The 57,671-nt window shown below is 46.4% G+C and carries 49 protein-coding genes and 2 pseudogenes (1 of these 51 running past the window's edge); 22 read left to right on the top strand and 29 right to left on the bottom strand.

What is annotated here, in order from left to right; genetic code table 11:
* The 3 genes in view from FW767_RS01590 to hpt are tightly spaced (at most 57 nt apart) and all read right to left on the bottom strand, a layout consistent with a single transcriptional unit that may run on beyond the window.
* Window positions 1-272, bottom strand: the start of a protein-coding gene (locus FW767_RS01590) for a hypothetical protein (RefSeq protein WP_147438670.1). It extends 307 nt beyond the left edge of the window; the window shows 272 of its 579 coding nt (coding positions 1-272); it begins with the start codon at window positions 270-272; its stop codon lies off the left edge, out of view.
* 5 nt (window positions 273-277) lie between these two features.
* Window positions 278-859 carry an adenylate kinase gene (locus FW767_RS01585; protein WP_121697833.1) on the bottom strand — a complete coding sequence of 194 codons (582 nt, stop codon included), beginning with the start codon at window positions 857-859 and terminating at the stop codon, window positions 278-280.
* 57 nt (window positions 860-916) lie between these two features.
* Window positions 917-1,456 (bottom strand): hypoxanthine phosphoribosyltransferase, encoded by a 540-nt coding sequence (gene hpt, locus FW767_RS01580; protein ID WP_121697832.1) that lies wholly within the window; start codon window positions 1,454-1,456, stop codon window positions 917-919.
* A 103-nt stretch (window positions 1,457-1,559) separates the two neighbouring features.
* Between hpt and FW767_RS01575 the strand changes: the two genes are divergently transcribed.
* From FW767_RS01575 to lpdA, 8 genes are all read left to right on the top strand, one after another.
* Window positions 1,560-3,071, top strand: coding sequence for an NAD(P)H-hydrate dehydratase (locus FW767_RS01575; protein ID WP_147438669.1), 1,512 nt, complete (start codon window positions 1,560-1,562; stop codon window positions 3,069-3,071).
* 15 nt (window positions 3,072-3,086) lie between these two features.
* Complete coding sequence (locus FW767_RS01570; RefSeq protein WP_121697830.1) at window positions 3,087-4,172, top strand: DUF4831 family protein; 1,086 nt, start codon at window positions 3,087-3,089, stop codon at window positions 4,170-4,172.
* Window positions 4,173-4,468: 296 nt separating this feature from the next.
* On the top strand, window positions 4,469-5,437 hold the full coding sequence (locus FW767_RS01565; RefSeq protein WP_121697829.1) for a lipoate--protein ligase: 969 nt from the start codon (window positions 4,469-4,471) through the stop codon (window positions 5,435-5,437).
* Between the two features lie 7 nt (window positions 5,438-5,444).
* Window positions 5,445-6,542 (top strand): glycine cleavage system aminomethyltransferase GcvT, encoded by a 1,098-nt coding sequence (gene gcvT, locus FW767_RS01560; protein WP_121697828.1) that lies wholly within the window; start codon window positions 5,445-5,447, stop codon window positions 6,540-6,542.
* Window positions 6,543-6,561: 19 nt separating this feature from the next.
* On the top strand, window positions 6,562-6,927 hold the full coding sequence (gcvH, locus tag FW767_RS01555; protein ID WP_121697827.1) for a glycine cleavage system protein GcvH: 366 nt from the start codon (window positions 6,562-6,564) through the stop codon (window positions 6,925-6,927).
* A gap of 24 nt (window positions 6,928-6,951) precedes the next feature.
* Window positions 6,952-8,289, top strand: coding sequence for an aminomethyl-transferring glycine dehydrogenase subunit GcvPA (gcvPA, locus tag FW767_RS01550; protein ID WP_150980272.1), 1,338 nt, complete (start codon window positions 6,952-6,954; stop codon window positions 8,287-8,289).
* Between the two features lie 12 nt (window positions 8,290-8,301).
* Window positions 8,302-9,777 (top strand): aminomethyl-transferring glycine dehydrogenase subunit GcvPB, encoded by a 1,476-nt coding sequence (gene gcvPB, locus FW767_RS01545; RefSeq protein ID WP_121697825.1) that lies wholly within the window; start codon window positions 8,302-8,304, stop codon window positions 9,775-9,777.
* A complete protein-coding gene (gene lpdA, locus FW767_RS01540) occupies window positions 9,759-11,075 on the top strand; it encodes a dihydrolipoyl dehydrogenase (RefSeq protein WP_121697824.1) in 1,317 nt (438 codons plus the stop codon). The genes gcvPB and lpdA overlap by 19 nt, the downstream gene beginning before the upstream one ends.
* A 17-nt stretch (window positions 11,076-11,092) precedes the next feature.
* Here the strand turns inward: lpdA and cysK are convergent, their stop codons facing one another.
* A complete protein-coding gene (gene cysK, locus FW767_RS01535) occupies window positions 11,093-12,040 on the bottom strand; it encodes a cysteine synthase A (RefSeq protein ID WP_121697823.1) in 948 nt (315 codons plus the stop codon).
* Window positions 12,041-12,081: 41 nt separating this feature from the next.
* Complete coding sequence (locus FW767_RS01530; RefSeq protein ID WP_121697822.1) at window positions 12,082-12,927, bottom strand: hypothetical protein; 846 nt, start codon at window positions 12,925-12,927, stop codon at window positions 12,082-12,084.
* 300 nt (window positions 12,928-13,227) lie between these two features.
* Here FW767_RS01530 and FW767_RS01525 point away from each other — a divergent pair, with 300 nt between their 5' ends.
* From FW767_RS01525 to FW767_RS01495, 7 genes are all read left to right on the top strand, one after another.
* Entirely contained in the window at window positions 13,228-14,451 is a 1,224-nt protein-coding gene (locus tag FW767_RS01525) for a site-specific integrase (RefSeq protein WP_121697821.1), read from the top strand.
* Window positions 14,452-14,455: 4 nt separating this feature from the next.
* Window positions 14,456-14,839 carry a hypothetical protein gene (locus FW767_RS01520; protein ID WP_121697820.1) on the top strand — a complete coding sequence of 128 codons (384 nt, stop codon included), beginning with the start codon at window positions 14,456-14,458 and terminating at the stop codon, window positions 14,837-14,839.
* A 275-nt stretch (window positions 14,840-15,114) separates the two neighbouring features.
* A complete protein-coding gene (locus FW767_RS01515; protein WP_121697819.1) occupies window positions 15,115-16,356 on the top strand; it encodes a primase-helicase family protein in 1,242 nt (413 codons plus the stop codon).
* Window positions 16,357-16,613: 257 nt separating this feature from the next.
* Complete coding sequence (locus FW767_RS01510) at window positions 16,614-17,579, top strand: toprim domain-containing protein (RefSeq protein ID WP_150980269.1); 966 nt, start codon at window positions 16,614-16,616, stop codon at window positions 17,577-17,579.
* Between the two features lie 210 nt (window positions 17,580-17,789).
* Window positions 17,790-19,094: a MobV family relaxase gene (mobV, locus tag FW767_RS01505; protein ID WP_121697817.1), complete on the top strand. Its 1,305-nt coding sequence runs from the start codon at window positions 17,790-17,792 to the stop codon at window positions 19,092-19,094.
* A gap of 99 nt (window positions 19,095-19,193) precedes the next feature.
* Entirely contained in the window at window positions 19,194-20,399 is a 1,206-nt protein-coding gene (locus FW767_RS01500) for a S1C family serine protease (RefSeq protein WP_052486530.1), read from the top strand.
* Between the two features lie 60 nt (window positions 20,400-20,459).
* On the top strand, window positions 20,460-20,987 hold the full coding sequence (locus FW767_RS01495; protein WP_121697816.1) for a hypothetical protein: 528 nt from the start codon (window positions 20,460-20,462) through the stop codon (window positions 20,985-20,987).
* 214 nt (window positions 20,988-21,201) lie between these two features.
* Here FW767_RS01495 and FW767_RS01490 read toward each other — a convergent pair whose 3' ends face one another.
* Both FW767_RS01490 and mnmD read right to left on the bottom strand, forming a co-directional pair.
* Window positions 21,202-21,897, bottom strand: coding sequence for a hypothetical protein (locus FW767_RS01490; protein WP_121697815.1), 696 nt, complete (start codon window positions 21,895-21,897; stop codon window positions 21,202-21,204).
* Window positions 21,894-22,550 (bottom strand): tRNA (5-methylaminomethyl-2-thiouridine)(34)-methyltransferase MnmD, encoded by a 657-nt coding sequence (mnmD, locus tag FW767_RS01485; protein ID WP_121697814.1) that lies wholly within the window; start codon window positions 22,548-22,550, stop codon window positions 21,894-21,896. The genes FW767_RS01490 and mnmD overlap by 4 nt, the downstream gene beginning before the upstream one ends.
* A gap of 81 nt (window positions 22,551-22,631) precedes the next feature.
* On the opposite strand from mnmD, the gene FW767_RS01480 reads away from it, so the two are divergent.
* Entirely contained in the window at window positions 22,632-22,832 is a 201-nt protein-coding gene (locus tag FW767_RS01480; RefSeq protein WP_147438668.1) for a hypothetical protein, read from the top strand.
* Here FW767_RS01480 and meaB read toward each other — a convergent pair.
* From meaB to FW767_RS01400, 16 genes are all read right to left on the bottom strand, one after another.
* Window positions 22,829-23,926, bottom strand: a complete 1,098-nt coding sequence (gene meaB / locus FW767_RS01475) for a methylmalonyl Co-A mutase-associated GTPase MeaB (protein ID WP_121697812.1) — start codon at window positions 23,924-23,926, stop codon at window positions 22,829-22,831. The two genes, FW767_RS01480 and meaB, sit on opposite strands and share 4 nt — an antisense overlap.
* 20 nt (window positions 23,927-23,946) lie before the next feature.
* Entirely contained in the window at window positions 23,947-25,029 is a 1,083-nt protein-coding gene (locus tag FW767_RS01470) for a DUF1573 domain-containing protein (protein WP_121697811.1), read from the bottom strand.
* 11 nt (window positions 25,030-25,040) lie between these two features.
* Complete coding sequence (locus FW767_RS01465) at window positions 25,041-25,421, bottom strand: DUF1573 domain-containing protein (RefSeq protein ID WP_121697810.1); 381 nt, start codon at window positions 25,419-25,421, stop codon at window positions 25,041-25,043.
* An 89-nt stretch (window positions 25,422-25,510) separates the two neighbouring features.
* Window positions 25,511-26,287, bottom strand: a complete 777-nt coding sequence (locus tag FW767_RS01460; protein WP_121697809.1) for a TIGR02757 family protein — start codon at window positions 26,285-26,287, stop codon at window positions 25,511-25,513.
* A gap of 12 nt (window positions 26,288-26,299) precedes the next feature.
* Window positions 26,300-27,478 (bottom strand): mechanosensitive ion channel family protein, encoded by a 1,179-nt coding sequence (locus tag FW767_RS01455; RefSeq protein WP_121697808.1) that lies wholly within the window; start codon window positions 27,476-27,478, stop codon window positions 26,300-26,302.
* A 77-nt stretch (window positions 27,479-27,555) separates the two neighbouring features.
* A complete protein-coding gene (locus tag FW767_RS01450) occupies window positions 27,556-28,278 on the bottom strand; it encodes a YebC/PmpR family DNA-binding transcriptional regulator (protein ID WP_121697807.1) in 723 nt (240 codons plus the stop codon).
* A 33-nt stretch (window positions 28,279-28,311) separates the two neighbouring features.
* Window positions 28,312-30,774, bottom strand: a complete 2,463-nt coding sequence (gene pheT, locus FW767_RS01445; RefSeq protein WP_121697806.1) for a phenylalanine--tRNA ligase subunit beta — start codon at window positions 30,772-30,774, stop codon at window positions 28,312-28,314.
* 237 nt (window positions 30,775-31,011) lie between these two features.
* Window positions 31,012-33,819: a TonB-dependent receptor gene (locus FW767_RS01440; RefSeq protein ID WP_121697805.1), complete on the bottom strand. Its 2,808-nt coding sequence runs from the start codon at window positions 33,817-33,819 to the stop codon at window positions 31,012-31,014.
* Between the two features lie 408 nt (window positions 33,820-34,227).
* Complete coding sequence (locus tag FW767_RS01435; RefSeq protein WP_121697803.1) at window positions 34,228-34,704, bottom strand: cytidine deaminase; 477 nt, start codon at window positions 34,702-34,704, stop codon at window positions 34,228-34,230.
* A 91-nt stretch (window positions 34,705-34,795) separates the two neighbouring features.
* On the bottom strand, window positions 34,796-35,785 hold the full coding sequence (locus FW767_RS01430) for a beta-ketoacyl-ACP synthase III (protein WP_369862995.1): 990 nt from the start codon (window positions 35,783-35,785) through the stop codon (window positions 34,796-34,798).
* 99 nt (window positions 35,786-35,884) lie between these two features.
* Window positions 35,885-36,070 (bottom strand): 50S ribosomal protein L32, encoded by a 186-nt coding sequence (rpmF, locus tag FW767_RS01425; protein ID WP_121697802.1) that lies wholly within the window; start codon window positions 36,068-36,070, stop codon window positions 35,885-35,887.
* 20 nt (window positions 36,071-36,090) lie between these two features.
* Window positions 36,091-36,684 (bottom strand): YceD family protein, encoded by a 594-nt coding sequence (locus tag FW767_RS01420; protein ID WP_205523768.1) that lies wholly within the window; start codon window positions 36,682-36,684, stop codon window positions 36,091-36,093.
* A 101-nt stretch (window positions 36,685-36,785) separates the two neighbouring features.
* Window positions 36,786-37,847 (bottom strand): 3-dehydroquinate synthase, encoded by a 1,062-nt coding sequence (aroB, locus tag FW767_RS01415; protein ID WP_121697800.1) that lies wholly within the window; start codon window positions 37,845-37,847, stop codon window positions 36,786-36,788.
* An 11-nt stretch (window positions 37,848-37,858) separates the two neighbouring features.
* Entirely contained in the window at window positions 37,859-38,602 is a 744-nt protein-coding gene (locus FW767_RS01410) for an HAD family hydrolase (RefSeq protein WP_121697799.1), read from the bottom strand.
* On the bottom strand, window positions 38,595-41,984 hold the full coding sequence (locus FW767_RS01405; protein ID WP_148464524.1) for an AsmA family protein: 3,390 nt from the start codon (window positions 41,982-41,984) through the stop codon (window positions 38,595-38,597). The genes FW767_RS01410 and FW767_RS01405 overlap by 8 nt, the downstream gene beginning before the upstream one ends.
* Window positions 41,981-42,715, bottom strand: a complete 735-nt coding sequence (locus FW767_RS01400; RefSeq protein WP_121697797.1) for a DUF5715 family protein — start codon at window positions 42,713-42,715, stop codon at window positions 41,981-41,983. The genes FW767_RS01405 and FW767_RS01400 overlap by 4 nt, the downstream gene beginning before the upstream one ends.
* Window positions 42,716-43,153: 438 nt before the next feature.
* On the opposite strand from FW767_RS01400, the pseudogene FW767_RS01395 reads away from it, so the two are divergent.
* The 5 genes and pseudogenes from FW767_RS01395 to FW767_RS01375 form a co-directional block, all read left to right on the top strand.
* Window positions 43,154-43,813 (top strand): annotated as a pseudogene (locus tag FW767_RS01395) (succinate dehydrogenase cytochrome b subunit); the annotation flags it as partial.
* Between the two features lie 371 nt (window positions 43,814-44,184).
* A complete protein-coding gene (locus FW767_RS01390; RefSeq protein ID WP_121697928.1) occupies window positions 44,185-46,164 on the top strand; it encodes a fumarate reductase/succinate dehydrogenase flavoprotein subunit in 1,980 nt (659 codons plus the stop codon).
* 29 nt (window positions 46,165-46,193) lie between these two features.
* Window positions 46,194-46,943 (top strand): succinate dehydrogenase/fumarate reductase iron-sulfur subunit, encoded by a 750-nt coding sequence (locus tag FW767_RS01385; RefSeq protein ID WP_121697795.1) that lies wholly within the window; start codon window positions 46,194-46,196, stop codon window positions 46,941-46,943.
* Window positions 46,944-47,102: 159 nt separating this feature from the next.
* A complete protein-coding gene (locus FW767_RS01380; RefSeq protein ID WP_121697794.1) occupies window positions 47,103-48,053 on the top strand; it encodes a YitT family protein in 951 nt (316 codons plus the stop codon).
* A gap of 253 nt (window positions 48,054-48,306) precedes the next feature.
* Window positions 48,307-50,934, top strand: a complete 2,628-nt coding sequence (locus FW767_RS01375) for a valine--tRNA ligase (protein WP_148464646.1) — start codon at window positions 48,307-48,309, stop codon at window positions 50,932-50,934.
* A gap of 136 nt (window positions 50,935-51,070) precedes the next feature.
* On the opposite strand, the gene FW767_RS01370 is transcribed toward FW767_RS01375, so the two are convergent.
* The 6 genes and pseudogenes from FW767_RS01370 to FW767_RS01345 form a co-directional block, all read right to left on the bottom strand.
* A complete protein-coding gene (locus tag FW767_RS01370) occupies window positions 51,071-51,976 on the bottom strand; it encodes a phospholipase A (RefSeq protein WP_235897952.1) in 906 nt (301 codons plus the stop codon).
* 145 nt (window positions 51,977-52,121) lie between these two features.
* Window positions 52,122-52,349 (bottom strand): winged helix-turn-helix domain-containing protein, encoded by a 228-nt coding sequence (locus tag FW767_RS01365; RefSeq protein ID WP_121697792.1) that lies wholly within the window; start codon window positions 52,347-52,349, stop codon window positions 52,122-52,124.
* A gap of 4 nt (window positions 52,350-52,353) precedes the next feature.
* Complete coding sequence (locus tag FW767_RS01360) at window positions 52,354-53,538, bottom strand: ABC transporter permease (protein WP_121697791.1); 1,185 nt, start codon at window positions 53,536-53,538, stop codon at window positions 52,354-52,356.
* A gap of 7 nt (window positions 53,539-53,545) precedes the next feature.
* Window positions 53,546-54,727 (bottom strand): ABC transporter permease, encoded by a 1,182-nt coding sequence (locus FW767_RS01355; protein ID WP_121697790.1) that lies wholly within the window; start codon window positions 54,725-54,727, stop codon window positions 53,546-53,548.
* 4 nt (window positions 54,728-54,731) lie between these two features.
* Window positions 54,732-55,715 (bottom strand): HlyD family secretion protein, encoded by a 984-nt coding sequence (locus FW767_RS01350; protein WP_121697789.1) that lies wholly within the window; start codon window positions 55,713-55,715, stop codon window positions 54,732-54,734.
* A gap of 10 nt (window positions 55,716-55,725) precedes the next feature.
* Window positions 55,726-57,108 (bottom strand): annotated as a pseudogene (locus tag FW767_RS01345) (TolC family protein).
* Window positions 57,109-57,270: 162 nt separating this feature from the next.
* On the opposite strand from FW767_RS01345, the gene FW767_RS13095 reads away from it, so the two are divergent.
* On the top strand, window positions 57,271-57,546 hold the full coding sequence (locus FW767_RS13095) for a hypothetical protein (protein ID WP_121697788.1): 276 nt from the start codon (window positions 57,271-57,273) through the stop codon (window positions 57,544-57,546).
* The last annotated feature ends 125 nt before the right edge of the window (window positions 57,547-57,671 follow it).

Below are 57,671 nucleotides of genomic sequence, written 5' to 3'. Positions count from 1 at the left end.
GACGGGTCGACCGTACTTTTGGATGTGTAGGCAAGTGCAGTCATACACGCGGAGTAGGCGTCATGAAAACGCTGTGAGGCTGTCATAACGGTAGCGTAGGCGCATGTGGCTGCTATCAGTTCGCATGCCGTTTCGTCGTCGGGTGTAAGGCGCCATTGACGGAAAGTATCGCCAAGTATCTCCTCGATAAGCATTGAAGCCTCGACCTTATCGCCTTTTTGAAGCGATGAATAGACCGAGGCTATGTTATTGTTGAATGTGTCGGCGCGCATGGGCATCAATCTTTGTCGGCTCTTTCAAGCGACTGTTTGATTGTGGTAAAAATGTCGTCGATACTTCCGCTGCCGTGGATAGAATGATACTTGCCTTCGGAGAGATAATAGTCGCGCAGGGGCGATGTCTGGTCATGATACACTTTTAACCGTTGGTTTATGGTCTCAAGATTGTCGTCGCTACGCCCTGACTGGCGACCACGTTTAAGCAGGCGGTCTACAAGTTCATTATCGTCTACCTCCAGTCCTACTACCGCGTGAACCTTAGAGTTACGCTCCTCAAGCATCTTTTTCAGGGCCTTTGCCTGAGGAATTGTGCGTGGAAATCCATCGAATATCACTCCTTTGGTCGTCTCCTGATTGCTGTCGAGAACATTGGCGAGTATATCCACCATGAGGTCATCGGGAATGAGTTGTCCCTGTGAAATGAATGAGTCGGCGATCTTGCCGAGTTCCGTGCCGCGTGCTATGTGGTCGCGCAGAACTTCTCCCGTTGATATGTGAAAAAGTCCGTATTCATCAATGAGCTTCTCGCTCTGAGTACCTTTGCCACTTCCCGGGGCACCGAAAATCACAATGTTGAACATGTCACTGAAAAATTGAATAGATATCGTAAAAATTTATGATTGGGGCTGGAGGTGAAATCACTTCTCCTCCAACACGTATATATCACGCAGATTGCGGGCCAGCCCGTCAAGATCCAGTCCGAAGCCTATAATAAATTTTGACGGAATGGAGAACCCTGTGTAATCGGGCTTTACATCATGAAGCAGTGACTCTGGCTTGAATAGTAATGACGCCACCTTGACCGATGCCGTTCCCTTGGCTTTAAGGTCTTCGACAAGTTTCTTGATTGTGGTGCCGGTATCGACAATATCTTCAATTACTATCACATCACGTCCCTCGAGATTCTCGGTAAGCCCCATGACCTCCTTTACTTTGCCGGTTGTTGAGGTGCCTTCGTAGCTTTTGAGCCTGATGAACGATATTTCGGCATCTATGCCAACTGACCGGAATAAATCGGCGGCAAAAGGAAATGCTCCCGTGAGCACACATAGAAAAAGAGGGCGTAGTCCTGAATAGTCATTGGTTATTTGCGCGGCAATTTCGGTTATGCGTCCTTGTATGGTTGATTCCTTAATATAGGGCACAAAAGTCATGCCGTTGTAAGTCACTTTATCCATTCCGTTTTTTTGTTTGCGCAAATTTACTGAAAATATTCTTTACCGCGCCATAATATTTTGTAAATTTGCGGAAGACATTTACAAGATACAGCTTTCGTGCACGATGAAAATATTTACAAACGATCAGATAAGGTCGATCGAAAAATATACGATTGAAAACGAGGGTGTGACCTCCGATGAGCTCATCGAACGTGCGGCTGCCGCCATAACGTGCGAGATTATGTCGCGGTGGAGGCAGAGCAAAAATGTATGGGTTATCGCCGGTCAGGGCAACAATGGCGCCGACGCTCTTGCCGTGGCGCGTATGCTGCTGGAGCAAGGCTATAACGTGCAGGTATTGTTGTTCAATGTCTTCGGGCGTCTGAGCGAAGGGTGCATCCATAGTCGTAAACGGTTGCTTGATTTGGGAGATGTAAATTTTACTGAAGTGACCGGAGACTTCAATCCGCCGTTTATATCGCCTGACGCACTTGTCATTGACGGCTTGTTTGGCTCTGGATTGCGAGAGCCTCTTACAGGTGGTTTCAGATCTTTTGTCGACTATATAAACGAGTCCAAGGCCACGATTGTGTCTATTGACGTGCCTTCGGGCCTTATGGCTGAATGGAATGAAGACACTTTGCGCCGCAACGTCATTCATGCTCATCTTACTCTTGCTATTCAATTTCCTCGCGTGGCCTTTTTTATTGCCGACAATGCCGAGTTTTTAGGAGAGTGGAAAGTCCTTGACATAGAACTAAGCCAGCAGGAAACCCGCAATACGCAGTCGAGGTTCTTCCTTCTTGAGAAGAACGACGCCAAACGTGTGCTTCGCCATCGCAGCCGCTTTTCGTCCAAGGCCGACTATGGCTCGGCTATGATTGTGGCCGGCAGTTACGGTATGCTTGGTGCCGCTCAGATGTGTGCCCGCGGAGCTTTGCGGTCCGGTGTAGGAAAACTTACGTTGCACATTCCGCGTTGCGGTTTTACTGTAATGCAGTCAGAAGTTCCCGAAGCCATGGTACAGGTCGATCGTAATGACGGCGGCATAACGGAGATAAATCTGCGGCACAAATATGATGCAGTGGCTTTGGGGCCGGGCATGGGCACACATGACCTTACGGTAAGGGCTGTGGAGACATTTGTCAACCATGCAGAGAAGCCTTTGCTTCTTGATGCTGACGCACTCAACTGCATAGCCGAACGCCCGACTATCCTCAATACCATTCCGCCCATGTCTGTGCTCACTCCGCATGCCGGTGAGTTTGACCGTTTGTTTGGTGAACATAATTGCATGGAAGCGCGTATAAAGACTGCGGTCGAAAAGGCCGCGTACTATGACATAATTATACTGTTGAAAGGTTATTATACCACGGTTGTGCGTCCTGACGGACGTATACTTTTTAGTTGTAGCGGAGGCCCGGCGTTGGCTACTCCCGGCAGCGGCGATGTACTTACCGGAGTGATTGCAGCGTTGCTTGCTCAAGGCTATTCCCCCGATATCGCCGCTACTCTCGGTGCCTTTATCCATGGCTATGCCGGTGAGTTGGCGGCAGAGACTCATGGCGAGTATGGAGTGCTTGCTACCGATATTGCCGATCGTATCGGTACCGCTATCCGTGATATAATGTGTTGAAATTGTAAAATAAAAATGAATATGAGATATATCGTGTTGTCACTCGCTTGTGTGCTTGCGTCGTCGGTTGTGACCGTCGCGCAGACCACGCAGAAGTTTCAGGCGACCAAAGCCAATGATTACGGTCTTGTCTACTCGCTTCCAACTACAGTGCTTGATGTGACTGTCGTGGCGGAGCGTGTGGTTAAGCGTCCGGGCGAGTTCTATATGTATGCCAAAAAGTACCTTAATGTCAGTGATCCGGTGTCAGAGCCGTCAGAGTCATGGACTGTCAAGAAGGTCATAGTAAATGCCCGTGGTGTTGCCAACGGGGGTGAACGCTATCTGATGCAGTTCAAGGGAGGTACTGCTCCGTATGTGGTTATGGACAATGCCGACCTACCTGTAGCAATTAATACCGAGGATGTGGTTTTGCCTGAAGCCCCGGTACTTCCAGAGCCTGTGGGGTTGTCTTCAACACCTCTTGATACAGAAGCCGCCCGCTATGTGATAAGTGAAGAGATGCTTCAGAGCCAGTCAAGCGCAAAGCGCGCGGAACTTGCCGCCAAGCGCATATACGAACTCCGTCAAAGCCGTAGTGATCTTATTACCGGTCAAGCCGATCAAATGCCGCCCGACGGAACAGCCATGCAGATTGTCATGGATCAGATAGGTGCGCAGGAAGCCGCTTTGACTGCTATGTTTGTCGGAACTGAACAACGCGAGACTGCTGTAAAGACGTTTACATATATACCGCATGACGAAGTTACCCGTTATGTGTTGGCGCGAGTATCGGCTCTTGATGGTATAGTTGACAGCGATGACTTGTCGGGCGACCCGATAACGTTGTCGTTAAATATAACCGATCGGGGAAAGATGCCTGTCAACGACAAAGGTGAGACTAAGGAATTTCCTAAAGGAGGAGTGGCTTATTGTATACCCGGTGCCGCTTCTGTGAAAATATCCTTCCGTGGCGAGACTTGTTGGGAAGGTTCTATGGATGTGGCCCAGTACGGTATCGTTTTCGGACTTGATCCTAAAATGTTTACCGATAAGAAAGCTCCGGCTTATCTGTTGCTTGATCCCGTCACAGGAGCAATAAAGGAGCTTGGCACCAAGTAATCGTTAAAATAGTTTAATATCTCGGCTCTTGTTTGCAAAATTTAAGATTAAGTCTTAAATTTGCTAAACAGAATCGGATACCGTAAGAAACAGGACAAAATAGTATACTCTGAAATATCCGATGACAAATCATCGGATATTTTTTTGATTTTAAGAAAACAAGCAACAACAAATAAGTGAATCATAGGTTAGAAATCCGGCCGCGCGCGAGCGTATCCGGATTTTGTTTTTGCATTTCAAAAAAACATTTTATACCTTTGGGAAGTAATCGTTATACCACGTAAACACGAACCGTCATGAAATACGTCTCCCTGCCCGATAATGTAGTGCGGCCATTGCCGTTCTATCTTTCTATGGAGGAATACGTAGCACGCCGATACTCCGAAGACCTGTTTTTCATGTGGCAGGTTACCCCTACCGTCATCTTCGGGCGCAATCAGCTTGTGGACAGTGAGGTCAACACCGATTACTGTCACCGACAAGGCATAGGGTTTTATCGCCGCAAAAGCGGCGGCGGATGTGTATATGCCGACATGGATAACATAATGTTCAGCTATATTGTATCGTGCGATGACATAATTACCGTGTTTTCATCCTACACCTCACGTATAGCATCCATGCTTGGCTCTCTTGGTGTCGAGGCTTCGGCTACCGGACGCAATGACGTGCTTATCGGTGATCGTAAAGTGTCGGGAAACGCTTTTTATCACATACCGGGCCGTAGCATAGTGCACGGTACGATGCTGTATGATACCGATCTTGAAAATATGGCAATGGCTATCTCGCCTTCAGGCACAAAGTTGCAGTCGAAGGGGGTCGGTTCGGTAAAGAGTCGCATAACGACTTTGAGAGAACATCTTGACATGCCTGTCGATGAATTTAAAGAATATGTTCGCGGTTATCTTTGCGAAGGACTTATAGCTCTTGATAATTCAGATGTCGCGGCTATTGAAGAGATGTCGCGACCTTATTACACTGATGCTTGGATATATGGGCGCAATCCACGCTGTACAACTCATGTGACCCGCCGTATTGACGGAGTGGGAGAGTTCGCCACCGATATAGAACTTAAAAACGGAGTTATAAAGAGTATAAACATTTCCGGCGACTTTTTTCTGGTCGGAGATCTTGATGAAGGGTTATTGAAGTATCTTAGGGGTGTATCATATGATCGTGAGTCGCTTACTGCGGCGCTTGCCTGTGTAGAGCCGGGCTTGGTTGTGGCCGGATTGCGAAGAAAACAAATGATAGATATATTAATGTAATCTTACGATGGAAGAGAACAAAAAGACATGTCTTTATGACAACCATGTGGCTCTCGGGGCCAGAATGAGTCCTTTCGGCGGATTCATTATGCCGATTGAATATTCCGGAATAGTTGAAGAGCATAATGCCGTGAGAACTGCGTGCGGTGTGTTTGATGTTTCCCACATGGGTGAAGTGTGTGTTACAGGGCCTGATGCCGAACGTTTTGTCAACCACATATTTACCAATGATGTTTCCGGAGCTGCGGCAGGCCGATGCTTTTACGGCATGATGCTGCATCCCGATGGGGGTACAGTTGATGATCTTTTGGTATACAAACGAGGCGACAATGATTTTTTTCTCGTAATAAATGCCTCAAATATATCAAAAGACCTTGACTGGATTAATAGACACACTGCCGGCTTTGACGTGGCGGTGGAAAATATGAGTGACGCACTCGGCGAGATTGCCGTTCAAGGTCCGGCATCGGAGCAGGTTATGACAGAAGTTCTTGGCCTTGACTGTGCTTCGCTCGACTTCTATACATTTAAAACTATCTCGGTCGATGATGAGAACGTTATCGTAAGCCGCACGGGATATACGGGTGAAGACGGTTTTGAGATATATGCTTCTCATGGATTGATATGCATGATGTGGGACAAGCTGATGGATTCCGGCAAGGTGAAACCGTGTGGTCTCGGTTGTCGTGACACTTTGCGTTTTGAAGTGGGGCTGCCGTTGTATGGCGATGAATTGGCCGACGACATATCGCCGGTTGAGGCCGGACTTGGTATTTTCGTGAAGCTCGACAAACCCGAGTTTATAGGCAAAGAGGCTGTGGAGGCGCTCAAACGCGACGGTGTCACTCGCAAGTTGGTGGGAATTGAGGTGCTTGACCGTGCCATTCCGCGGCATGGTTATGAGGTGCTTGACGAAAATGACAATGTGGTAGGTGCTGTCACGACCGGCTATCATGCCGTATCGGTAGACAAGAGTCTTGCCATGGCACTTGTGAAGTCGGAGTACGCTGCATTGGGTACATCGCTAAAAGTACGCATAAGGCGCAAAACATTTCCAGCAGTGGTGGTAAAAAAGAAGTTTTATAGAAAAAATTATAAGAATTAATCAATAAAAGTATAACGTTATGGATAAGATTTATTATTCTCCGAGTCATGAGTATATAAAAGTAGAAGGCAATATAGGTCTGATAGGCATTACTGATTATGCGCAGTCACAGTTGGGCAATGTCGTGTATGTCGATTTGCCTGAAGTCGATGACGAAGTTGTGGCCGGCGAGGATTTCGGCGCAATAGAGAGTGTAAAGGCTGCCAGTGACCTGATATCGCCCGTAAGCGGTACTGTGATTGAGGTAAACGAAGAACTTGTCGATAATCCCGGTCTTGTAAACAAGAATGCCATGGACACGTGGATTATAAAGGTCGAACTCTCCGACGCTTCCGAACTTGACGGGCTTCTCGGCGAGGAGGATTATAAGGCTTTGTGCCATTGATGGCTATATAATCGTATCATAGTTATGTCGCATCGTTATTTGCCTCACACCCCTGATGATATATCGGAAATGCTAGTCGCCTGTTCTATGCACGGCCTTGATGAGTTGTATTCCGATGTTCCACATTCGTTACTGCTCGGTCGTGAATATTACCTTCCGTCGGAGAAGAGCGAGAAAGAGGTCCGGGACTTTTTTAAGAAACTTGGTGAAAAGAACCGTCCTATGACATGTTTTGCCGGAGCCGGTTGGTATGATAGATATACTCCGGCCGTTATTCCGGCGTTATTGTCACGCTCGGAGTTTCTCACAGCCTATACTCCGTATCAACCTGAAATATCGCAAGGTACGCTCCAGTATATATTTGAGTACCAAAGCATGATGGCGTTGTTGACCGGCCTTGATGTGTCTAATGCGTCTATGTATGACGGAGCTACGGCTGTTGCCGAAGCTATGATGATGACAGTGGCGGCTTCCCGCAAGCGTAACCGTGTGCTCGTTTCGGCCACCGTTTTGCCGCAGGTTCGTGAAGTCATGGCTACTTATGCACGTTATCACGGCATTATTCTTGACACGTTAGCAGAAGAAGAAGGTGTCACTTCGCGTGCCGACTTCGAAGAAAAGATGGCGTCTGGCGACGTTGCCGGCGTGGTTGTGGCTTCGCCCAACCGTTACGGTGTGTTGGAGAATTATAGTGGTTGGGCCGACACTGTACATGCTGCCAAGGCGTTGTTTGTCATGACATGTGAGGCTGCGGCTATCGGTGCGGTGAAGTCGCCCGGAGAATGGGGTGCCGATATCGCTGCCGGTGATGCGCAGTCGCTTGGCATGCCTCTGAATTTCGGTGGGCCTTATCTGGGATATATATGTTGCACACGTCAGTTGATAAGAAAATTGCCCGGTCGCATAGTCGGAGCTACCGTTGACGAAGCCGGTCGCCGCGTATTTGTTCTTACGCTTCAGGCTCGCGAACAGCATATACGCCGCGAGAAGGCTACGAGCAATATATGTTCCAATCAGGGGCTGATGGCTCTTTTCGTGTCGGTTTATATGTCGTTGCTTGGTCCGCAGGGGCTTAAGGAACTTAATTCTATAAGTTGCGCCGGAGCTCATTATCTTGCTGAACGCATCGTAAATGGAGGAAAAGCCCGTCTGTCTTATCCTGACAAACCGTTTTTGCATGAGTTTGAGTTAACGACATCTTTTGATGTCGACGCTCTTATGCAGCGGGCCATGAAACAAGGTATATTGCCCGGTGTACGTCTTGCCGACAATAGACTGCTTGTTGCCGTCACCGAGATGCAGTCGCGCGATGATCTCGACTGTTTGGCCGATATTATTGACTCTATGCCCTCAACCCTATAATTTGGAAAAGCTATGAATAAAGAATATTACGGCAAACTTATATTTGAACTTTCGCGTCACGGACGCAGCGGGTTCAAACTTCCCGCCAACGGATGCCATGACGCTCTTTCGGAGATGCCTGCCGAACTGTTGCGAGCCTCGTCGCCGGCTCTTCCGGAAGTTGACGAGCCCTCGGTTGTGCGACATTACACAAACATGAGCAATAACAATTTCGGAGTCGATACAGGCTTTTATCCTCTTGGCTCTTGTACAATGAAGTACAATCCGAAGATAAACGAGGAGATGGTGGCCGGCGCTGGTATAGCTTCTCTCCATCCTTTGCAGCCGGTGTCGGCTGTGCAGGGTGCCCTTGAGATATACTATACTCTCCAGATGGCTCTCTCAGAGATAGGCGGTATGAGCGAGTTTACTCTTAATCCATATGCGGGAGCTCATGGTGAACTTACCGGGCTTATGGTTATAAAGGCATATCATATGGAGCGTGGCGATGTGAAGCGTGATAAGGTCATAGTGCCCGATTCGGCTCACGGAACCAATCCTGCCAGTGCTGCTGTAGCCGGATACCGTATAGTCGAGGTCAAAAGCGGGGCCGACGGTACGGTCGATGTCGAGGCTCTGCGCCCATTGCTTGACGATACTGTGGCCGCAGTCATGATGACCAACCCTAATACACTCGGTATCTTTGAGAAAAACATTCCCGAGATAGCCCGATTGGTGCATGAGTCAGGAGCTTTGATGTATTACGACGGAGCCAATCTGAACCCGTTGGTTGGAGTTGCCCGTCCGGGTGATATGGGCTTTGATGTCATGCACATAAATCTACATAAGACATTTTCCACACCCCATGGCGGAGGCGGACCCGGAGCAGGTCCTGTAGGCGTGCGCAAGGGTCTTGAACACCTGTTGCCGGTGCCTCGTGTGATAAAGAATGCCGATGGATTGTATGACATAGAACATTCGGCTCCCGGCTCGCTCGGTCAGGTGACCGGTACTCTCGGCAACTTTGCCGTGCTGGTGCGTGCTTTGAGTTATATATTATCACTTGGTAAGGAGGGGCTTGCCATGGTAGGGCCTCTCGCTGCGCTTAACGCCAACTATATCAAGGAGCGTCTGCGCGATCTTTATCTGCTTCCGGTCGATACGGTGTGCAAGCATGAGTTTGTGTTTGACGGTCTTGTCGACAAGTCTACCGGGGTTACTACTCTTAATATAGCCAAGAGGTTGCTTGATCATGGATTTCATGCTCCGACGATATATTTCCCCCTGTTGTTTCATGAGTCGCTTATGATTGAGCCGACTGAAACAGAGAGTAAGGAGACCATAGATCGTTTTATCGATGTCATGAGGGATATAGCACGTGAGTCTGCGGAGACTCCCGATGTCGTGAAAACAGCCCCTCATAATACTCCGATATCGCATCCCGACGATACGCGTGCGGCTCTTAATCCGATAGTCAGCTACAAGGAGTTATGCGAAAATCAGATATAATCATCATTGGCAGCGGTCCTGCCGGAATGGAAGTGGCCGTCCGTGCTGTCGCCTCAGGTCGCGATACGGTTATAATCGAGCGTGACCTGCTCGGCGGCACCTGTCTTAACCGTGGATGTATTCCTACAAAGGCGTTGTGCCGGTCAGCCGAAGTTGTACGTACTGTCCGCGAAGCTTCTCGTTACGGGGTCGATGTAGAAGGATGCACACCGTCCTTGTTGAGGGCATTGGAGCGTAAGGACGCTATAGTGGCTGAATTGCGCGGCAATGTTGAGATGATGCTTTCAAAGGCGGAGATAGTGCGCGGCGAGGCCCGTTTTGTCGCGGGCGATACTGTCGTTGTGGATGATATGGAGTATCAGGCTCCCATGATTGTGATTGCCACCGGTTCAAGAGCTTCGGTTCTGCCGATAGAGGGGACGGAACATGCTCTTACAAGTGACGGACTTCTTTCCTTGAAGTCGGTGCCTGAAAGCATATGTGTTATCGGTGGAGGTGTCATAGGAGTGGAGTTTGCCTGTATATTGGCCGAGTTCGGAGTAAAAGTGACTGTAGTGGAGTACTGTCGAGAGATTCTGCCGGGGTTTGACCGTGACATAGCGAAGCGGCTGCACAATTTGTTGTCGCGTCGCGGTATTGATATAATTACCTCTGCAGCGGTAACTGGTATTTCTGTTGACGGGTGTAAGTGTGTCGAGTACACTGCTAAAGGACGTGCGGCCGTCATTAAGGCTGAAGAGGTTCTTATGGCAGCCGGTCGCTCGCCCGTTATACCCGACGGTGCTGCCGAGATAGGCATAGAGGTCATGCGCGGCATAACTGTCAATGACGGTTTTGCCACATCCGTTCCCGGTGTCTATGCCGTGGGCGATGTTAACGGACGACTTATGTTGGCCCACGCTGCATCGGCGCAGGCTGCTTGTCTTATGGGTGGTGATATGAATCTGTCTGTCATTCCCGCCGCTGTATTCTCTTCTCCCGAATGTGCTATGGTCGGTGTTACCGAGGAGGAATGCAAGGAACAGAATATCGCGTTCAAAACAGCTAAAGCTATGTTCCGCTCCAATGGTAAGGCTATGGCCATGGGGGAGGCTGACGGTCTGCTGAAAATTATAATAGATCCGGCATCAAGGCTTATACTCGGATGTCATATCTGCGGTCCTCATGCCTCTGACCTTGTGCAGGAAATAGCGGTAGCTATGAGCGGCGGTCTTACGATAGATACCGTGGCCGATACCGTGCACGCTCACCCCACTCTTGGTGAGGTTGTATGGGATGCTGCCCACTCGCTCCGTTGACGAATCTGAAGCTATAGTTATAGCGGATAGCGGTCGTAGTCAAAAAGGTCGGTCGACATATACCGTTCGCCGGTGTCGGGTAACAATGCCACTATTGTTTTGCCTGAATTCTCCTCTTTGCGTGCCAACTCTATAGCTGCACACAATGCGGCGCCTGACGATATACCTGCGAGTAGTCCCTCTTTCTCGGCAAGCATGCGCGATGCTCTCATGGCGTCATCGTCACTTACCGGCATGATTTTGTCTACCACCGTGCTGTCGTAATTGGCCGGAATGAATCCTGCTCCTATACCTTGTATCTTGTGTGGACCGGCGTTGCCGCCTTCGAGCACGGGAGAGCCTTTGGGCTCGACTCCTACTGCGGTTATGGTGCTGTTATGAACTTTTAGCCCACGTGCGGTGCCCGACAGAGTGCCGCCTGTGCCTACGGTGGCAACAAATATGTCGATACTGCCGTTTGTATCGCGCCATATTTCCTGTGCGGTTGTCGCTTCATGGGCGGCGGGATTGGCAGGGTTCTCAAATTGTCCGAGTATCACGGATCCGGGGTTGGCTTTCTGCAGCTCTTCGGCACGCGCGATAGCTCCTTTCATACCTGCACTGCCCGGAGTAAGTTCTATCGTGGCTCCGCACGCTTTAAGCAGCATGCGGCGTTCGACACTCATGGTCTCCGGCATTGTCAGAATTACTCTGTATCCTTTAAGCGAGGCTACCCATGCAAGCCCTATGCCTGTATTGCCGCTTGTCGGCTCTATTATCAGTGCTCCTTTTTCAAGAATACCTTTTTTCTCCGCGTCCTCTATCATTGACAGGGCTGCACGGTCCTTTACGCTTCCGCCGGGGTTGAATGCTTCGATTTTGACAAGCAACCGGGCCTTAAGACCTTCCGATTGCTCGATATTATGCACTTCAAGCAATGGCGTATTGCCTATCAGTTCTGTCATGCTGTTGAATATGCGTGTCATATGTTATTATTATGATTGTATTTATAGATGTATATACATGGTTATTCATGAGGCCTTACAGGAGGAGGGCCCATAGGTATCGGCGGTGCCATTGTCGGGTTTCTTTGTCCTCCGAAGTGTTTGTCGCGGTTTGCACGTATTACCTCATACAATATTCCTCCTAAATCTACACCTATGGCGTCGCGTTTGTTCAGCCGGTAATAGGGTTGCATTATCGGTACGGTTTCCCACTGGCCGGTGGCGGAGTTGTATACTCGTTGTGCACCTACGTTGACTCCCCAGCGTTCGTGCAGGTTTATGCCGAGATAGCCTCCATAGCTTGTCGCCCTCATATAGGGAAGTGTCTGCGGGTTGATGTATATGCTGTTGAAAGAGTGGGAGCCGAATATGGTAAGCGAGAATGTGTCGTTTATGTGCCATACTATATTGCCGCTGACTCCGTATGTTGTGGTAAGCCCTCTGTAATAGCCGTATTTGTCGGCATTGAAGCTGCCGGTGAAAGTAATGTCGCCTATCTGTTGGGTGATATTCAGGGCTCCGCTCTCTATGCCCATAAGTCCGGGCATGGACGCAGCACTTCCCGATGCGTAAAAAGCTCCGCTTTCCCATATGGATATAGGTGCTATGCCCCCTATGGCATAGTCTGATGGACGAAACGTCATTGTATTGCTCTCATGCCATGACACAAGGGGCATGGCCGTATAATCAAATAAAGGCCGCTGCACATCTACATAATGTCGGGGAAAATTGCGCTGAAATTGTTGCAGCGTGCCAGATGATACCCTTTCTTGGTCCTCAAGAGTATCCGGCAGCCCTTTGTTTTCTGATGTATTCTGTGCATGTACCGCACAATGGCATAATAGAAATATGATTGCTAATGGCCTCATAATGCTAAGGATGTTATGTACATCTGCAAACTTACGTAAAAATGCTGGAATAACCTCGGAAAATGGGAGAAATGACGCTAAATGACTTTGTACCAATGTCGTTACGGTGTCAGATGAGGACAAACCGAAAAAGCGGAAAATGCAAGGAAAAGCAGAATATAGCAGGAGAACGGTTTGCAAATCATTACCCAAGAAGATGTAAGATTTAACACATGTAGGACGCTATTGCACCGTTTGTCACCGTTTTGCGTAGCAAGGTTTAACTCGTTGATATTTAACTTTGCAAACAAAAAAACGAGTATGGCAAGAAGTACATTCAAAGTGCTGTTCTATGTGAACGGCAGCAAGGAGAAAAACGGTATTGTCCCCATCATGGGACGAGTGACAATCAACGGTTCTGTGGCACAGTTCAGTTGTAAGCAGACCATTCCGAAAACGCTTTGGGATGCGAAAGGCAACCGAGCCAAAGGTAAGAGCATTGAAGCGAGGGACATCAACCACGCTTTAGACAACATTAAGGCGCAAATCATCAAGCACTACCAGCGCATTTCAGACAGAGAGGCGTATGTTACGGCAGAAATGGTGCGCAATGCCTATCAAGGAATCGGCAGCGAATATGAGACATTGCTTGGAGCATTCGACAAAGACAATGCCACATTTCAAAAGCGTGTGGGTACTGACCGTGTAAAAGGGACTTACATGGCAAGGGTTCGTGCAAGAAACCATGTGGCGGCATTCATCAAGGCGAACTACAAGCGAAGTGACCTGTCTATGCTTGAACTTACTCCCGACTTCATCAAGGAGTTTGCCGTTTTCCTTTCCACCGACAGAGGACTGCAGAACGGCAGCATCTGGACTAACTGCATGTGGCTGAAAGGTGTGGTCATGCGTGCACACTTCAACGGGCTGATACCGAGAAATCCGTTTGCCCAATTCCACATAAGCCCCAATATAAAGGAGCGTGAGTATCTGACGGAAGAAGAACTGAAAACATTGATGACACACGAATTTGCGGATGCCAAACTTTCCTACATCCGTGACATCTTTGTTTTTGCCAGCTTCACCGCACTTTCATTTGTGGATGTTAAGGAACTTACCACTGATGATATAGTGGAGGTGAACGGTGAGAAGTGGATATTATCCAAACGGCACAAGACTAAAGTCCCGTTCCAAGTGAAACTGCTTGACATCCCTTTGCAGATTATCAAGCGTTACGAGGAGTTTCAAACGGACAAGTCCGTTTTCCCGAATCTGAACTATTGGTCTATATGCAAGCCATTGAAGAAGATGATAAAAGAGTGCGGAATCACAAAGGACATCTCATTCCATTGTGCGAGGCATGGGTTCGCAACCCTTGCTCTAAGCAAAGGTATGCCGATTGAAAGTGTCAGCCGTGTGTTGGGGCATACGAATATCGTTACGACCCAACTCTATGCGAAGATAACCACGCAGAAAATAGACCACGACCTTACGATGTTCGGTGACAAACTGAACCAATCTTTTGGAAACACAACAATGGCATAGGACTATGGAAAGAAACATTATAAGCATAAGCGAGTTCGGCAATGTGACTTTGCCGAATGACACAACCGATGTATGGATGAACGAATCCGAGCTGTTGGATTTGTTCGGTGTCACCGCCCCGACCATTCGGGCAGGGATAAAGACTCTTTGTAAGAGTGGTGTATTGAGGGAGTACGAGATAAAACGTATTATACGCCTATCCGACAAGTGTAGCATGGAGTTTTACAACCTTGAAACGATAATCGCCCTCGCTTTCCACTTCGGTACATTCGGAGCGAAGCAGGTACGCAATGTCATTCTGAAAAGGTTGTACTTGCGAAAAGAGAAACACGCCATCTTCTTTTCGCTGAACAATGCCGATATAGCCAAGTCCAAATACCTCTCGTAGATTTGGATGAGGGACTGACGTAATGCAGTCAGTAAATCTGCAAGTCAGTACAACAACACGACAGATACTCTGATTTTTCTCCCGAAAAGCGTAACGCAACCATTCGCTTTTCGGGAGTTTTTTCGTCTTTTCAATCCGATTCCATTGCCCAGCCATTGAAAGTTTTTGTCCCGAGGGGCTTTTTTCTATATTCTGCTATATTTTGCGTAACAACTTATCCATTAAATGCTTATACTTTTGTAGCTGGTATTTTTCAAACTTAAGACCATTTGATTATGTCAGCTAACAAACAACAAGACAGCCACAAGCCGCCATCAGATGGCAGCGTGGCAAAAGAAGAGTTCATCCGAGTGGGAACAACGCTCTACAAGATTGTGGAGCAGCCAAGACTGAACGGAGGGTATGTAAAGAAACGTATCGCATGGAACAACGAGACCCTGCGCCAAGACTATGGCAAGGACTACATCGGCAGCGTTCCCAAGTATGACGGTTTCTGTACCGTCCCCGAACACATCGGCTACCGTCCCGTGGTCGGTAAGTTCCTTAATCTCTATGAGCCGATAGACCACCAACCAAAGGAGGGCGATTTCTCGCACATCCAATCATTGGTACGGCACATCTTCGGAGAACAGTACGAGTTGGGAATGGACTATCTGCAACTGCTCTACCTGCAACCCGTACAGAAACTGCCTATTCTGCTGCTGGTGTCGGAGGAACGTAACACAGGCAAGAGCACGTTCCTCAACTTTCTGAAAGCCTTCTTTCAGAACAATGTCACGTTCAACACCAACGAGGATTTCCGCAGTCAGTTCAATTCCGATTGGGCAGGAAAACTCCTTATCGTGGTGGATGAGGTGCTGCTCAATCGCAGGGAGGACAGCGAGAGGTTGAAGAACCTCAGTACAACCCTATCCTATAAAGTGGAAGCCAAAGGCAAAGACCGTGACGAGATTGCGTTCTTTGCCAAGTTCGTGCTATGCTCCAACAACGAGTATCTGCCTGTAATCATAGATGCAGGGGAAACACGCTATTGGGTGCGCAAAATAGACCGCTTGCAGTCCGATGACACCGACTTTCTGCAAAAGCTGAAAGCGGAGATACCCGCCTTTCTCCATTTCCTGCAACACAGACAGCTATCCACCGAAAAGGAAAGCCGTATGTGGTTTGCACCATCCTTGCTGCGTACCGAAGCCTTGCAAAAGATTATCCGCAGTAACCGCAACCGATTGGAGATAGAAATGCAAGAACTTATCCTTGACATCATGGATAGTGTCGGTACGGACACTTTTTCGTTCTGCTACAACGACCTCCTTCTTTTGCTGGTACACTCACAGGGAAAGGTGGAGAAACACCAAGTCCGAAAGGTATTGCAGGAGTGCTGGAAACTAACTCCTGCACCGAATACACTTACTTACACCACCTATCAAGTGGACTATACCCGAGAGTGCCGCTATTCTCCCATACGGAGAATAGGACGGTTCTATACCGTAACAAGAGAACAGTTGACAGCACTCTGATTATTTTGATGAAATGATGAATAAGTATATAACTGTACTGATATGCAAATGATTACTTTCTCATCAAAAACAACTTACTGATGAAAAGAGAAAACAGGTCAGACAGATAATGCTCAATAAGGCAAATGATGATTTTCTCTTTTGGTAAGTGCTTTGATGAAACAATGATGAGAGCGTATAAGGCTGCTATCCAATAGTTTGGCATACACATTCATCAATTCATCGGTTTTACATTCATCATCAAACCATAAGAAAATATGAACATACAGGAAGTAAAGAACATACGCATTGCAGACTATCTGCAAAGTTTGGGCTATACGCCCGTGAAACAGCAAGGCAACAGCCTTTGGTACAAATCGCCGTTGAGAGAGGAAAAGGATGCCTCTTTCAAGGTAAACACCGAACTTAACAAGTGGTACGATTTCGGACTTGGCAAAGGCGGCAACATCATCGCTTTGGCAGAGGAACTATACGCAACCGACTATGTACCCTACTTGCTCAATAAAATATTCGAACGAGTACCGCATATCCGTCCCGTATCTTTCTCTTTTCGTCAGCAAGCATCCGAACCGAGTTTCCAACAGTTGGAGGTGGGAGAACTTACCCATCCCGCATTGCTCAGATACTTGCAGGAACGAGGTATAAACTCCGACTTGGCAAGGCAGGAATGTAAGGAACTGCACTTCATCCATAATGACAAGCCTTATTTCGCCATCGGTTTCCCAAATGTGACAGGAGAGTATGAAGTGCGCAACCGTTTCTTCAAGGGCTGCATCGCACCCAAAGACATCAGCCATATACGCCAGCAGGGAGAACCGAGAGAGAAATGTCTCGTGTTCGAGGGTATGATGGACTACCTGTCATTCCTCACCTTGCGGATGAAGAATTGCCCAGCCATGCCCAACCTTGACAGGCAGGATTATGTCATCCTCAATTCGGTTGCCAATGTTTCCAAAGCCATAGACGTGCTGCACGGCTACGAGCGCATCCACTGCCTGCTTGACAATGACGAGGCAGGAAGAAATGCCTACTTGGAATTGGCAAGAGAGTTCAGCGGTCGTATCCGGGACTTCTCCGACAACTACAACGGGCATAAAGACCTGAACGATTACCTGTGCGGGAAGCCCATGTCCCAATCGGCAGAGCCGATAAAGGAGAAGAAGCAAGTCCAATCCACAAGACGGATGATACAGCCACCGAAAAAGAAAGGGCTGAAGATGTAAGGGGATGCTTGCAGCGGCACGGGTATTTACCGATGGAAAATACCGTAGCTTATTAGGGAATTTTTCGAGCCGCATTGCAAGCAACGCTGAAAATTCCCCAATAAGCCAAAGAGGTTGCACCTCTCTGGACTCTCCAAAGCCAACGGCAACAGTCGTACATAAGCAATAATCAAACAATGTTTCACAAGTAAAAGAATAAAGGATTTATATATGGGATTCGTAGTATTGCACATGGAAAAGGCGCACGGTTCCGACAGCGGAACGACAGCCCACATCGAGCGTTTCATCATACCGAAGAACGCAGACCCCACACGCACACACCTTAACCGAAAACTCATTACATACCCCGATGGAATAAAAGACCGCACGGCTGCCATTCAGAAAAGATTGGAGGAAGCTGGACTAACACGCAAAATCGGGAATAACCAAGTTAGGGCTATCCGTATCAACGTGTCGGGAACGCACGAGGACATGAAGCGTATCGAAAGAGAGGGCAGACTTGATGAATGGTGTGCCGACAATATGAAATACTTTGCCGACCTGTTCGGCAAGGAGAATATCGTGGCAGCACATCTGCACAGGGACGAGGAAACGCCACACATACACATCACTCTTGTCCCGATTGTCAAGGGAGAGCGCAAGCGCAAGAAACGTGAGGAACAGGTAAAGAAGCGGTATCGAAAGAAACCAGCCCATGCCGTCCGCCTGTGTGCCGATGACATCATGACACGGCTGAATTTGAAATCCTACCAGGACAGTTATGCCGTTGCCATGTCAAAGTACGGTCTGCAACGTGGCATAGACGGTTCTCTGGCTCGCCACAAGTCCACGCAGCAGTATTATCGGGACATACAGGAACTTGCCGACAGCTTGAAATCGGAAGTGGTGGATTTGCAGGAGCAGAAAACCGAAGCGGAACAGGAACTCAGACGAGCCAAGAAAGAAGTACAGACCGAGAAACTGAAAGGCGCAGCCACCACCGCAGTCACTAACATAGCCGTGAGTGTCGGTTCTCTTTTCGGAAGCAACAAGGTCAAAACATTGGAACGCAGGAATGAGGATTTGCAAGACCGCATTCTTGAACTTGAAGAAGAAGCTCGACACAGGGAACAGCAACAGACAAAGCACATACAGGAGATAACGAATGCTTACGAACAACGACACCGCAAGTTGTCCGAGTTCGTGGATTTGGTCAAATGCTACTTTCCGTATGTGGAGAAGCTGATGCCAACCATCAAGTTCCTGCGTGATACGCTGAACTTTGGCGATGCCCTCATTAGAAAGTTATGCACGTTCAAGGATGTTTCCATCAAAGGCGAGCTCTATTCTCGCGAGTTCAACCAACATTTTAGGGTAGATAAAACGATATGTTCACTTAAAGAGGACAAGGAGGGAAAATATAACCTCCACATAGACGGTATTCCTCATGTCAGTTGGTTCAGACGGAAGAAAGAGGAGTTTATGGAGAAACTGAGACCACAAGTAAGAAGCCAAAACAGAGGTATTAAGCTGTAAATCATAATAAAGTCCGTGATAATTAATGCCATATCACGGATTTTTTATACTTTTGTATTCGGATTTAGGTAACATTACTCAATAAATTTAATCGTAAACATGAATATTTCAGTTATACATAAAACAATAATCGCAATCGTGTTAGTGCTGTCGGTTATAGTTCATCCATTAACAGCACAAACAACGATAAAAGGGAAAAGAATCTATTACATCGATAATTATACAGAATATTTAGCAAAACAATATTTTGACAATAACCTATCTGACTTAGATCCTATAGAGGGAATTTGGATAAATGATGGTATTACCTATTCTATTGAGAAAGATTATAATGGTCATAGTCGAAATCCTAATAGATATAGAGGTGTCGTCATAGATGTAGTTGGTAACAATGCTTGGGAGAGAGGGGATATCCAATTTTTTTTAGAAAAAGGTGCCTCGCAGGGTTTATTTAATGGTACTTATTATGCATTTATTGCTGAATGGAGTCGTGGACAAAGAGATTATAATATCAAGCCTATTAAAACGATAGGTATTCTTAGGTCATTTGCATCTTTAGTACATCAATGTCCAGAATTTGACGATTATGGAAGTGTTACAGGAACACGCAATGATAATTTTACAAAAATCTATCCGGTAGAAACTATAGCTAATTCACAAAACTCTATAGCGGAGAAATCAACAGAATGGTCAGGTACAGGGTTTGCTCTCAAAAGTGGTTACATCGTAACAAATTTCCACGTAATAGATGGTGCAAAATCAATCATAATAAAAGGTGTATCTGGAGATTTTAATAAATCCTACAAAGCATCTCTTATTGGGACTGATAAGAATAATGATTTGGCGTTATTAAAGATTGATGACTCTGCATTTTGTGGTTTCGGGAACATCCCTTATGCAGTATCGTCTACAATGTCTGAGGTTGGTGAAGATATTTTTGTTTTAGGCTATCCATTAACATCTACTATGGGAGATGAAATAAAACTGACTACAGGAATTATTAGTTCTAAGACAGGTTTTCAAGGAGATGTCGCTCTATACCAAATTTCAGCACCTATACAGCCCGGAAATAGTGGTGGACCCTTGTTTGACAGAAAGGGAAATCTTATCGGCATTGTCAACGCTAAACATAAGGATGCAGAAAATGTCGGATATGCAATTAAAACATCTTATTTGAAAAATCTTATTGAAAGTTCAACATCAACTTCTATCTTACCTAATAATAACCAAGTAGTTGGACAACCATTAACCGAGAAGGTTAAAAAGTTGAAGAATTATGTTTTTATGATTACATGTTCAAAATGATAATAACAGCAAATTCTTAAGTATATATAGAATCATCAGACCACAAATAGTTATGCCCACATGACACTATTCAATAATCATACTTCTGATAATATTTTTCAGGACTTTGAACAAAAGTTCAAGCCTATATTATATCAGAAGTATCCCCATTTAAGTACATTGCACATAGATTGTTACACAGTGGTTCAATATAACCAACAAAAAAACATTCCACTAATCGATGGCTTATGCAACGATACGTTTGCATATTCTATTGATGTAACAAACGATGGAGAACAAAATAAGGTGTTTGCAGCTATCGTTATTTCTCCAGAATTGTGTGAGTCGTTTAATTTTACAGAGATGGAAAAAATGGCTGCAATAGGTCATGAAGTAGGGCATATAATCCATCATTTTAATGAGACTTTAAGCAATGCTGGTAATATGATGGTTGAAATAAAGGCCGATGAAGTTGTTGCAAAATTAGGAATGGCTGAACCTTTAAAGTCTGTTCTTCATAAATTAAGATCATCAAATCGATATTCAAAAGAGCAATGTCAATTAATGGATTTAAGAATACAGATGTTGAGTTGTTCTGAAGACTACTGATATTACTCTAAAATCCAAATGATAAATTCAGAGTTTCAAGAAATAGTATTACCTTTGTGGCGAAAACGAGTTGTTTGAAACGCAAATCAAGGCTGAACGCAGCAAATGGCACAGTTGCCAAGTCATTACCTTAAAATTGGGTAATTTTCCCAAAGTCCTTTGTATAAGGCACTAAGAAAAGTATTCCAAAGTTACAACAAATCTTTGGAAAAGGCTAATGTTTAATTATGCGGATAGCTGTGAAGTAGGATGCTTTTTGGAAATCGGAGACCTGTAGGTAGCAGGATTTGTTAGAAGTAAAAACAGTGTCCTCTCCCTGATAATATTCGTTGTCGATAATGAACTGGACATTATTGAGTTGTGGAGTCTCGACGATGAATAATTTATCGTCGGGCTCATAACGGATATGGAAGTCGGAATAGGCTGAGGCAAATTCCTCTACTGAAGACATAGCTCCGACTCCTTTATCAGTCAGAAATAAATCGGAGTATACGAAGATTTCGCCTATCTTGTCGTTAGTGCAATTAGCTATCGTATCATATTGCGGTGTGACTTTCACGTAGCCCTCATTACCGATTTCATAAATATATACAGGGGTTTCATATATTTTCCCGTTCGGCAACATCTTTTTCTCCAGAGACTCAATCTTGGCGAATCCTTCCGCTTTTTCTGGAATTTCGTCGCCAATCCGAAATGGACCCGCACAACTGTTGTCCACCGGATAAGCCTCAATGGTGGCTGATGCGTTTTGTATGGCAATAATGTCTTCGCTTTCACTTCCGGTAGAAATATGCACACGGTCATCTTGTACGATGGCAGCGGTAGAGGCGATTTTCTTATCGTTGCCGCAAGCAGTGCAAAGAGCCGATATGACTATGGCGAATAAAAATGGATGTGTAGGCTTATTCATTTGGCTATTTTTGTTGCACGCAGAATCTCGCGTTTTCCTCCCGGAGGGCCCGGAAGCCTCTCGACATAAAGTCCTAATGCTGACAACATACGCCTGATTGAGCCTTTTGCACAGTATGTAGTCAGTACTCCGCCGGAGGCCATGGCTTCAACCGTTCGTCGCAGAGTTTCCATTCTCCATAGGTCGGGTTGTTTTTCCGGGGCGAAAGCGTCATAATATACGATATCTATGTCACACGGCAAGTCGGCTGTCAGAAAATCGGCCTGTCGCTTTTCAAGAATGAATGTATCTGTTATGTTTACCGGTGTGTCCCATGCCGCATGGTTTACTGCCTCTATTAGAGGTCGGTCATATCCGAGACGTTGCGATATGTCAGGGCTCAACGGGTACAGTTCAAATGAAATGTAGTGAATCGGTATGTCGCTGTATTCAGCAGATACGGCGGCATTTAATCCTGTGCCGAAACCAACTTCAAGCAGACGCAACGGCCGGTCGAAGCCTTGCTGCGCCCTGTGTCGCAGGGCGCAATCGCGGTATATGTGGCAACTCTCTGTTATGGCGCCTTTTATAGAGTGGTAATGCTCGTCAAGTTGTGGCAGATATATGGTATGGGAGCCGTCGGCAGTTGTCTGTATTACATATTGCGGTTTCATATTCGGATATTGCCGGTAAACAATTTTATTCCCTCGGTTGTATTACAAATTAAATTGAAGTTTCAACCTTATATGAGGATAATGAAAAGAAAATATGTTGTGTGGCTTCTTATGGCTGTGATGGCCATAAGTGCTTCCGGGCTGTCTTCTTGTGGCACTCTCCACAGTTATTGGGGCGTAGAGAACGATTATGTCTATGATTTTGATGACTACGGTCATAAACATAAGCATAAAAAGCATAAGAAACACAAAAAGCACCATAAGCATCATCACCATCATTAATGATGGCTGAAGTAGAAATCGAGTACGTCGCGGGCGGCGGTAAATGAACTTTGCTGGTTGTTTAATACCCGTACTTCTTTCTCGCGCAGCATCTGTTCCACTTCCGGGTCATTATAGAAGTGTCGGCGCAGTTTCTCGTTAATGGTCTCAAACATCCAGTAACGGGCCTGCTCACGGCGTTTTTGCTCAAAATATCCGTTTTCTTTAACGAAATTGAAGTAACGGTCAATCATTTCCCATACTTCTTCGATGCCGAGGTCATAATATCCGGAATAGCAGAGCACTTCAGGCATCCACCCCGATAATGTGGGCGGAAACAGATGCAAAGCGCTGCGAAATTGGGCTTGGGCAAGACGTGCTCGATCTATATTATCGCCGTCGGCCTTGTTTATGACAATACCGTCGGCCATTTCCATGATGCCGCGTTTTATGCCTTGCAGCTCATCGCCTGTTCCGGCAAGTTGTATTAGCAGGAAGAAATCGACCATGGAGTGCACCGCGGTCTCGCTTTGGCCTACTCCGACGGTCTCCACAAATATGTTGTTGTAGCCTGCGGCTTCACACAATACTATCGTTTCACGTGTTTTACGTGCTACTCCTCCGAGACTTCCTGCCGACGGGCTGGGACGTACAAAAGCCGAGGGATGTACTGCAAGACGCTCCATGCGGGTCTTGTCGCCGAGGATGGAGCCTTTTGTGCGTTCGCTTGACGGGTCTATGGCAAGTACCGCAAGTTTACCCCCGTCTTTGAGCACGTGCAGACCGAATGCATCTATTGACGTGGATTTTCCCGCACCCGGTACGCCGGTTATACCTATGCGTCTTGAATTGCCTGAGTATGGCAGACACTTCTCTATCACTTCTTGCGCTATTGTCTGATGTGCCGGCGACAGGCTTTCGACAAGAGTGACGGCGCGGCTTAATGTGGTTACGTCGCCTTTAAGTATTCCTTCTACCAATTCACCCGATGTGGGTAGCGGACGTCGGCTTCTCGGTTTTAGGTACGGATTGACCGACGGAGGTTGTGCCACTCCGCCGTTTACGGTCAATCCTATATATTGTTTGTCATTTTCTATATGTTTGTGTTGGTCCATGATGAATGATAACGGTTTGATTATTTATATTCTCCCGTGACTCTTACTATCGATGTAGGCCGGTCGGGATCGTTGGTGATTATCGTTATTCGTGAATTAAGTATATCGTTGTCGGATGACGGTGACGGTACTACTTTTATAGTCATCCGCCCCTGTGCGCCTCCTTTTATTTTGTCTTTATTTATTCTTACCGATACGGATGGGTCGGGAGTCGATACTTTTCTTATGATCAGCTGGTCCTTGCCGAAGTTGTCGATCAGGATTTCACGTTCGTAGGTATCGTCGCGATTTATATCTCCCAAATCTACAGAAGTCTCCGACAGCGCTATACGCGGAGCTTTCTCGAGTTGTTCTTTGGAAAGCTTGCTGAAATCCTCTTTTATAATAGCCATTATGTCGACTGTTTTTCCTTCGGTAATATCTGTATCGGGGAAAAATGTAGCTTCATGACTTACAAGACCCCAATCATTGTCGCGAGATGTGTCGTAGAAAAATGTAAATGTAGTCTGCTCTCCCGGCGGTACGGCTCGTGGAGCTATGTCTACTTTTATGAATTCGGGAAGGCCGCTGACCGACGGATGTATCGTGTCGGGACTCTGATTGTATCCTTCAAGGAAGCCAGTCTTGACGCGTCCTTTCGAAATTTCTCCCATAGGCAGTGATGAATTACGTAATTTAAGAGGTCCAACTTCTATCGGGAACCGGGCTCTAAGTGTGTTGGAAGCCCCTATTACCACTCCTTTTATTGTAAGAATACTCTGGGACGGCTCGCAATTTGTCTCTACTTTTACTTTCTTGTTGAATTTTCCCGGCCGGCCGGCAGGATTGTATGTGACTTTTATGGTTGCGGTGTCGCCGGGGGCTATACCGTCTGACGTAAATGCCGGCACGGTGCAGCCACATGATGCGCGGGCAGCGAGTATGACCAATGGCGCGTCGCCGTCGTTGACTACTCTGAATAGTGCATCCACATTACCCATGTCTTCATCAAACGCTCCGAAGTCATGGGTGGTTTCAAGCCATCTTGCAGCCGGTGCGGCATTTGCCGCGATGGTACAGGCTGCCACAAATGATATTGCTGATAAAAGTATTTTGAGTTTCATTCAGGTTGATTTTATTTGGGTACGACAACACCTTTTATGCGCAATACTTTGCGGTCGCCTTTGATGTTGGACTTAATCTTTACAGTTTTTTCAAATTCACCGGGACGTCCGGTTGGATCATAGATTACTTTCAGCTTGGCTGTTCCTCCGGGTTTTATAGGCTCGCGCGGTATTTTGGGTGTAGTGCATCCACATGATGCTGAAGCTGAAACTATGATAAGGGGGGCCGTACCTGTATTTTTTATGACAAAGTCATACGCGACTTCTCCGTCAGCTTCTTTTATAGTGCCGAAGTCGTGGGTTGTGGCGTTGAATGATATTTTCGGCTCTCCTGCCGCCATTACGATAAACGCCATGGTAAGTGCAATAAGTGAAAACAAATATTTTTTCATATCAATTGTATAGTTGAGGTAAGTGACAATATAACACGTAAAGATACTAAGTATGCAGTGTCACGTCCTTAAATATAGGTTAAATTAAGTTAATATGCGGATGGCAGGGAGTTGTCTACTCCGAGACCGAAAAGAGCATAGTCATACCATACCGGATCTTCCGGTCGCATATCACGCAGAGTTTCGGTCAGCGATATCACCGATTTCCTATCATTGGCTTTACGGTGCAGCAGTCCGAGTTCTCTTGCGGTATTGCCCACATGTACATCAAGCGGTATATACAGTTGTGAGGGTTTTATGACATTCCATACCCCGAGGTCGACTATGCCGTCATCTCTTACAAGCCATCGTAATGCCATGTTTATGCGTTTGAGAGCCGTGTTGCCAAGATTGCCGGGCAAACAGCGTGGGTCATGAACGCCGTGATTGGCTTCGGCGAGTTCACCGTTAAGAGCCTCTACCAGTTTCCATGCGGGTGTTTCGTGTGAGGCTATGCCGACGGCTCGAGCAAAGTCTGCCAGCGAATTATGACGTTTGTATATGGAATGGAGCCCCCGAAGGAAATGACGGAAATCTTTGGCAAAGAAAGTACGGTGGATATTCATGTCAGGCAGATATTCGTAGCCTTCATCCATTACATATCGGTAGGGCTCGTGGTCCATAAGGGAGAGCATCTTTTCGCAATTATTGCATATCATCTTGCGGTTGCCCCATGCTATTGTGGAACTGAGCAGCGATACAATCTCAATGTCCTGCAGGCGCTCGAAGCGACGGGGAAACTGTACCGGATCCCGACCTATAAAATCGGGATTATTTATACGGGCCGCTTCTCTGTCAAGCAGTTCTTTAAGGTCGGAATGTGTCATTTTTAGATGATGTTATTTTATAAGTGCAAGATCGGTACCTGATGGTGCCTGATATATTTTTAGTCCGAATTCTTTAATTATGGCTATCGTATGGTCAAATATGTCGGCTTGCATATATTCATATGGTTTCCATGCCGTGAAGGAAGAGAAGAAATACAGTTCAATCGGCAGCCCCTGCGGTGTGGGTTGAAGCTGGCGTATCATAAGAAACATCTTTTTATCGTCGTTGACTACTATGCGCGGGTGGTTTACAAGATAGTTTTCAAGATAGTGGCGGAATACACGAAGATTCACCTCCGTATCTCCTGAGCGCTCCATGCCGTCAAGCCAGCCGTTATCTTCATAACGGCGCATTTCGTCGGGTGTACAGAAGCGTATTGTGTTCATGTCGATATTTATGGATCTCATCACTCGTCGAGCCCCGCTTTCCTGCATGCTGTTCCAGTTCTGAAACGATTCGCTGATAAGCGCATAGGGCGGTACGGTTACGATTGTGTTGTCATAATTCTGTACTTTCACGGTTGTAAGCGCTACGTGTTTTACTATGCCGTTTATGTTGCGTGTGGGTATGGTTATCCAGTCGCCTGTCTTGAGCATCTTGTTGACCGACAGCTGCACCCCTGCGACGAGCCCGAGTATTGTGTCTTTGAATACCAGCATGAGTACTGCCGCCGAAGCGCCGAGGCCGGTGAGTATCACCGCGGGATTCTTGTCAAGCAACGCACTTATGCCTATTATTACGCCCACACATATGGCAATCAGTTTGAGCATTTGCGTCAATCCGTTTAGTGGATGGTGCTTTAGCCCGGTTTCTTCGGTTGATGCTATATGCAGTCCGTCAAGAACGGCCAAGCATAACTTTACACATACTATTATGAGCCATACGAGTATGGTTTTGCGAGCGTAAAACAGTGCTTCGGGGTGGCCTTGAAATACAAGAGGAGTGAAAAAATACAGTATTATGGGGAATATAAGATGTTTCAGCGAGTTAAGGACATCGATATTCAGCAGATAATCATCCCATTTCGTGTCGGTTTTTGCGGTGGCTTTAAGTATTAGCTTTACAATGATTTTAGTGTAGAGCATGTATATTACCGACGCTACGACAAGTACCGCGGCAAGCATTATAAACTGCCCGAGCAGATTCAGATTGTCAATCTCGACACCTATGTCTTGGAGTATTTCTTCCATATGGCCTTTATGAAACGGGGACGGGCTCGACATGCGGACCCGTCCCCTTGTTATCGGGTATGCCGGAAAGAATAGATTTATTCTTCCTCTTCCTTCATGTTGTGGAATACATTCTGTACATCTTCATCCTCCTCAAACTTTTCGAGGAGTTTCTCAAGCTGTACACGCTGTTCGGCGGTTACCTCTTTAAGGTCGTTAGGTATGCGTTCAAATTCTGCACTTACGATTTCGAAGCCGTTTTCTTCAAGGTATTTCTGAATATTGGCAAACTCTTCAAACGCGCCGTAGAGCATGATTTCGTCTTCGTCGGCTTCAACTTCGTCAACGCCGTAGTCAATAAGCTCAAGCTCAAGGTCTTCGGTAGAAAGTCCCTCTTTGGGCTTTATTTTGAACACGCTTTTGTGTTCGAAGAGGAATGACAGCGAGCCTTGTGTGCCGAGTGTGCCGCCGTGCTTGTTGAAATAAGAACGTACATTGGCTACAGTACGGGTATTATTGTCGGTGGCAGCTTCTACAACAATGGCTATGCCGAAAGGTCCATATCCTTCATATACGATTTCCTTGTAGTCGCCGGCTTCTTTGTCGGTGGCTTTCTTGATGGCTCGTTCTACGGTGTCCTTAGGCATGTTGGCCGCCTTGGCGTTCTGCATAAGCACACGCAGACGGGGGTTTGTATCGGGGTCGGGACCGCCGGCTTTGGCTGCAATGGTAATTTCCTTACCTATACGGGTAAATGTGCGAGACATATTGCCCCAGCGTTTCATTTTTCTTGCTTTACGGTATTCAAAAGCTCTTCCCATAATATTGAATGTTTATATTTTTGTTTGTATGATTTATCTTAGTGTAGCTCCTGTCTGTTTCTGCAGATTGGTGACTATTTTATTCATTATGGCTTCAATCTGTTTGTCCTGCAGGGTTTTTTCATTATCCTGAAGAGTGATGGATATGGCATAGCTCTTTTTACCCGGATCAAGATTCTTTCCGCAATATACGTCAAACAGAGTCACATCGCGTAAGAGTTTCTTCTCGCTGTCACGCACTATTTTTTCAATATGGCTCATCGTCACACTTTCGTCAATTAGCAGTGCGAGATCGCGCTTTACCGGATGAGTCTTTGGGAGTGGAGTGTATGTGACTTTTTTCTTGACCGCGAGTTTTACGATTGTCTGCCAGTCGAGTTCGGCATATATTACTTCTTGTTTTACGCCGCAACGTTTAAGCATCGGTTTTGTTACGGTACCCATGACGCCGAGCTCTTTACCGGAACGAGTCATTATTTTAACGGCATCGTTTAGCTTTTTATCGGTTGTGGCGGCAAGCTCTATCTCTTTTGCATTTATGCCGAGCCGAGCAAATATGTTGGCCACGATAGCCTTCATATCAAAGAATGTGGATTTTTCTTCCGGACGAGCCCAGTTGCCGGTACGTATATTGCCGGTGAGCCATAGGGCGAGACGGTGAGTCTCGGTATAGGGTGCGATAGGATTGTCGGCTGTGGATTCTACAGACGGGTCGCATGAATATACATTGCCGAATTCGTAAAGCATCATGTCGGGGTCGCGACGGTTTACATTGTGCTCGATTGTCTCAAGTCCACCGAACAGCAGTGTCATGCGCATTACGTTCAGGTCATTGCTCAAAGGATTCAACAGTTTGACCGGTACGTTACGTTCGTCGGCAAGATCCTCATAATAGTGTTCTGCAGTAAGCGAATTGTTCAGAATCTCATTGAAGCCGGTCGAGCTCAACTGGTTGCTTATCAGTTCGCGCAAATCATTGGACTGATCGGTGATGGTCTTGAACGAAAGGCTTGAGTGCAGAGTGTTGGAGAACTCGACGTTGTTGTAGCCGTATATGCGCAATATGTCTTCCACTACATCACACGGACGCTGCACATCTACTCTGTAAGTGGGTACGAGCAGTTCTACTGAAGAGTCGTCGCATGAGGTTATATCCATTTCAAGCGACTTTGCTATAGCGTTGACCGTGTCGTGGGGTATTTTCTTGCCTACAAGCGAATCCACATAATCGTATTCAAGTTTTACCGGAAATGGCTTTACCGGTTCGGGATATATGTCTATGACATCGCCGCATATTTCTCCGCCGGCAAGTTCTTTCACCATAAGTGCCGCTAATTTTAGGCAGTACAGAGTGGCGTTGGGGTCCGTGCCGCGTTCGTAGCGGAATGAGGCGTCTGTGCTCAGTCCGTGGCGGCGGGCTGTTTTGCGTATTGAAGTGGGGTTGAAATATGCGCTTTCAAGAAATATTGATGTCGTTGTTTGAGTCACGCCTGAATCAAGGCCACCGAATACTCCGGCAATACACATCGGTTGCTCGGCGTTGCATATCATAAGATCGCGCGCATCAAGTTTGCGCTCAATCTCGTCAAGGGTGGTAAAAGGAGTGCCTTCCGCGCAGTGACGTACCACGACTTTTCCTCCAGCGATTTTGTCGACGTCAAAACAGTGGAGGGGCTGTCCCATGCCAAGAAGGATGAAGTTTGTTATGTCGACAATATTGTTAATAGGCCTTTGCCCTATGGCAGAAAGATAGTTTTTCAGCCATTCGGGGCTTTCAGCCACTTTTATATTTCTTATAGTTATGCCGGTATAACGCGGGCAAGCGTTGTAGTCGTCGACCTCAACGGCAACAGCTCCATCGTGAGTATCGGTCTTGAAAGAATCTACCGCGGGACGGTGAAGTTGCGACGGGGTTGCGTGGCAGGCAAGCCATGCCGACAGATCGCGGGCCACTCCATAGTGCGATGCCGCATCAACACGGTTGGGCGTCAGATCGACTTCAATCATGTAGTCGCTTTTCAGGTTATAGTATTCGGCAGCCGGGGTGCCGGGCTTGATATTCTTGTCGATAACTATTATGCCGTCATGCGAAGTACCTGTACCGATCTCGTCTTCAGCACATATCATGCCGAGCGACTCTACTCCACGTATTTTTGAGCGTTTTATCACGAACTCATTGTCTCCGTCATAAAGGGTGGTGCCTACCGTAGCTACGACCACTGTCTGACCGGCTGCTACATTCGGCGCTCCGCACACGATCTGTACCGGCTCTGATGCGCCGAGATCCACTGTGGTTATGTGCAGGTGGTCGCTGTTAGGGTGCTCTTCACACGTGAGTACCTTGCCTATGACTATGCCGCGCAGACCGCCGCGTATCGATTCTACTTCTTCTATACCGCCGACTTCAAGACCGATAGATGTCAGTGCGTCGGCTAACTCCTCGGGTGTAAGCGAGAAGTCGATATACTCTTTGAGCCAATTATAAGAGATATTCATTACTTATTTGCTTGTGGGTGGCGTGTGTTGTCACGTCACACTATAATTTTCGCAAATTTACAAAAAAATGACGGATAGTGCCTAATGTTAAAGTGATGTTGTTGGAAATATTCGTTACTTTTTTCATAAGCGGGAGTGCCGGCTTGTGTAAATAATAAAAAAGAGCTGCGCGATATCAAATCGCACGACCCTTTTCAACTAATCATTATAAATGTAACCGTATGATATACTATGATGTTATCTGCGTGGAGGTCCGAAACGACCGGGGCCGTGTCCTCTGCCCGAACCGCTGTTATTTCGATCATCGGGACGATTGCCTTTTCCGAATGTATTGAACCGGTATGAGAATGTAAGCATGAAGTATCGGGTAAGCGAGTTGTAGATACGGTCATCTATGTAGTTGGCCGTTACGCTACGCGATATGTTTTTGCGCTGCTGCAGAAGGTCATATCCTTTAAGTGTTATGGTGGCCTCGCGTCCTTTGAGGAACTGGTATGCGATAGATGCGTTCCACATCCATTGTTTCTGATCGTATCCGGCAGAGTATCCGCTGGTGGCGCTATAGCTTATGTCGGTGTTGAGAACAAGTCCGAACGGAGCAAACCAAGAGCCGTTGAAGCGTCCACCGTAGGTCTGTACCTTCTGGCTTGCCGCAGACTGCAACGAGTTGTGCGTAGTCTGCAGATTATAGAACGGTCGCAACTCCGCTTCCCAGTTTTCGGGCCGGAAGGCCAGTGACACTGAGGGCCCGAAGTTGAATGAGCCGCTACGGTTGCGCTCGCCGTTGTTGTAACCTATGGCCTGACTATAGCGGGTGAATATATTGCCGTTAAACTGCCAGTTTTTATTGCGGAAGGGTAATGATATCATTGTAAACAGATCTGCATTCCAGTTGCCGTTTACATTTTCGTAGGTGGTTGTCTGTCCGCCTGTTTCGTGGTTGAATGTAGTTTTAGATACTATGCTGTTCTGAGTCACGCTTACGCTTCCCATAGCCATAATGGAGCGTTGTGCTTCTGGATTGAAGTCGCTGAACCGCATGCGTACATTCTGGCTGAATGCCGGCTTAAGGTCCGGATTACCGATGACTATGCGTAGCGGGTTGCTTTTGTCGGCTACCGGCTGGAGCTGTGACATAGAAGGTTCTCTGGTCTGTCCGCGATAATCGAGGGTGATATTGCGCGTTTTGTTGAATTTGTAGCGAAAACGCAGATAGGGTGCTATGTTCCATACCCATCGGGTGTCAATATTTCGGTCCGTGTTTATGAGGTCATTGCTTTTTGACATCGATGGCACGAGGGCTATGCCGGCATCAAGGTTGTAATCGCGTTTTACCTGCTTGAAGCCAACCTGTATGCGCTGGTTGAAGAAGTCGTTGCGGAAGCGATTGCTCAACGAATCATTGAATATCTCCTGAGTATAGTCAACTATAGGATCGCCTGTAGGGGGGTAGGTGACAGGATGGTCATATACCAGCTTGTCAGCATTATTCCAGCGATAGCTCATGCGGTAGCTGAAGGTAAGGAAGCGTCCGTTTTTTACATCGCCGAGCGGTTCTGTCCATGTCATGCGCAGACCTACTCGATTGCTCCAGTTATGATTATCGGTGTACTGGTCATAAAGGTCGATTGAATCGTTGAGAAGGAAGAATCGGTTGTAGGAATAACTATAGTCATCTTCGCGTGTATTGCTTAGATTGTAGTCGAGCGCGAATGAGAATGAACGTCCCTTATGAGACTTGAAACTGTGGTTAAACCACAGGTCACCCCCGACTTCGTAGGCTTTGCCGTCGGAATTTCCGTTGTTGATGCTTCGTGTAACAAGTGTACGGGCGATGTCACCGGCAAATGTGCTTGACGAGTCGGCACTCAATGATTTGTTAAAGTTGAGCGAGAAGCGCGGGCGGAATTCAAATGTTGTCAGAGTGTCTTTTTTCCAATGTATTCTGAAGTCGCCGCGTATGTTATGACCGCGGTCACGTGATGCCGAACGGCTGCTAAGATAAGATGTCGAGTCGGAAAAAAGATATTGACGCTCTTGCGACGTGCGGGTATTCTGGTCGGTGTGGCTGTAAAGCAGGTCACCGCCTACGCGGAATGTCTCGTCGCTTTTTCCGACATTGAAGTTTACACCGAATGACTGCGAAGTGTTGATGCCGTTGTTGCCGCCGAACCTACGGAAACGGTTGCCGTTGCTATCGGTGAACCCAAGTTGGTTTATGTTGTTGAAGTTGCCGAGGAATGTAATCTGGTTGTCGTCCCAGAAACGGTTTATATTGAAGTCTGCGGCATAGCGTTCGTCAGTACCGTAACCTGCGTTTACGACACCGAAGTATCCGTTTTTCATGCCTTTTTTTACCGTAAGATTTATGACAGTCTCCTCCTCGCCGTCATCAACACCTGTAAGCCTTGCGAGGTCACTTTTGCGGTCGATTACCTGAAGCTTGTCTATCATGTTGACGGGTAGGTTTTTGGACGCTACTTTAGGGTCGTCGGAGAAGAACTCTTTGCCATCGACAAGTATTTTTGTCACCTGCTTACCGCCTGAAGTAATCTTGCCATCGGAGTCTACGTCAACCCCCGGCAATTTTTTCAGCAGGTCTTCCATAACAGCATTGGGCTGTGTCTTGTAAGAACCGGCATTGTACTCGAGGGTGTCTTCCTTGGCCACTATCTCTGTCTTTACAGCCGTTATCACTGTTTCTTTAAGCATAACGGTCGACTCTTTCATCACGATAGGTTTCAGAGTGAGCGATGACTCGCCTATGCGTACATCTTCGTAATGATTGTTGTAGCCGATGTAGCTTGTCTGGATAATATAACGTCCTTTCTTTACGTTATTGATTGAAAACTTTCCATTGATGTCGGTTGTGACACCTTTGACAAATGCGCTGTCTTTTGCGGCTAACAAGCGTACGGTGGCCTCGATCAGAGGCTCATCGGACGAGTCGGTAATTGTCCCTGTAATATTGGCAGCCAACGCGGCGCTGCAACTTAATAAACTTATAGCGAAAGACATCAGCGTCTTTCGGATCGATAAACCCATAAACAGTAGAATTGTAAATCGTTAGTGAAATTTTACAATCACTATGACTTGATAACCAAATAAAGGTTTAATCTATGTGTCAAAAAAAAATATTGCGGGTCTATGTGAAAATGGCGGCCATGTATATTGAGAGAACGTTAAATATCATAAATAGAAGCCGATGCTGAATGTCATACGGTTTTGCGATTTCACCGCCGATTCTGAACCCAAAATAAGCTTTGTTTTCGGGGTTGTAGACTATTGTGTTCTGTGATATTGCCGACAGACAAGTCAAAAAGGCAAAAGTAAATGTTATTAGATATTTTTTCATATTTGGTTAATGATTAGCCGGTCATTTCACCGATATATGAAAAAATATGAATTTTTGCAAATAGAAACAAATAATTGGCGGTTGTAATGGTTGCAATGTCAGTCAAAGTCAACGAAGGCAAGCGGCATGAGCGAATGTATGGAGGGTATGATGTATATATCTTCGGCTCCGGCAAGCAGTACTTGAGCATCGGTCCCTGCGAGCTGTTCGTACTCGAGCAGCACCTGACGGCATGCTCCGCAAGGTGATATGGGGGTGGCTACTTCATGGCCCGATGTGTCGCGAGCGGCTATGGCTATGGCTTTGAATTTGGCTTCTGGATAGCGGGAGTGGGCATAGAACGCTGCTGTCCTCTCTGCACATATGCCTGACGGATATGCTACATTTTCCTGATTGGAGCCTGTAATTATCTCTCCGTTGTCAAGAAGTATGGCAGCGCCTACATGAAATTTGCTGTATGGAGCGTAGGAGTGGCGGGTCATGGCACGTGCTTTGTCAACGAGGTCGCGTTGGGTTGCATCGAGTTCTCTGTATTTAGCTGATATGAGCGGTATGTTTATGTCGATCTGCTTCATCTTAGATGGTCTTTTTGCAAAGATATAACAAAACGGACCGAAGTCAATACTCTTCGGCCCGTTTTTTATAAATAGGAATGATTGTTTTTGCTTAAAGATCCCAAATCACATATAAGGCTCCCCAAGTGAAGCCGGCTCCGAATGCCGTGAGTATGAGCTTGTCGCCTTTCTTTAGTCGGTCGCGATATTCGGTGAGACACAAAGGTATCGATGCGGCCGATGTATTGCCATAATGCTCAATGTTTACAAGTACCTTGTCGTGGTTTATACCGGCACGTTCAGCAACGGCTTCGATTATACGAAGATTGGCTTGATGAGGTACCAACCAATCAACATCATCTATTGAAAGGCCGTTGCGCGAAGCCACATCAAGTGATGAAGTGAGCATGTCAGTCACGGCATGCTTGTATACGGCTCTGCCTTCCTGATATATATAATGCTCGTCGGCATCTACGGTGTCATGAGTGGCGGGGTGTACCGAGCCGCCTGCCTTCATCAGCAGATGGGGCAGTCCAGTGCCGTCTATGTGGAATACTCCGTCGATAATACCTACTTTTTCTTCAGAAGGCTCGATTAACATGCAACCTGCGGCATCGCCAAACAGCGGGCACGTCGTACGGTCATGATAATTGGTCATTGATGACATCTTTTCAGCTGCCACAACAACTATCTTTTTATACATGCCTGAACGGATATACGCTGATGCGTCTTGCAAAGCGACAAGAAAACCTGCGCACGCAGCCTGTATGTCATAGGCATAGGCACGGTTCATACCACACTCATGAGCTATGATTGAGCCTGTAGAGGGGAAGCGGTAATCGGGGTTGGAGGTGGCACATATCAAAAGATCCACTTCTTCCGGTTTTGTTCCGGTGGATTCCAACAATCGGTTTACCGCCTTGATGCCGAGGTAGGAGGAGCCTGCACCGTCCATTTTCAGTATGCGACGCTCTTTTATTCCGACACGTGTGGTGATCCATTCGTCGCTTGTCTCTACCATCTGCGACAGCATCTCGTTGTCAAGAATATCGTCGGGTACGTACGCGGCGATACCTGCTATTCTCGGATAAAGCATATTCATATTATAGTATGGTTACATTAATACAAAACATCGTTTCCCGGGCAAACGTATGCTACCCGGGAGTGATGTTATATAAAATGACTAAGTTGTCAATATGCTTTAAATAGCTGCGGTCTTTTCGATAGCCACTTTTCCACGGTAGTAGCCGCATTCGGGGCATACGGTGTGGTAGATGTGCCAAGAGCCGCAGTGCTGGCATATAGCCAATGTGGGTTCTACAGCCTTGTCGTGAGTTCTGCGCTTTGCAGTACGGGTCTTTGATTGTCTGCGTTTAGGATGTGCCATTTTGTACTATGTATTTATTATTAATTGTTGTCGTTAAGCTTTTTCAATTCGTCCCATCGCGGATCGGTAGTAGCCTCGTTGTCGGAGTCTGCGACGTCCGTATTCTCGATGTCGTCTATGATCTCTTCCATCATTTCACCGTCCTCCTCTGATATGTTTCCGGGAGCCCGGTGCTTTTTAAGTAAAGAACTCATGGCGCGATTGCATTTGCCGAGCGGATGCACATGCTTGATGGGTATCGTCAAAGCTACAGTATCATATATCATATAAGCGATATTGAGGTAGTTGTCGCTTTCCGGTATCTCAAGCAGTTCATCGGAGTCGTCATTGTAGTCGGCGCCGTACTTTACGTAAATATGATAGGTCGTATCAACCGGCCATTGCAAGTCGTCGAGACAACGGTCACACAGCAATGTAATTTCGCCCGTGATGTCGATGGTCAACTCATACAAATCGTTTTTTGCGACCACGGTCACATGGATATTCAGGTCGGCGTCGTGTATGTCGGCGCTTTCCATATCCTCGAAAAACTTTTTGTCAAGATGATAGTCAAATTCATGACTGCCTACCGACAAAGACTTCAACGGGAGCTTATAGGCTGAAAACTTTCCCACAATAGTTACTATTTGAAAAACCGCCGCAAAGTTATACATTATCTTGCAATAAATCAACTTTTAACACAAAATTTCGTTGATGAAATAGTGCTAAGTCGTGATTATACGTGCATTAAGTCTCTGAAAATGTCAAGAGCCGACTTTATGTCATCTTCATTGCATGTGCAGTCTATTTCAATTTTTCCCACATCTTTGAGGAGAGTAAAATTGATTTCCGATGACGTGTTCTTTTTGTCATGATGCATTAACTCTATAAGTTCGGGATAATCGTCGCAGGTGAATGTATAAGGTCCGTACGTGTCATATATATAGGTTGCGAAGCGATGTAGCTCTTCGCTCGGGAAGCCGAGTGAGAGGCAGCTAAGCGTAAGCTCGGTTACACAACCCCATGCTACGGCATAACCATGAGGAATCGGCGAGTTGTGTTTCATTGCATGACTTTCAAAAGCATGTCCTATCGTGTGGCCAAGATTCAGAGCCCGTCTGATGCCGTGTTCCAGCGGATCTTCTGTTACTATACGGCGCTTGACGTTGACTGATTCTTCAAGTATGTCGAGCAGATTGTCCCAATCGGCGCTTTCCACATTATGGTTTATAAGGCGTCTGTAAGTGTCCTTACCGTCTATAAGGCCGTGTTTGAGCATCTCGGCATATCCCGATTTAAGTTCCTCAACCGGTAGTGTTTTGAAAAATACAGTGGATATGATTACAGCATCGGCTTCCTTAAATGCTCCGACTTCGTTTTTAAGTCCATTGAAATTTATTCCGGTTTTTCCTCCTACGGCAGCGTCTACGGCCGACAGAAGGGTAGTGGGCATATTGACGAAATTGATTCCCCGCTTGAATGTGGCGCCGGCAAAACCGCCCATATCCGTGATCATGCCTCCTCCGAGGTTTATAAGTAACGACTTACGTGTTGCGCCACCGTTCTGTAAGCGGTTCCATATGTAAGAAAGAGAGTCGATGTTTTTGTTTACATCTCCGGCTTTTACGGTTATTACTTCGGCGTCACGGAGTTGACGCGATTCAGATAATATGACGGGCAGTACATGTTCGGCGGTATTTTCATCGGTGAGGATGAATGTCTTGGGACTGCCGGAGTCAGTTATATACCTGTCTATTGCAATAGCCGGTGAATTGGTGAAATATACTTTTTGAGACATTGCGTGGATGTTTATTTTTCGGTTTGTAAAATGAGAGATATTAATTCGGGTAAGCTACGGGCCAATTCTGCCATTGAAGGATAAATGATGTCGGCTCCGGCTTTGTGAAGTTCTTCGTGTGGTATGGGCCCTGTGGTCACACCTATTGTAAAGGCCCCCGAAGCGGCTCCGGATTGAATGCCGAGCGGCGCATTGTCGATGGCTATACACCCTTCAGGCAAGGCATTTACGATGGTCATGGCTTTAAGAAATGGTTCGGGGTCGGGTTTCCCTCGCGTAACATCACGTGATGTTATGCGCCTTTCAGAGGGGAATGCTCCCGGATAGTCCGTATCAAGCCGGTTGAGCAATGTATTTTGACCGGAACCGGTCACAAGTACTGTAGTGATGCTGTGTGAGAGTAAAGTGTCCACCATTTCCTTGGCTCCCGGCATAGGATATACGGGCGGCATGTCGCTGAAGTACACCGTTTTTTTTCGGTATAGTTCTTTGGCTTGCTCCGGAGTGGCGTCATGTCCGTAAGCGCGGTTAAACAGCAGGTTTATGGTCGAGGCTCCGGTGCGTCCTTCATAGAGGAAAAACTCATCGCGGGTACACTCTATGCCTATGCCTGATATCAGGCGGTACCATGCATCGGCATGATTGCCCATGGAGTCATATAGGGTGCCGTCCATGTCTATAAGGGCGGTTGTTAGGCGGAACTCCCTCATGCCTCTACGCTCCATATAGGCGTTTATCGCATCTTGTTCATTCATCGCTTTCCGGTTTGGGTAATATGCCTTTTTCAATAAACATTATCGAGTCGTTGTGTGATATTGTGTCGTTGAACTCTTCAAATGTCACTTTCTCCGGCTTTCGGGATACTTTCAGACCCGACAGTCGCGCCGCTTTGGCTCCACGGCTGAATACTCGGTCGATCTCTTTAAGCAGATTGATGCGCGTTGTGTCGACGATAGCTATCGTCTCTCCCGCTTGATCGGGTTTGTATTTGGCTTTGCCAAGCCGGACCTTCATCTTGTCGGTGTTGCCCGACAGATTAAGCCCGAATTTAAACGGCATCGGTGATTTAAGAACCGATATGTGGTATTTGTAGTTGAGCGCAAGGTCGTTGGAGCCCATCACGGCAAGTCTGTAACGGTCAAAGTCAAAAACAAACGGGAAGAGTTCGAGTGTTGAGTTGTCTACAAGCATCTCTACTTCCATGTGCGGTATTACGTTGCGTTTTTTGTCTTTGAACATAAGCCATTTTGACAGGGTCTTGAATGTTTCTGCGTCAAGCAACACAAGATTCTCTCCCGATAGCTTTATCGCTGCTTCGAGACTTGGAAGTATAAGGTTCATGCACGAATCGACCTCTGTGGTGGCTGCAATGTCGGCATCGATAACTCCATCGAAGTCTTTCAGCAGCGGCATCAGCGAGTCTACTGCCGGTATGAGATTGATAAACTCTTTTATGTGCATGTCGTTGAGTTTAAGCCCGAAACCGAAGCGTATGTCATTTTTTGTCGGAGCGGTGTATAGAGCCGTAAGCGCTGCTCCGCCTATTGCCGAACCGGCCGACAGATCGCGCAGATTGAGCGCTCCGTTGTTTATGAGCAGGTCGCCTTTGAAATCTTGCATTGTAATGTCGGCATACATCACATGCTTGGCTTTCATGTTTATGTCGGCTCTGACATTCATGGGTATGAGCAAGGCTGATGTTTCGCCTGACTGCGTCACGGAGTCGGCAAGCTGTTGCATTGCTTTTTCGTCTTCGATGTTGTCTATTGATATTGAACCCTCTCTGACCTGTTCAGCAAAAGCCGCTCCTTTGTATGATGCCTGTACAATCTGGTTGATGTCAAGAGTGTCGCTCTCAACCGTCAGGTTTATTTGAACCGGACGTCGTGATATTAGAGCCTGACGCAGATTTCTGATAGCTCCGTTTATCCTGAAGTCTGAATGACCTGCTTTATACTTCATGTCGTTTAGGCGCACGCTGTCGGTAGTGAAGCACAGGTCTATGTCTTCAATACGATTGCGTAATGGAAAGTATGTCGAGAACAGCATGCCCCGTTCTGCGGTCATACTGCCGCTGACATCCCATTTGAGTAGCATACGCTTGGTATTTTGATCGAGACCGAAATCAAGGATGTCGTACTTTGACATGTCGACTTTCCTGCCGGGCATCGACTTTCTCATGAGTGAGAATATGGAGTCGGGGGCAAGCCCGGGATGTGATGCTGACAGTGAGTCATAACGCGCTTTCAGCCGTGGTGGCAGTTCGCGCCGAGGCTTCATGTGGGCTTTGATGTCGAAGTTGCCATTACGCATGAACAGCCGGTTGAAACGGTCGGCATATACGGCAACGTCGGCGCCTGTGTTCAGTCTAAGTAACGGTACGCGTCCTTGCCCTTCGTAACGCTGGATAGCTCCTGACAGTTTCGCTCCGCGCAGCCACATGCGTATTGAGTCGCTGTCAATGTATCTTATGCCTTCTGCTTTTATTGTGGCTCCTATCGGATTGATCTGGGTGGTGTCGGATGACGATGCTTTGTTAGTGCATCCTATACCGCCTTTGAGTTCCTTTACGGCTATGTCCATGCCTGATGCACTAATTCTGATAGTGTCGATATTTACTGAGGCCGTGAGCAGAGAGTCGACGCGTTGTGCGTCGGTAACAAAGCTCGTATTGGTGCCGAGTGTGATCTTGGCATTGCGGGTATACAGGTCTATGCCGTTTTCAGGCAGTGACGCGTCAATGTCATGGAGGGCGAGATTGCCGTTGACCAATATGCGGTGAAACCGTTTGGGCGTAAGGTCTTTGAGGTGCAGTCGTGCGTCGGAGTCAAACTCCAGCCGTCCTTTTATGGATCCCGGTATTGCCGCCCTCATGTCATACGGTAGCTTGGAAAAGTCGGCGGAAGCCTTTATGTGTGCGTCGATATACGGATTTTTGAGTAGAGAAGTGGCGCTCCCTTTTACCGATACGCGGGCTCCGTCAGTGGCAACTCGCAGATGCCTGAGGCTTACCGTGGATTGATTAATATCATCGCCGTTGACAGCTACAGTAATATCAGCCTCCACATCCTTGAGCGCGTAGTGGTCATATTTAAGTTTACAGGGCTTTATTACTATGTCGGCTGTGCATGATGGCATGGCCTTGCTGTTGATAGGGTAGGGGCGTGTGAGTTCCATGGCCATGTCTATTTTCATGTCCGTTGACAGCTCCTTTACATTGCCTCGCCATTTATCCGGAATATAACTTATGACTTCTTCAGGCGATAGTGAATTGACGGTCATGGCCAAATTCTCAAAAGTGAGCGGTGTGGCGAAGTTTATCGAGGAGTTGATGACTGCTCTGACCGGTCCCGCCGTTATGTTGAAGTTCTCGAGTGTTATCCATTCAGGGCGTTCATGTAGCCATTGTATTTTTCCGTCGATAGCTATGGTCATGGAGTCGATGTCTATGTCGGGTGGCAGCAGTGCCTTGAGATCGCTGTCCAACGTCACTTCGTACTTTGAATCGGCATTAAGTATGCGTGATTGCCTTAGGGTAAGACTTATGTCCAAAGAATCGGCTATTGATATGTAGCGTATCGGCATCCGGTTTATGATTTCGAACCGGTTTATAGATATGTCCGGTATGCCGGAACTTTCCGCTTCGGCGCTCTCTTCGCTCTCGGGCACTATATAAAAGTTGCATATCTCGTTATTGTACGATACGGCATTTACTTTCGGGTATGTCAGTTCTACGTCATAAAGTTTTATGTCGCCTTTCAGAAGAGCCGGAAGGTTTATGGCTCCGTGAAATTTGTCTATGCTTACAAGGGTGTCTGCATCTTGTGGCAACAATGCTCGTTGTGACGCATCAAGAGCGGCAAATGCGTCGCTTTTTACCGTGACCGAATCGAGGTCTATGTATAAGTGTGGAAATGTCTTCCAAAGGGTGAGTTCGGCTTTGGACAGCGTGACTTCCGCGTTCAGATTTTTGTTGGCTATATCTCTGACCAACGGAGTGAGCCGGGCGGGTGTCAGTATCCATACCGCGGCGCTGAGCAGCAATACAACAAGTGCGATTGTTATGCCAATGGTCCATGCCGTGATTTTCGCAATACGTTTTATAACGCTTTTTCCGGTTGATTTCATTGTCTTCATTGTTTATATTTACGGGCGGTGATGTGAAAACATCCTTGTTTACGCTCGTATTTTACATAACACTTCTGCTCGTCGCGAAGTTGTTTGAGTACTTCTCCCAGTAGATTTTTCAGGTCTTCTTGTGTACGCGCCACAGTCATGGAGTCGCATATGAATTTTGTGTAGCTTATGTCAAATGTGGTGCCGAACTGGTGGGCTGACTCTTCTGTGGCGTTGATATTGCGTTTACGCAACTTTTTTACAGCGCCTCGCGTGCGCAACACACTTGTCACTTTAAGCTTGTAATTGCCGCCTCCTCGGGCCTGCAGCGAATCGTTGAAGCGTTGACCGATCTCTTTTAGCAACGAGGAGGCTTCCGGCACGAGATAGGGTACGGAGTGGGTGAGGTTGTCAACAAAGTATTCGTCACAGCTCTCAATGTGTTTTATCGGACGTTTGATCTGCCATGCCGAACGGGGACTTTCTATCGGGCTTATGCCTATATTCTTGGCCTCATCCACGTGCACTTGGTTAAGGTCATTGAATACGCGGGCGAGACTTCCTCCTATGGGATATATCTTCATCTTGACGAAACCATCCTCTGGCACTGAGTCGGGAAGGGCGCCGAGTTCCGAGGCGGCGTGCTCTGAGGCGGATGTGTCTGATTTGTCACGGGAGCACCCACATCCCGGTAATATAAGGCATATGGCGGTGGCTACGGAAAGTATTAAGCAAGATGGCCTATAGATCATAATTTATGAGAAATTGAAGCGTAAAATTAACAATTTACCCGCTAATTAACAAAAAACAGACGGCTTTACTTGTCGCAAGCTCCGCCGTCCTTCCATTCATGAGAAATCTATCTACTATTATATGATGGATTCTGTAGAATGCAATACTAAATGTTGTTTGGTGATATTTACATAATACTTTTGTATAATTTCATGGTGCAAGTTTACATATTTTGATTGTATTTGCATAATAAAAATGCGGTAAAATTGAAAAATATGTTTTATAACATGTTTTTCTGCGTTCTCCGGTGAAGTCAAGAAGACAAAAACAATAATTAATACCGAAAAAATTCCGTATTATTTGTGATGACGCATAAATTATCTTAAATTTGCATGACAAACAATAGCCATCAATTCATTTAATATATTAAGTTCTAATTTTCAAATTTTTAAACTTCTATGTGGTTAACAAGCTCATCTATAGGGCGCAAATTGGTAATGGCCGTAACAGGTGTTTGCCTCGTCCTATTTGTAACTTTTCACTGCTTGATGAACGCAATAGCTATCGTGTATCCGGCGGCTTACAATGTTATTTGTGAGTTCCTTGGAGCTAATTGGTATGCGTTGGTAGCCTCTATGGGGCTTGCTCTGTTGTTCATCATTCACATTGTCTATGCCGTGTGGCTTACTCTTCAGAACCGTAAGGCACGTGGTAACGACCGTTATTCAATAAACAAGCGTCCGGCTACGGTCGAATGGTCATCGCAGAACATGCTTGTACTCGGTATCGTGGTTCTTGCTTTCCTTGCCGTGCACATGATTCAGTTCTGGGCAAAGATGCAACTTCAGGAGATACGTGGTGTCGAGGGAGTGATACCCCCCTCAATAGGCACATTGTTTATTCAGGAAGCATTCTCTTGTGTGTGGACTCCGATTGTGTATATAATTGGTTTCGTGGCTTTGTGGTTCCACATGAATCATGGTTTTTGGTCGATGTTTCAGTCTATCGGCTGGGACAATGCCACTTGGTTGCCACGTCTTAAGACTATAGCATGCTGGTGGACAACAATCGTGATAGCATTGTTTATCGCACAGGCCGTGGTATTTACAGTAAATGCCCACAATGACTTCTACAAGAAAGATCCGGTGCTTCGCGATCAATACAAGGAGGTAATAGGTAAAGTGGTAGGCATACCTGCCGATCGCTTCAGTTACGATCAGGTACCGACAGCCGAAGACCTGCAGAAGGCCAAGACCGAAGTTGACAACCTCAGGAAAAATCCTCAGATGATGTCGCAGTACGGTGTGGATGCCGCTATGCTTGAAAACCAGCTTAAGAGCATTGAGGCTTGGACCTCTATACTCCCCTTTGTTGATTACCTTAATGATGCTGCCGAAAATGTTGAGGCTGTCGAAGTTGAGGCTGTTCAGGAAGTTCAACCCGAAAATTGATTAGCGATATGGAAAATAATAAAGAGAATATTAAAGTGATGAATCCGGCTGATTCTAAAATCCCGGAAGGTTCTATCGCTGAGAAATGGACCAACTACAAGGCTCATCAGAAACTGGTGAATCCGGCTAATAAACGTCGTCTTGACATAATCGTGGTCGGTACCGGCCTTGCCGGCGCTTCAGCTGCGTCGTCGCTTGCCGAGATGGGCTTCAATGTACTTAACTTCTGCATACAGGACTCTCCCCGCCGCGCTCACTCGATTGCTGCTCAAGGTGGTATAAATGCTGCCAAAAACTATCAGAACGACGGTGACTCGGTATACCGCCTGTTTTATGACACTGTAAAAGGCGGTGACTATCGCGCTCGTGAGGCCAATGTATATCGTCTTGCCGAAGTATCCAATAACATTATAGACCAGTGCGTGGCTCAGGGTGTGCCTTTTGCACGTGAATACGGAGGTCTGCTTGCCAACCGTTCATTCGGCGGTGCACAGGTGTCGCGTACATTTTATGCCAAAGGTCAGACCGGTCAGCAGCTTTTGCTCGGTGCATACTCTTCGCTAAACCGTCAGATCAACCTCGGCAAGGTAAAGAGCTACAACCGCTATGAGATGCATGATGTTGTCATGATTGACGGCCGTGCTCGTGGTATTATTGCCAAAAACCTTGTTACAGGTAAGTTTGAACGCTTTGCCGCTCATGCGGTGGTTATAGCTACCGGCGGTTACGGCAACGCTTACTTCTTGTCGACCAATGCTATGGGCTGCAACTGTAGCGCCGCCATGGCTTGTTATCGCAAGGGTGCTTATTTTGCAAATCCGGCTTATGTTCAGATACACCCGACTTGTATACCTGTACACGGTGATCAGCAGTCAAAACTTACTCTTATGTCGGAGTCGCTGCGTAACGACGGCCGTATTTGGGTGCCCAAGAAACTTGAGGATGCCAAGAAACTTCAGAGCGGAGAAATTAAAGGATCGCAGATACCTGAAGCTGATCGCGACTATTATCTTGAGCGTCGCTATCCGGCATTCGGTAACCTTGTGCCCCGCGACGTTGCTTCGCGTGCCGCCAAGGAGCGTTGCGACAAGGGCTTCGGTGTAAACAATACCGGTCTTGCGGTGTTCCTTGACTTCAGCGATGCTATCAACCGCCTCGGTATTGATGTAGTGCGTCAGCGTTATGGTAATCTTTTCGATATGTATGAGGAGATCACTGACGTTAATCCGGGTGAAGTCGGTTCTGAAATAAACGGAGAGGTTTACTATAACCCGATGATGATATTCCCTGCCATCCACTATACTATGGGTGGTATCTGGGTTGACTACGAACTCCAGACTTCGTTGAAAGGACTTTTTGCTATCGGTGAGTGCAACTTCTCCGATCATGGAGCCAACCGTCTTGGCGCTTCCGCTCTTATGCAGGGTCTTGCCGATGGATATTTTGTGCTTCCCTATACTATCCAGAATTATCTTTCCGACCAGATTACTGTACCGCGCTTCTCAACTGATGCTCCCGAGTTTGAAGAGGCTGAAGCCAAGTGCGTTGCCGCTCAGGATGCTCTCTTGAAGATACAAGGCAAGCGTTCTGTGGATTCTCTCCATAAAGAGCTCGGCCATATTATGTGGGAATACGTAGGTATGGGACGTACGAAAGAGGGCCTTACCACTGCGTTGGCTAAATTGAAAGAACTCCGTAAGGAATTCCAGACCAACCTCTATGTGCCCGGTACAGCCGAGGGCATGAATATCGAGCTTGACAAGGCTTTCCGTCTGAATGACTTCATCATTATGGGCGAGCTTGTGGCTTATGATGCTCTTAACCGCAATGAGAGCTGTGGCGGACACTTCCGCGAGGAGTACCAGACTGAAGAAGGCGAAGCCAAGCGTGATGACGAAAACTATTTCTATGTATCTTGCTGGGATTACCAAGGTAGCGATGACAAGGCTCCCGAACTTATCAAAGAGCCGCTTCACTATGAGGCTATCAAGGTTCAGACCCGTAACTATAAGTCATAATCTTTTCACATATTAGAAAGTAAACTCAAATGTCAAAAATAACTGTAAAACTTAAGGTTTGGCGTCAAGCTGGACCGAAGGAAAAAGGCGAGTTCAAGACTTATACGGTTGACACCGATACCGATACCTCTTTCCTTGAAACGCTCGATATCCTCAACGAGCAGCTTGTTAATCAGCATGAGGAGCCTATAGCTTTTGATCACGACTGCCGCGAGGGTATATGCGGTATGTGTTCGTTGTATATCAACGGACATCCCCATGGTCCCGCTACCGGAGCCACTACCTGTCAGCTTTATATGCGTCGTTTCCATGATGGTGAAGAGATTACGGTTGAGCCGTGGCGATCTGCAGCATTCCCCGTGATTAAAGACCTTATGGTTGACCGCAATGCTTTTGACAAGATTCAGCAGGCTGGAGGTTATGTGTCGTTCAACTGTGGCGGTGCTCAGGATGCCAATTGTCTGCCCATATCAAAGGTCAATGCCGATCTCGCTATGGACGCGGCTACCTGCATTGGCTGCGGTGCGTGTGTTGCCGCTTGTAAGAACGGTTCGGCCATGTTGTTTGTATCTGCAAAAGTAAGTCAGTTTGCTCTGCTTCCCCAAGGTCAGGTTGAACGCGCCCGTCGTGCACGTGCCATGGTTAAGAAGATGGACGAACTTGGTTTTGGTAACTGTACTAATACTGGTGCTTGCTCGGCAGAGTGTCCTAAAAATATTTCGCTTAGCAATATTGCCCGTCTTAACCGAGAGTTTATCAAAGCTAAAATTAAAGATTAAAATTCTTTAATCGATTTGTATAAGAAAGGCGCTTCTGTAAAGAGGCGCCTTTCGTTTTGTTATAGGTGAAAAAACTATTTGGAAATAGCTGATTAATTGTTCGAAAATTTTTGTAGATATTGTTCATTAACGTAATTTTGCACTATAAAATCACCAACAATGCATTTATCTCGTCGTAATATTTGGCTGTCGACTCGCGACTACGTTTTTATCGTATTCGGGTTGCTTATCTATGCTTTCGGTTTCACTGCTTTTATATTGCCTGAAAAGGTCGTAATCGGAGGCTTGGTCGGCGTCGGTTCTCTCGTGTATTTCCTGCTGGGTATTCCGGTGGCTCTGACATCCTATGCTTTGAATCTCGTGTTGCTTGCGATAGCATACAAGATTGTGGGCAAGCAGTTTGTCATACGCACTGTCTTCGGTGCCACAGTCATAAACTTTTTCATTGGTGTTATGCAGCCGATGTTTCCTGAACCGCTTATTGCGCAGCAGACATTCATGAATATAATAATCGGAGGAGTGCTCTGTGGTTTTGGAATAGGGCTTGCCTTTACTCATAACGGCAGTACAGGCGGCACCGATATTGTGGCTGCCATGGTGTCAAAGCGGAGCAATGTGTCTATAGGACGTATGATGCTTTACTGCGATTTTCTTATAATATCGTCGAGCTTCCTGATATTTCATCAGATAGACAAGATTGTGTATGGTCTTGTTGTCACGCTGTTAGCCTCGTTTATGGCTGATCAGGTCATAAATACCAACCGTCAGGCTGTCCAGTTTACTATTATCTCGCGATACTGGCAGGAGATTGCCAATGCCATAAATAATGAGGCACGTCGTGGCTGTACGGTGCTTGACGGCATGGGGTGGTATTCAAAGCAGGAGGTAAAGGTTCTGTTGGTTATGTGCCGTAAAATAGAGTCGGTAACCATTTTCCGTATAGTAAAATCCATTGACAAAGATGCTTTTATCACTCAGGCCAATGTCAACGGGGTATATGGACAAGGATTTGATATGGTAAAACTCAAAATGAAAAATGTAAAGCACGAGCATAATAAAGACGGTCTTATCCCGCCCGCTCCGGCAGTGCCTCGTGATGCCAAGCCATAAATTGGGCTTTGCACAATAATGTCTTATGCTCAAGGTGGCTATTGCTGTCTTGTGATTGACAATTGGAGGCATGACGAGTTTCATTAGCGGTGTTTCTGACTATATTGTATCGGATGTGGACCGCAATGTATAGGCGGGTGATTTTAATCGAGCAATTACTTGTTGACACTATGTGTGGCATAAAGATTGTCTTATGGTGCATCGGTGAGAAAAATTTAGTAATTTTGTAAAAAATATAATCAATCAAACCAATATGAACGAATTAGCCAAGACATATAGCCCTGCCGAAGTCGAGGACAAGTGGTATAGCTATTGGATGGAGCACGACCTGTTCAAGTCGGTGCCTGACGACAGAGAGCCCTATACGATAGTAATACCGCCTCCAAATGTGACCGGTATATTGCACATGGGCCACATGCTCAACAATACTATACAGGATATACTGATACGCCGTGCAAGAACAGAAGGCAAAAACGCTCTTTGGGTGCCCGGTACCGATCATGCGGCAATAGCAACTGAGGCTAAAGTTGTGGCTAAACTTGCCACGGAAGGCATTAAAAAAAGCGATCTGACTCGTGAGGAATTTCTAAAACATGCTTGGGAGTGGAAAGAGAAATATGGCGGCACAATACTTGAACAGCTCAAAAAACTCGGAGCATCATGCGATTGGAGTCGTACTGCTTTCACTATGGACGACGTACGTTCGAAAAGTGTGATAAAGGTATTCTGCGAGCTGTATCGCAAAGGCCTTATATATCGCGGAAAGCGTATGGTCAACTGGGATCCGAAAGCATGTACCGCATTGAGCGATATAGAGGTCATATATAAGGAAGAGCATAGTAAGTTGTATTATCTCCGTTATAAGATAGTGGGAGAAGACGGTTATGCCATCGTAGCCACGACACGTCCCGAGACCATAATGGGCGATACTGCCATGTGCATCAACCCTGACGACCCCAAGAACACTCACCTCAAGGGCAAGCACGTGATAGTGCCTCTCGTCAACCGCGAAATACCGGTAATCGAGGATGATTATGTTGACATTGAGTTTGGTACCGGATGTCTTAAGGTGACCCCCGCCCATGACATGAACGACAACATGCTCGGAGCAAAACACAATCTTGAGACAATAGATATATTCAACGACAACGGCACCATAAGCGAAGCTGCAGGCATGTATGTAGGCATGGACCGCTTCGCCGTGCGCGAGCAGATAGCCAAAGACCTTCAGGCTGCCGGGCTTATAGAGAAAATTGAGGACTACGAGAACAAGGTAGGATATTCGGAGCGCAATCCCGATACAGCCACCGAACCCCGACTCTCCGACCAATGGTTCTTGAAAATGGAAGATATATCTCGTCCTGCTCATAAAGCGGTAATGGACGATATCATAAAATTCGTGCCCGAGAAGTTCAAGAATACTTACAATACTTGGATGACGGAGATTAAGGATTGGTGCATATCTCGTCAATTGTGGTGGGGACATCGTATACCGGCTTATTATCTGTCTGACGGCACCTTTGTTGTTGCAGAGACTTCTGAAAAAGCACTCGAAGAGGCTATGAGTATGACTGGTAATTCATCACTTACTCTTGAGGACCTGCATCAGGATGAAGACTGTCTTGACACTTGGTTCTCATCATGGCTTTGGCCTATTTCGCTGTTCAACGGCATTCTCGAACCCGACAACGCAGAGTTGAAATACTATTATCCCACATCTACTCTTGTCACAGGCCCTGACATAATATTCTTCTGGGTTGCGAGAATGATTATTGCCGGTTATGAATTTGTCGGTGACAAGCCTTTTAAAAACGTCTATTTTACCGGTATAGTACGCGATAAAATCGGCCGCAAGATGTCGAAACAATTCGGAAACTCTCCCGATCCGTTACAGTTGATAGACACATATGGCGCGGACGGAGTGCGCATGGGCATGATGCTTGCCGCCCCTGCTGGCAATGACGTTCTATATGATGACAAACTATGTGAACAGGGCCGCAATTTCTGCAACAAAATATGGAATGCATTCCGTCTTGTTAAGGGATGGGATGTTGTCGATGCCGAGCAGCCAGAAAGTGCATCGATAGCTATCAAGTGGTTCCAAGCCAGACTCGACGCTACCATGTGTGAAGTCAAGGACCTATTCGACAAATTCCGACTGTCGGAAGCATTGATGGCCATATACCGCCTGTTCTGGGACGAGTTTTCTTCATGGTATCTTGAAATGGTCAAGCCGGCTTACGGAAGTCCTGTCGATAAAGCCACTTATAAAGCTACGTTAGGTTACTTCGACGCACTGCTGCGTCTGCTCCATCCGTTCATGCCGTTCATCACCGAAGAGCTCTGGCAGCACCTTCAGGAAAGAGCCGACGGAGAGTCCATCATGTATGCCGAACTGCCCGAAATAAAACATGTCGGCAGCAGTATGGTAGATGCAATGAACCAAGCCAAGGAAGTCGTGATAGGAGTACGTGGAGTAAGAGCTGCCAAGAACATATCACCGCGCGAAACTCTTCATCTCAATGTCATAGGTCAATGGACAGGCGACTTCGATGCTGTCATAACCAAACTGGCAAATCTGTCAGGTATATCGGGAAATGCCGAAAAGGATGCAGCTGCCGCTTCGTTCATGGTGGGTACGACTGAATTCAACGTACCCGTAACCACCAATATAGATGTAGAGGCCGAACTTGTCCGTCTTAACAAAGACCTTGACTACTACAAGGGTTTCTTGGCTTCGGTAATGAAGAAACTCGGCAACGAACGCTTTGTCAACAATGCACCTGAAGCTGTGGTTGCTGCCGAACGTCATAAACAACACGATGCGGAGTCCAAAATATCGACCATAGAATCGACCATAAAGGCTCTGACCGGCAAATAAAGATTTTATGTATGCACATACAGGCGTGGCAAACACTAAGTTGCCACGCCTGTTTCATAAATGATGTATTCTCGGGGCTGCGTTCTTCGGCGCCAGCAGAAAGATACCCATGATCGATTAACAGTGTTTTATAAATTCAGTAATTGCTAAATAGCTTTGGCCTAATTACAATACCGGCTCTCAGATGTGAAGAAAACTTATTGTAGTCAAGCAGTCCTTCTCCATATCCGTTGTAGTATTGAGCGAACAGACACCAGTCGGCATTACGGGAAAACTGCCATGAAATCTCTGCGACGGTGTTAAAGTCAAGTTTCCAATTCTTGCGTTTTGTCAATACAAGGCTTCCTTTCCATCTTCTGTTGTTAGACGAAAGTTCAACTCCGGCCTGCACTATACCCACATATTTTAATAAGTCCTTGTTGTGTTCACCGTCAACGTATGGTATCCACACTTTAGCATGGACAAGCAGATTGTTTGACACAAGCAAATCGGCTCCAAGGCTCAGCCTGTTCCATGAACGTGATTCAATAGAATCACGTCCATTGCTCTCATGTTCAAGTTGCAGTATGATTTTGCCCATGTATTTGCCGTTCTTAAAAACCGGTTTGGCAAGACCGATACCCGGATTAAAGTTAAGGTCTGTCATTGGCAACGACTCTTCGAGTATATTCCAAAATACCTTTTGGGTGTAGCACAAATATAGGTATGAGCCAAAAGGAAGAGTTGATTTCGTCAGCTTCTGTCTGACAGATATTTGAACCTTTACGTTGGTGTTTTCTTTTGTGGCTTTGGGACCGATTGACAGTCCGAAAATGAAGTAATTATCTTTATATAACGTAAAATAGGGTCCTTTGTCAAACTCACGACGTACGCTGTCCGCATCTATGGGTTGATGATGTTCTTTGTCATGAATCTGTGCTCCGACCGAAAGACATGTCAGGAGAAGGCATAATGCCAGCATTAAACGTCCGGCTCCCATAGGCAAACCCATAAGATCTTCATGACTTGCACCGATTGTATGGCTGTTATGTGATTTCTCCATTGTTTATTGAAAATGATTGTTTTTTGATAAAAAGTCTGTTAGTGTTGACGACAGGATTCAAACCTGTATTTTCAGTAGCCGTTCTTTCGCATATGCCCTACTGATGCCCTGATCAGCTTAAACGACGCCAACAGTCCATTTTGGTTCAGAGACCTCCCTCCCAGTAGTGGCGCACTTTGTAAGTGTCCTCCTGAGTTACCGGATCGGGTAAAATCTCAACCGTATCTTCCCGCGCAAGCCATCCTAATGCGGCATTTATCTCCCGGTCCGAGAGTTCTGTGGCTCGTTTCAGTTTGTCATAGCACCAAGTCGTGCCGTTGTTCATGAGTTGCCATATACGCATAGCATTTCTGGCGATTAAATTTGTATCCATATATTTATAGTGTTGGTTTTACTTTCTTTACAATATTCAGAATCTGATGCCGATAGTACAGGCATGCCATTACGAAGTATATTCCGGTCTGGATCCATAGTCCGCAATACTCGGTTCTCACATCCTGAAGCGACGCTCCCATTGCAGTAATCCTTACGTATCCGTTTGTGCCGAATGTCGAGGGAAATACATACGAAATGTATTTCAGGAATTCCGGTATTGAGGCTCCGGGATAAGACAGCCCTGACAGGAACAGCAAAGGAACAGACATGAATACAAACAGCATTATGCAGTCTTCCCTGCGATAAACAAGTGACGACAACACCATTCCCATGAATATGCAGGCCAGCAGATAGGGAACAATAAATGCTATGAATGTCCAATAGTCACCGAGTTGCGGCAATGTGAATATCCGTGTGACCACGGTAAACATATATACTGCAATGAGGATATAAAGGAAGAAATAAGGCAGCCCCTTGCCAAACACAATGTGGACAGGGTTCTTGTACCATTTATTGAATGGAATGACGCTTCCCCTGTTCCGTTCGCGTGAATCGCCCATCGACATACCTATTCCGAGGAATATTGTCTGCTGGATAATCAATATAAGCACAGGCGGTATCAGGAAAGCCGCGAATCCGCTCTGGGGGTTATACAGAGGAACATGCTCATATTCAACAGGCATTTTTGTTATTTCTTCCTGCCGCTGTGTTGTTGCCGGCAAGTGCCTCTCAACTTTTATATCCTTGTTCATGGCAAGGGCTACATTGGTCGTAGTCAAAAGTATTGCCTTATAATTCAGCATCTTGCCCATGTCACAGTACACGCCGACCCGTGTCTGTTCCCCGTGATAAAGATCAGATGAGAACGAAGCTGGAATTTTTATTATCCCGTATGTTTTTTGTCCCATCAGCAATTCATTCGCCTCATCCATACTATTGCAATGAGCAACAATTTTCACATCGGACGAAGCGTCGATATTTCTGATAAACTCCCGGCTTAAAGAATTGTTACATTCGTCAATCACCGCAACAGGCACATCGTTAACCACCTCATTGGTATATATGTAGGAATACAGCAGCGGATAGGCAAACGGCACGAACAGTATGAACATCAATATGCCCGGATCCTTGCAGATGCAGCGCAATTCATTGTACCATATCTGCGCTATGTTCAAAATAGATTTCATAACTGTATCACGGTTTATATTTATATTTCAAAAATGCGGTGCGGTATCTCCTTATGACCAATACCGGCAATAGGGCAAATACGACAAGTGTCAGAACAGAAGTCCATACATAACTGGCAGGATAGCCGTTCAATGCCTGATTTACATATATCAGATAGTATTGCCGCAATGGGAAAATCCATGAGAAAAATTCCAACCACTTCGCCATGGATGTCACAGGATATGTGAAGCCTGCAAGAGAGAACGACAGTATGCCCCATAACGAACATATACACATCGAGAGTCGCATTTGGCCGCTGAATACACCAAACAAGAACACACCGAAACCTTGAGAGGCAAGAACTGTTAGTATTCCCAGCATTATCATCGGGAATATTCCGCTGTTACATGGGAAGCGTAGGAACTGATAGAAATATACATCATAGAATATGAATACCAGCGAGAACAGCAGAGTCTGTGGCAATAGTTTTCCTATCAGTGCTATCCATGAGGAATTTCCTGCCATAGCGAAAAGCCGCTTCTGAGTTCCTTGCTTCCATTCCAGCCCAATGGTGTAGGTGGTGGCAAGTGTTATCAACAGTATCAATATACCCGGAAGAAGCACATTGTTGAGATATACCGAATAGTCAAGTTCTGGATTGTTCAACGGATGTGACTCGATGACAATAGGCTGAATTATCCCCATCGCCTGTGTTTCTGTAAGGCCGTGGGCATAGAGGTTTTCACGTGTTATCGCCATTCCGGTTGACTCTGAGGCCGTCTTCAGATCCTTCATCAGTAATGACCCTGCGAGAAGATAGGCATCGTTGGTGTAAAAAGAAATCTGCGGTTGCCTGTTGGATATGGCTTTCTCGGTCGTTCCACGAGGAATGTAGAAGAAAGCGTATATCTCCCCGCGCTGCATCGCTTTCCGGGCCTCGGTGAAATCCGGATATGAATACTTGATATCTGTTTCCTCCAGAGCGTCGATGGTACGGGTGATCACACGAGAAATCTGCGTGTTGTCCTCATCCACTATTCCGGTCGGCAATTTTGTAGGAAGTCCGTCGTCCATCAGTGTGACGAACAGAACCACGCACAGCACCGGTGCGACAAGAAGGCAGAAGAGGAACAGCGGGCGGCGCGAATATATGCCCAGCTCTCTCCGGCTTATTGCCAAGATGCGTCGGTATGTTGACTTATTGTTCATATTGTCATTTCTCAAATACGGCGGTCATGCCGGCTCTTAATCCTACCAGATCTTCCGGCTGCACAGGATAAGCCTGAACCTCAAATGTCTTCAGGTCATATTTGTCCAATGCTTTTGTGGCTTTCCATGTGGCGAAACTACCTACATCTTTTATACGCTCTATCCGTACCTTGACGGATTTGTCGAAAGCAGGCACATACACATCCATTTCGGTGCCGACGGTTATTCCGGGCAACATATCTTCACGGACATTGAATGTGAACCACATGTCATCAATTACCGATACATTCATGATCGGGGCACCGCTGCCTACAAGTTCTCCTATTTCGGGAAAAATATCGGTCACAACACCGTCGGCAGTAGCTATGAGCGCCGTTTCCGACACATAAGAGCTGACTTCCTTTATTGCGCCCTGAGCCCTTTCGACTTGCGCACGGGCAGCCGTCATATCTTCATGTCTGGAGCCGTTCACAGCCATGTCATACTGCGATTTTGCAGCTTGTTCTGTCGCTATCGCAGCCTGATACTGGGCGTAAGCCTCATCACGTTTTTGTTCAGCCATCACACCTTTTTCAAAGAGGCGGTTCACACGGCTGTATGTCTTTTCTGCGACATCTCGTCCGGCTATAGCTTTTTGCCATGTGGCGTATGCTCCCTGTATCTGTTCGTTGCGGGCCCCGTTGCGGGCTTTGAGTTCCAGAGCCTGAGCCGCGTCGAAAGCCGCCTGAGCCTGTGAGAGTTTAGCCTCGATGTCGGGTGCGTCCAGAATTACCAACGTGTCTCCTTTCGACACCATGTCACCTTTTTTTACCCTGATTTCAAGGACGCGGGCGGGTATTTTGCTTGACAGCCTGTAATCTGTCATTTCGGCTTGACCCTGTATTGTCTCTTTTTGAGAGGGCAAAGTGAGACCAACTACTATCACTGCTATAATTACAAGAGTGAAGATAGAGGCAATGACGATAATTATGTTCAGATTCTTTTTCATTATAATGGTTTTATTTGATTAGTCCTAATGATTTGAGCAGATAAAGACTGGCAAGCCTTTCATCGACAGATGCCGATATTAAATCAGAATGAGCCGAAAGCCATGCAGTCTGAGCTTCGATGACATTGCTGACCGGTATGATGCCTTCTTTCAGCCTGTAATTGGCGCATCTCAGATTTTCATCTGCTTCCTCTCTGTTTCCGATAGCAGCGACATAACGCTCATGTGCTTCTGTTGCTTTTTGGCGGCACTGGCTGACCTGTAGCTCTATTTTTTCTTCGATTTCTTCAATATGTAGCCGCGATATCATTACATTCGTTTTGGCCTCCTTTGCCTTGTAGGACCGTTCTCCTCAAGTAAGTATGGGGATATTGACAGCGACTCCGACATTCCATGTGCCATTGAATTTTTTCTCAAATCCATTGAACACAGACGGATTGCTTAACATGTATCCTCCTGTAAGTGCGACAGACGGCAAAAATTCGGAACGTGCTATTTTGACTTTCTCCTCATTGATTTTAATTGACTTTTCAAGCATACGGAGTTCCGGTCTGCCGTGCCATTCATTCAAATTCCCGCAATCGGGCATGAGAACATAGCTGGGTCCTGTAGTATTCTCATCGGCAAGCCTTAAGTCGGTATTCATATCAAGACCGCATAACTGACACATAAGCATGCGCATTATGGACAGACCATTATCGACTTGTATCAATGTCACCTTGGCCTCATTTAATTTGACTTTGACGCTTAGCCCATCGGCTTTTGTCGCAAAGCCTTCGTGTATGAGTTGGGTGACATCGCTGTCAAGAGTCTGAATAAGCTTTATATAACCCTCGGCAAGCTCTTTTTTTGAGTGCAGTTCAACTATTTTCCAGTATGTTTCATCAACCTCCACGATTAAGTCCTGTAATTGTAAATCAGCCTGATCACCTGCAATCTGTTCTGCATAACTGGTAATCTTGTTGTATGCTCTGATTTTACCTCCCATATATATGGGCTGAGTAAGCATTATTGCAGCTGCGGTCATATTTCGTGTATCAGTACGTAGGGCATCATTGAGCTTTTCGCCCAATGCGTTCAATGGCAGACCGGGAATCTGAACCATATCTCCAAGATGTGACAACGAGTTTTTCTGTTCGTCGCTCAAAAGAGATATCTCGTCACCGGTTCTCATATACATTCCGGTAGCGGATATTTTCGGCAGATACTTTGTGAATGCAGCTTTGCGCTGATAATGTGCTCCCTGTTGGCGCATGTGAGCCATACGTAATTCCTTATTATTGTTTATGGCGAGATCCCGGCATTCCTCTAAGGATATTGTGCGGGTTTCTCCCATGCAAGCAAAAGAAGAAATGAGTAAGGATGTAAGAAATGTGGTTATAGATCTGTTCATTTTCACTATTGATTATTTCGCTTGCAAAGTTCGGCATAAGAGAAATGCTCCAACAGTTCAATATGGAGCGCGGTTTGGAGCATATGGCGTTTTTAGCTCTTTTGTGGATAAAAAAACAATTAGTTTTTAATACATTTGTCTTGTAAATTAAAATTCTGAACTATGGCATTTGATACTGTCCCTATATCAACATTGATTCAACATTACACGTCAAGCGAAGCAACGTATCTGCAAAATGGTCGTGTATTGATAACTCCGGTAAACAGGATGGAACTGTTTTCTTTACCTGTCCGTTTAGATGCGATTACGGTCCTGATCTGTATCAGAGGTCAGATAAGATGCAGTATAAATCTAAAAGAATATATTATTAAGCAAAATGACCTGTTTTTATGCTTTTCCGGTGATATCGTTCAGATTCACCATGCTGAAAATGTGTGAAGATTCAAAATCGAAGTGCAAAAACTTTGCTTAGATAAGCAGACCAACCTCACTCCTCTCGGAGGGGGATGCCCAAGCGGCGGGGGCGGCCGAGTCCGCCCCCAAGAGTGAATCGGTAGAAAAAA

The sequence above is a fragment of the Heminiphilus faecis genome (genome assembly GCF_008728965.1).
In the GTDB taxonomy this organism is placed as follows: domain Bacteria; phylum Bacteroidota; class Bacteroidia; order Bacteroidales; family Muribaculaceae; genus Muribaculum; species Muribaculum faecis.
Note: the sequence above shows the minus strand (reverse complement) of the source record. Positions and strands in the feature narration are given on the sequence as shown.

Coding starts and splice junctions, on each gene's coding strand:
- FW767_RS01585 (WP_121697833.1), bottom strand. CDS start 859: ATGTTCAACATTGTGATTTTCGGTGCCCCGGGAAGTGGCAAAGGTACT.
- hpt (WP_121697832.1), bottom strand. CDS start 1,456: ATGGATAAAGTGACTTACAACGGCATGACTTTTGTGCCCTATATTAAG.
- FW767_RS01575 (WP_147438669.1), top strand. CDS start 1,560: ATGAAAATATTTACAAACGATCAGATAAGGTCGATCGAAAAATATACG.
- FW767_RS01570 (WP_121697830.1), top strand. CDS start 3,087: ATGAATATGAGATATATCGTGTTGTCACTCGCTTGTGTGCTTGCGTCG.
- FW767_RS01565 (WP_121697829.1), top strand. CDS start 4,469: ATGAAATACGTCTCCCTGCCCGATAATGTAGTGCGGCCATTGCCGTTC.
- gcvT (WP_121697828.1), top strand. CDS start 5,445: ATGGAAGAGAACAAAAAGACATGTCTTTATGACAACCATGTGGCTCTC.
- gcvH (WP_121697827.1), top strand. CDS start 6,562: ATGGATAAGATTTATTATTCTCCGAGTCATGAGTATATAAAAGTAGAA.
- gcvPA (WP_150980272.1), top strand. CDS start 6,952: ATGTCGCATCGTTATTTGCCTCACACCCCTGATGATATATCGGAAATG.
- gcvPB (WP_121697825.1), top strand. CDS start 8,302: ATGAATAAAGAATATTACGGCAAACTTATATTTGAACTTTCGCGTCAC.
- lpdA (WP_121697824.1), top strand. CDS start 9,759: ATGCGAAAATCAGATATAATCATCATTGGCAGCGGTCCTGCCGGAATG.
- cysK (WP_121697823.1), bottom strand. CDS start 12,040: ATGACACGCATATTCAACAGCATGACAGAACTGATAGGCAATACGCCA.
- FW767_RS01530 (WP_121697822.1), bottom strand. CDS start 12,927: ATGAGGCCATTAGCAATCATATTTCTATTATGCCATTGTGCGGTACAT.
- FW767_RS01525 (WP_121697821.1), top strand. CDS start 13,228: ATGGCAAGAAGTACATTCAAAGTGCTGTTCTATGTGAACGGCAGCAAG.
- FW767_RS01520 (WP_121697820.1), top strand. CDS start 14,456: ATGGAAAGAAACATTATAAGCATAAGCGAGTTCGGCAATGTGACTTTG.
- FW767_RS01515 (WP_121697819.1), top strand. CDS start 15,115: ATGTCAGCTAACAAACAACAAGACAGCCACAAGCCGCCATCAGATGGC.
- FW767_RS01510 (WP_150980269.1), top strand. CDS start 16,614: ATGAACATACAGGAAGTAAAGAACATACGCATTGCAGACTATCTGCAA.
- mobV (WP_121697817.1), top strand. CDS start 17,790: ATGGGATTCGTAGTATTGCACATGGAAAAGGCGCACGGTTCCGACAGC.
- FW767_RS01500 (WP_052486530.1), top strand. CDS start 19,194: ATGAATATTTCAGTTATACATAAAACAATAATCGCAATCGTGTTAGTG.
- FW767_RS01495 (WP_121697816.1), top strand. CDS start 20,460: ATGACACTATTCAATAATCATACTTCTGATAATATTTTTCAGGACTTT.
- FW767_RS01490 (WP_121697815.1), bottom strand. CDS start 21,897: ATGAATAAGCCTACACATCCATTTTTATTCGCCATAGTCATATCGGCT.
- mnmD (WP_121697814.1), bottom strand. CDS start 22,550: ATGAAACCGCAATATGTAATACAGACAACTGCCGACGGCTCCCATACC.
- FW767_RS01480 (WP_147438668.1), top strand. CDS start 22,632: ATGAAAAGAAAATATGTTGTGTGGCTTCTTATGGCTGTGATGGCCATA.
- meaB (WP_121697812.1), bottom strand. CDS start 23,926: ATGGACCAACACAAACATATAGAAAATGACAAACAATATATAGGATTG.
- FW767_RS01470 (WP_121697811.1), bottom strand. CDS start 25,029: ATGAAACTCAAAATACTTTTATCAGCAATATCATTTGTGGCAGCCTGT.
- FW767_RS01465 (WP_121697810.1), bottom strand. CDS start 25,421: ATGAAAAAATATTTGTTTTCACTTATTGCACTTACCATGGCGTTTATC.
- FW767_RS01460 (WP_121697809.1), bottom strand. CDS start 26,287: ATGACACATTCCGACCTTAAAGAACTGCTTGACAGAGAAGCGGCCCGT.
- FW767_RS01455 (WP_121697808.1), bottom strand. CDS start 27,478: ATGGAAGAAATACTCCAAGACATAGGTGTCGAGATTGACAATCTGAAT.
- FW767_RS01450 (WP_121697807.1), bottom strand. CDS start 28,278: ATGGGAAGAGCTTTTGAATACCGTAAAGCAAGAAAAATGAAACGCTGG.
- pheT (WP_121697806.1), bottom strand. CDS start 30,774: ATGAATATCTCTTATAATTGGCTCAAAGAGTATATCGACTTCTCGCTT.
- FW767_RS01440 (WP_121697805.1), bottom strand. CDS start 33,819: ATGGGTTTATCGATCCGAAAGACGCTGATGTCTTTCGCTATAAGTTTA.
- FW767_RS01435 (WP_121697803.1), bottom strand. CDS start 34,704: ATGAAGCAGATCGACATAAACATACCGCTCATATCAGCTAAATACAGA.
- FW767_RS01430 (WP_369862995.1), bottom strand. CDS start 35,785: ATGAATATGCTTTATCCGAGAATAGCAGGTATCGCCGCGTACGTACCC.
- rpmF (WP_121697802.1), bottom strand. CDS start 36,070: ATGGCACATCCTAAACGCAGACAATCAAAGACCCGTACTGCAAAGCGC.
- aroB (WP_121697800.1), bottom strand. CDS start 37,847: ATGTCTCAAAAAGTATATTTCACCAATTCACCGGCTATTGCAATAGAC.
- FW767_RS01410 (WP_121697799.1), bottom strand. CDS start 38,602: ATGAATGAACAAGATGCGATAAACGCCTATATGGAGCGTAGAGGCATG.
- FW767_RS01405 (WP_148464524.1), bottom strand. CDS start 41,984: ATGAAGACAATGAAATCAACCGGAAAAAGCGTTATAAAACGTATTGCG.
- FW767_RS01400 (WP_121697797.1), bottom strand. CDS start 42,715: ATGATCTATAGGCCATCTTGCTTAATACTTTCCGTAGCCACCGCCATA.
- FW767_RS01390 (WP_121697928.1), top strand. CDS start 44,185: ATGAATCCGGCTGATTCTAAAATCCCGGAAGGTTCTATCGCTGAGAAA.
- FW767_RS01385 (WP_121697795.1), top strand. CDS start 46,194: ATGTCAAAAATAACTGTAAAACTTAAGGTTTGGCGTCAAGCTGGACCG.
- FW767_RS01380 (WP_121697794.1), top strand. CDS start 47,103: ATGCATTTATCTCGTCGTAATATTTGGCTGTCGACTCGCGACTACGTT.
- FW767_RS01375 (WP_148464646.1), top strand. CDS start 48,307: ATGAACGAATTAGCCAAGACATATAGCCCTGCCGAAGTCGAGGACAAG.
- FW767_RS01370 (WP_235897952.1), bottom strand. CDS start 51,976: ATGGAGAAATCACATAACAGCCATACAATCGGTGCAAGTCATGAAGAT.
- FW767_RS01365 (WP_121697792.1), bottom strand. CDS start 52,349: ATGGATACAAATTTAATCGCCAGAAATGCTATGCGTATATGGCAACTC.
- FW767_RS01360 (WP_121697791.1), bottom strand. CDS start 53,538: ATGAAATCTATTTTGAACATAGCGCAGATATGGTACAATGAATTGCGC.
- FW767_RS01355 (WP_121697790.1), bottom strand. CDS start 54,727: ATGAACAATAAGTCAACATACCGACGCATCTTGGCAATAAGCCGGAGA.
- FW767_RS01350 (WP_121697789.1), bottom strand. CDS start 55,715: ATGAAAAAGAATCTGAACATAATTATCGTCATTGCCTCTATCTTCACT.
- FW767_RS13095 (WP_121697788.1), top strand. CDS start 57,271: ATGGCATTTGATACTGTCCCTATATCAACATTGATTCAACATTACACG.